Origin of the sequence: Celerinatantimonas sediminis, from assembly GCF_046054195.1 — a bacterium.
In the GTDB taxonomy this organism is placed as follows: Bacteria; Pseudomonadota; Gammaproteobacteria; order Enterobacterales; family Celerinatantimonadaceae; genus Celerinatantimonas.
The window spans coordinates 1-57,671 of record NZ_JBEQCS010000004.1 but is presented as its reverse complement, the minus strand read 5'-3'; the positions used below and the strand labels follow the sequence as shown (position 1 = coordinate 57,671).

Genomic DNA, 57,671 nt, shown 5'->3' with positions numbered 1-57,671 from the left:
TAATGCCTGATGCGAAATAGATTTATGAATTTCTTCAAATACAATCGCTTGGGCCAGGCATATTTCCCCAGAGATTAAAATAACTTGAGGGTTGAGCAAATTCACAACTGACGCTAATGTTTTGCCCAATGCGCGAGCTGCCTGTCTGACTAACATTTCGCATAGCTCATCGGCTTGTGCGGCCAGTTGGTAGAGCACTTCGATTGAATCGGTGGGCTTTAGTTTACTTATCGAGCCTTGAGATAATAATTTGCGGGCTCGAGCGAGTAGTGCAGGGTTTGAGCAAATCGTTTCAAGACAGCCAATATTGCCGCAATGACAACGCTCACCTAAAGGGTCAACCTGAATGTGACCAATTTCGGCCAAATCGCGATTGCGATGCATAAACACCTGGCCATCAATGATGATCCCCGCACTAGTTCCATGGTGGACACTGACTAGTACGCTGTCACTGATATCAACTGATTGGCCAAAATAGTGCTCTGCTAGCGCCATTGCGCGAGTGTCATTGCCTACATAGGTTGGCAGCTTAAATTGTTGCTCTAATATCTGCCCCAGCGGACATTGCTTAAGTTCGTAATAGGGCGCATAAATGACAAACCCATTGGATGGTGAGACTAATCCCGAGAGCGTTAAAGCTAACGCAATGGGCTTATTTTTATGCTGTTTTTCTAAAAATGTACCAATATAGTCAATTAACTCTGGGAGCAGTTGCTCCTGAGTCTGCGCGCCTAGCGTGTGGGACTCTTTTTGATGAACTTGCCCGGTTAGATCGTACATAGCAAGGTCTAAAATCCCACGACCAAGGCGCACGGTGGCAAGACGAAAGTGCGGACGGCTCATTAACGACGTTGCGCGCCTTCCGCCCGTTGATTGTTGCTGTGATACCTCGGCAATGAGTCCTGCTTCAAGCAACTGGCGGGTAATTTTGGTAATACTCGCGCCCGCTAATTGGCTTGACTGCGCTATTTGCACTCGGGATATAGGGCCAAGCTTGTCAATCAGCCGATACACTGCGGCCATATTAATTTGTTTGACCTGATCAATATTAACGACTTGCTTAGTGTCCATATGAATCCGCGAGCAGTTTGCCCTCATTAACCATAGCTGTGATTGCAAAGCTTTCAGGGTCGATAACGGTGAGGTTGGCAAAGCTGTTAGTTTGGATAGCTCCTAGCTCTTGTTCAGCATTAATGGCTCGGGCAGGGTATAAAGTTGCCATGCGCAGTGCTTCTTCAAGAGAAAAACCTACCGACTGAACGCAATTTTTTACCGCTTCATTTAAGCTAAGTGATGAGCCGCCAATGGTTCCATCACTCCCTAAACAACGGCCATTTTCAACGGTGATAGTTCTGCCAACAAATTCAAACTTTTTAATATCGCTATTTGCAGCAGCTGTCGCGTCAGTGACTAAATACAGATGGTCACCAAGTTGCTTTTTGGCAATTCTTACTGCAGCAAAATCCATATGTAAGCCGTCTGCAATAATCCCACCATAGACATTGGTGCTGTCGAAAATTGCCCCTAACACACCTAGATCACGGCCTTTTAGACCACTCATCGCATTATAAACGTGGGTGGCATAACCTGCTCCTGCGGCAAATGCTTGTTGAGCCTGCTCGTAAGTTGCATTTGAGTGACCAACCGCGACGCGAATGCCTGCTTGAGTCAGCCGCTTAATTTGTGCTGTTGAGGCATTTTCTGGCGCGAGCGTTAAAAGCGCTATTTGTTCTTTGTTAGCAATTAAATAATCAATATCAGTTTCTTGCAAAGGACGAATAAACGATTGAGTATGAATCCCTTTTTTAGCCGTTGATATAAACGGGCCTTCTAGGTGCAGGCCTGGTACGCGCTTAGGGTAGCTCTGCTGATAAGCTTTTGTGACTTCAAAAGCTAACGCTAATTCATCGCTTGCACAGGTGACCAGTGTCGGTAAAAAAGTTGCGGTGCCACCTTTTAAATTAGCTTGGTGCATTGTCTCTAATGTTGCTTCACTCACAGCACCATTGAACATCACGCCGCCACAACCATTGAGCTGCAAGTCGATAAATGCCGCGCAGATTAGCTGATTTTCATAATCATAGCGGGGCAGTGATGGATCTAACTGTTGCTGTGGGACAATCGCACTGATTTTCTCACCATCAATGACAATGGCGTGACCACTGAGCATTTCAAATCCGGTAAAGATCTGATTTGCACTTATTACATAACTCATAATTTTGCTCGGAAATTTTCAATATTAGCTGATTCTAACTCATTGAAGTAGCGCAACGTTTTGACTTTAAGCTCATCTGTTGCGGGTTCATCGCAAACAATCATACATTTTGGATGCATTTGCATCGCTGACACCGTCCATTGATGTGTCACATAGCCTTCGACTGCCGCATGCAGGGCTTGAGCCTTATGATGCCCATCGACGAGCACGAGTACTTCTTGGGCATCTAGCAGTGTTCCAACGCCTATAGTCAATGCCATTTTAGGAACTTCGTTAATATCATCAAAAAAACGAGCATTTGCTTGCAAGGTTTCTTTAGTCAAAGTCTTAACCCGCGTTCTTGATGCCAGTGATGAACCTGGTTCATTAAACGCGATATGACCGTCACTACCTACGCCACCCATAAACAGATGAATTTTACCAAACTGGCGAATTTTTTCTTCGTACTCTTGGCACTCTTTGTCTAAGTCAGCGGCATTGCCATTGAGTAGGTGAATGTTATCTGGATTGATGTCTACATGGTTAAAGAAGTTTTCAAACATGAAATATCGGTAGCTCTGCGGATGATTGCTTGGCAGGCCAACATATTCATCCATATTGAAGGTCACAACATGTTTAAAGCTAACTTCGCCTGCATTATATAAGCGGATTAATTCACGGTAGGTTGATAACGGGCTGCTGCCAGTAGGGCATCCCAGTACAAATGGTTTTTCAGCGGTGGGCTGAAACTGATTGATTTTATCTGTGATATAGCGAGCCGCCCATTGGCCCATTTCGTCTGCAGTGCGAAGGGGAATTAATCTCATAATCTTAAGTCCATTGTTGGTGAGGATTTGTACATATCATAGCACTTATTTTTCAATAAGAAATAAGTTTATTTAAATAGCCCTTATATGGTATATAGATAACTTATTTGTCTATATATTTGTTGTTTTTTAGTAAAAATTCAGTTTTAAATAGAAAAAATATAGCTATAAATTTATAACTAAAAATAAGTTGTTTATTGAGCGTTGACCATGCGAGAACCCTAACCGATATGCAGGAGAATAAGGTGAATATACTAGGGGCTTTTCAAAAACTAGGACGTGCGTTGATGCTGCCTATCGCAGTGATGCCAGTTGCTGCGATACTACTTCGGGTAGGATTGCCCGATGTATTAAATGTGCCGTTTATCGCAAATGCTGGCAATGCGATATTTAACCATTTAGCATTGTTATTTGCTATTGGTGTCGCGGTCGGGCTTTCCAAAGATAACGCAGGTGCCGCAGGGCTTGCCGGTGTCGTGGCCTTTTTAGTGCTAACCGCAGCGCTTAAGACCATTAATAAGGATTTAGATCTTCATGTGCTTGGCGGGATTATTTCCGGTGTTGTGGCGGGCTTAAGTTATAACCAATTCTATAATATTAAGTTACCGGAATTTCTCGGTTTTTTTGGCGGAAAACGCTTTGTGCCGATTTTTTCGGGATTAGCGAGCCTTATTTTGGCGCTGATATTTAGCGTGATCTGGCCACCTGTTCAGCATGAAATTAATGATTTAGGAAACTGGATGGTGCACTCTGGCGATATCGGGGCATTTGTCTTTGGTTTACTCAATCGCTTGTTGCTGCCGTTTGGTCTGCACCATATCTTGAATATGTCGGCTTGGTTTGTCTTTGGCTCCTATGATCACCTGGATGCCGCTGGCAAAATGGTTACTGCAACAGGTGACTTGCACCGATTCTTTGCCGGTGACCCTAAAGCTGGATTGTTTATGACGGGTTTTTATCCGGTCATGATGTTTGGTCTACCAGCCGCTGCTGCTGCAATGTATACCACGGCTAAAACAGAAAACCGCAAGCGGGTTGCAGGATTACTCTTTGGGGTCGCTTTAACGTCATTTCTAACGGGGATTACCGAGCCTATTGAATTTATGTTTATGTTCTTGGCTCCGGTACTTTATGTGATTCATGCCATTTTAACCGGTTTGTCCATGGCTATTTGTTCCTCTTTAGGTATCCATGACGGCTTTGGCTTTTCTGCCGGATTGATTGACTACGTATTGAACTGGGGGCTGGCGACTAAACCGGCAATGTTACTGGTTGTCGGAGTAGTTTATGCCGTCATTTACTATGTCCTATTTGTTGTGGTCATCAAAGCGTTTGATCTTAAAACACCAGGGCGTGAAGCCATGGAGCAAGTTAAAAAACCAGCTGCGACACTTAGCTGTTCGGATGAGGCTAAACAGTATTTGCAGGCATTGGGGGGTAAAGAGAACCTTGCTCAAATTGATGCGTGTATTACTCGTCTGCGCTTAGAAATGGTAGATCGCAGTAAAATCGATGAAGATGCATTAAAGCAATTAGGCTCAAAAGGTGTGGTGAAGTTAGGAGATAAGAACCTACAGGTGATTATTGGCCCTCGGGCCGAGATCATTGCCGGAGAATTAAGGTCATTATCTGTTTAAGATTTGTTTGTTAATTGTAAATTCAGGCCTGCTAAGCAGGCCTTTTTTGTATGTTTATCCAGCAAACAGTGTCGCATCGCTGTTGTTATTGAAAAACTGGGCCTTAAGGGCTTGTAGTTCAGGCTTATATTAGCGATTATATTCTGCTATTCGAGGACAAATGAATACATAGGTGAACAGCGATGAGTGAGGCAGTATCACGCCCGAGTAATTTTATTCGTCAGATTATTGATGAAGATTTAAAAACGGGCAAGCATACAAGCATCCAGACTCGGTTCCCACCGGAACCAAACGGTTTTTTACATATTGGCCATGCAAAATCGATCTGTCTGAATTTTGGTATTGCTCAGGATTATCAAGGAAAATGCAATTTGCGTTTTGATGATACGAATCCTGAAAAAGAAAATATCGATTATGTAAAATCTATTCAGCAAGACGTGCAATGGTTAGGGTTCCAATGGAGTGGTGACATCTGCTACTCATCGAACTATTTCGACAAAATTTATGAATTTGCACTTGATTTGATTAATCAAGGTAAAGCCTATGTCGATTTTCTCTCTGCTGATGAGATCCGCTCTTATCGTGGAACATTAACCGAACCTGGTAAGCCAAGTCCTTATCGGGAGACATCGGTTGAAGAGAACCTCAACGCATTTGAAAACATGCGTCAGGGCAAATACGAAGAAGGTAGTGCTTGCCTTCGTGCTAAAATCGATATGAGTTCGCCATTTATGGTGATGCGTGATCCTGTTTTGTATCGAATTCGTTTTGCTCACCATCACCAAAGTGGTGACAAATGGTGCATCTATCCAATGTATGATTTTACGCATTGCTTATCGGATGCATTGGAAGGGATCACTCATTCTCTGTGTACACTAGAGTTTCAAGATAACCGCCGTTTATACGACTGGGTTCTAGATAACGTTTCTGTTGATTGGGACCCTCGTCCTCATCAGTATGAATTTTCACGTTTGAACTTAGAATATACAGTGACCTCTAAACGAAAACTGAACCTGCTAGTGGCAGATCATCATGTTAATGGTTGGGATGACCCACGGATGCCAACTGTTGCGGGAATGCGTCGACGCGGTTATACCCCAGCTTCGATTCGTGATTTCTGTATGCGCATTGGTGTGACCAAACAAGAAAACATGGTCGAAATGGCAATGCTAGAAGCTTGTGTTCGTGAAGATCTTAACGAACATGCCCCTCGAGCTATGGCTGTTTTAGACCCAGTTCGTTTAGTTATCGAAAACTATCCCGAAGATGGCGAAGAACTGATGAGTGCTCCTGTTCACCCGCAAAATGAAGCGATGGGTGAGCGCCAAGTGAAATTTACTCGTGAGCTTTATATCGAACGTGAAGACTTCCGCGAAGAAGCCAATAAAAAATACAAACGGTTGGTGTTAGGTAAAGAGGTTCGCCTGCGTAATGCCTATGTGGTTAAAGCTGAGCGTGTAGAAAAAGATAGCGAAGGCAATATTACAACTATCTACTGTAGTTATGACCCAGAGACTTTAGGCCATAATCCAGAAGGGCGCAAAGTGAAAGGGGTGATTCACTGGGTGAGTGCCAGCTGTAATATTCCTGCAGAGTTTCGTTTGTATGATCGGTTATTTCAGGTGCCAAACCCAGGCAGTGCGGATGACTTTTTATCAGCAATCAACCCTGACTCGCTTACAACTATGACTGGTTTTGTTGAAGCGAGTATGGCGGATGCTCAAGTAGGTAAAGGGTATCAATTTGAACGTCAGGGATATTTCTGTAAAGACAGTGATTCAACGGATGAGCACCTGATCTTTAACCGTACAGTTGGATTACGAGATACCTGGGCCAAAGTAAATGGCTAGTAAATTTCGTATTTGATGAACGCTAGAAAACGTGAATTAATGAAAAGGCACTCAGTGCCTTTTCATTTTTATGGATGATGGATACGTTAGGTATTTTACATCTGCTTATTTTTTGAAACGAATGGTTAACAGCGGTTTTATTTTTGAACATACGCTCAATTAAGAGCTGTTTCAGTATGTCCTTAAATTTTTGTTTACGCTATGATTGCAACGTTAAAGCAATATGTCGGCATTTTGCCGTGTAGGAGGAACAATGGTGGATAAAACGGTGATGGTGAAACCTGAAGAGGCCCTGCCAGGAAGAGACGAGCAGATGCCCGTGTCGGGTGAGCATTATGTTCACCATACGTCTTATTTGCGGCCATTTGATAAATCGATGGAAGTCACCTATTTTGCAATGGGGTGTTTCTGGGGCGTAGAACGGTTGTTCTGGGAACTGCCTGGAGTTGTCACAACTGCAGCGGGTTATGCGGGTGGATATACGCCAAATCCGACTTATGAAGAAGTCTGTACAGGAAAAACAGGACATGCCGAGGCCGTCTTAGTCGTCTTTGATCCTGTTAAAACAAGCTATGAACGTCTGCTGAAAGTATTTTTTGAAAGCCATGACCCAACTCAGGGAATGAAACAGGGTGGGGATATTGGCACTCAGTATCGTTCAATGTTGTTAACGACTAATCCTCATCAGTATCGCATTGCCGAGAGAGCTTTAGAAAATTACCAGCAAGCTTTGGCTCAGGCCGGTAAAGAAGCCATTACCACTGAGATTCATCCAGCTGAAGAGTTTTATTATGCTGAAGAATATCACCAGCAATATTTAGCTAAAAATCCAAACGGCTATTGTGGTATCGGTGGAACAGGCGTTTGTATGCCGCCAATGCTGCAAAGCTAATCATCGAGTTGTTGTGAACGGTGTAAAGAACGACTGACTGATATCTTATGAGTGCTCGATAGCCGTATCTCAATACCTATCTTAGGTAAAACGGGACACACACTCAGGCTGATTTTTAATAGATATCCCCATCATGGTTTTGATGGGGATATGGCCCTTTAGAATACTCCAGCGGGTAATTCATGAGCTGCTTTTTTGTTTTTCATAAATGGGCTATACGTTACAGCGCCGCACTCATGCTACTTCATTTGCTTACCTATAATCAGTCACCAGAATGCTACGGCTCTTTGTCGGAAAATTAAAAAAGACTAACGAAAAATAAATACAGGCATATTGATAAGCTCGCGCTTAGCGTTGCTGTGTACAAATAAAAATCTTCTTAGTAATAGTTAAATATGTGCATTAATTAGGTGCAGATGCACCAATCTAATAACTATATTTTGGTTATAAACAACTAATCCTCTCAAGGTAAGTTTTTTGTTTAACTCTCGTCTGATACTCCAAAGGGGTGGTACTGACTAGTTTTTTAAACTCTTTAAGAAAATGAGATTGGTCGGTGAAACCAAGATCGCAAGCAAGATTAGAAAATGCGACATGGTGCCGACTATGATTAATATCGTATATTGCAGATTGGCATCGAATGGCTCGACTAAATCCTTTTGGCGTAAGGCCTATGTCTGCACGAAACCTTCTTTGTAATGTGCGCGCGCTATAACCTGTGAATTTCTCAAGCTCTTGTATTTGAATATTGCCTTTGTGTTGGCATATTTTTGCAACAACTTGAGATGTCAAGGAGGATGATTTTCGAGCCGCTTTTTGACCGATAAATTCTTTGACGATCAGAACTTGCTCCGTAAAACTTTGGGCGTTGACAACTCGGTCAATCAGCCTATCCGCATTTTTAACCACATCAATAAGATTACACTGTTTATCAATCATTTCAGAAGCAGTTGTGTCAATAAAGCTCGGAATACTTCCCGGTACAAAACGGATGCCAAAGTATCGGTGATTTTCGTTAAATTTGGTTGATCTAGCCTCAAGCGTGGTGCCACAGACTTGGGCAATCTCAGTTGTAGCATCACAGTCGAACAGTAAGTCAATACACCCGTCAGGAACTGCAATCGTTGGTTCTTCAGAATGGCCCGATTGAAAGCTGTAATAGTGTGAAACAACAGGGTTTTCTGTTTTGAGATGAGTAAAAAAATGCTCTGCATGTAGGACAAACCAAGGCTGTTTGGAATGAATTCCAGCAATTTTTTGAACAATGGATGCGTCTATCATTTTTGCGTGCCTTACGTATCGATCTAAATTAGTGCTAAGCAATCCTAATGCCAAAATTATGAGCAAAATTGGTTTGCCGTGATGTCGCAAAAATACAATACGTACAAAAATTCACTCCCTAACATCATTTAACTTGTTACGTAATAGCGATTGAAACGTAAGTTAACTTGCTGCAATGAAGGGGTATATATGACAGGCAATACCAAAATAGATTTTATCTATCTTAGTGAACAAGACATGATTAAGGCGGGTGTCACAGATATGCCTAAATGTGTGGACGCAATGGAAGAGATGTTCAAGCTTCTGTATTGCGGTGATTATCGTATGGCTGGTGCTAATAATGATTCCCATGGTGCAATGATTACTTTTCCGCAGAACTCCCAATTTTCAACGATGCCCAAGCCCACAGCAGATCGCCGATTGATGGCAATGCCTGCCTATCTTGGTGGTAATTTCCAAACTTGCGGGGTTAAGTGGTATGGCTCAAATATAGCCAATCGTGAAAAAGGGCTGCCACGTTCAATTTTAATGTTCATTCTTAACGATATTGATACTGGTGCTCCTCTTGCGTACATGTCGGCAAACTTACTTTCTGCATATCGCACTGGGGCGGTACCTGGTGTGGGAGCGCGTTATCTCGCTAGAAAAGATTCAAAAGTCATTGGGTTGCTTGGCCCTGGTGTTATGGGCAAAACTGCAGTAGCAGCGTTTATCTCAGAATGTCCAGAAATCGATACGATTAAAATTAAAGGTCGTGGTAAAAAAAGTATCGACAACTATCTCACATGGATTTCTGCAACATATCCGCAAATTACGCGAATAGAGTTAGTCGATACGATTGAAGATGTCGTACGGGACTCCGATATCATTACTTTTTGTAATTCAGGTGAAACAGGCGATCCATCAACATATCCAGAAGTGAAACGTGAATGGGTTAAGCCTGGAGCATTTTTAGCAATGCCCGCATCTTGCCGCCTTGATGATGGCATGGAAAAGCCTGATGTGCGCAAAGTGCTGGATAATACCGGTTTGTATCAGGCCTGGTTTGAAGAAGTACCCAAACCAGCACACCATTCTATTCCTTTGGTTGGCGTTCGTTTTATGGACATGATAGCAGAAGGCAAGTTGACCTTAGATGAACTTGAAGACATCGGTGAAATTGTGTCCGGTGCGGCTCCAGGGCGTAAAAATGATGACGAAATAATTGTGATGTCTGTAGGCGGTATGCCGGTAGAAGATGTGGCGTGGGGAACCAAATTGTATCGTTATGCGTTGGAACAGGGGATTGGCGTAAAACTGAATCTTTGGGATGAGCCTGTGCTCAGTTAATACCATTTTTTTAATTCTATAGATTTGATATTGAATTCAAACGTAATGGTAAGGATTAACGGTTCTATAGGCCGATGCAGAGTAGGTGAATGGCGAAAAACTGAATGTAAGCCTGCAGCCTTATCAGCTAGCCATTGTAAAAAGCGCTGGTTCATTAGTGAAAATGAGTAATGCGTTTTTGTTTCCCTTCTCATAAGGAATATGTATATGAGTGAATTAGCACAAACTCGTAAATTTAAAGCTACTGAAGAAAATGCAGGCAAAACAGACAAATTAAAAATGGGTCTGCCAACCATGATGGGGATCTGCATCGGATTGGTGATTGTTCAAGGTGCGATGATATCCGCGACTCAGGGTATTGCTCTTGGGGGGATGTCTTTTATTGTGGCGATGGTTGCAGCGTTTATTTTGGCCCAGTTTAACGCGATGAGCTTTGCAGAACTGTCATTGATGTTTCCTCATGAGGGAACATTGGCCACATATACTCAAAAAGCGATTGGGCATCTCCCAGCAATTGTTTCTGTGTTTGCCGGTTATGTCGTGGTTGCCATATTAGCGTTACCAGTTGAAATGTTTCTTGTTGATGCCATGGTGAACAAGATGCTGCCCGGGCTTTTCCCTGAGAAAGTTGTTCCGCTTATTATTTTGGCCGTTTTAACAGTAACCAATTTGATTGGCACGGATGTATTTGCTCGCGTGCAGAATCTTTTGGCATTCATTCTTGTTGTTGCACTGATTTTAGTCGGGGTCTGTGCCATTACGGGCACACCTGAAGCTCATCCAGTACTCACCGGTAAATTGGTTGACTGGAGTTTTAGTGGAGTGATTGATGGTAGCTTTGTCCACTTGATTGCTCTGGCTATGTGGTTGATGGTTGGTATAGAGTTTATCTGTCCGATGATCAACGAGGTTAAAGCACCGCTGAAAAATATTCCTCGTGCGATGCATCTGTCGCTATTGATGATCTTCCTTATTTTTCTGGCATTTGCCTACGGTGCGAGTCTTTATCTCAACGTTGATACTCTATTGAGCTCACCCATTCCTTATCTGGATTACATTGATGCTGTCTTTGGTAAGATAGGATTAGTGATTGCTACCATCATGGCACTGGCCGCGACTTGCAGTACATTAAACACAATTTTGGCTTCTGTGCCACGGATGCTTCATGGTATGGCGATGGAAAAACAAGTATTTCCAATATTTAAAGCTAAAAATCGACGTAAAGCGCCTTGGGTGGGTATCTTATTTATCGCTGTCAGCACAGCCATTCCGTATTTGCTAGTGGATGAGAGTTCGCTAATAGTTCTCGTTATTGCGGCGACAACCAGCTGGCTATTGGCCTATATCGTAGCGCATATTGATGTTATTGTTTTGCGCCTGCGCTTACCGAAAGAAGAACGTCCCTATAAAACGCCGTTTTATCCTGTACCACAAATCGCAGGAATCATTGCAATGGGGTACGTTGCCTTGAACAATTCACCTTCTCCTGAAATGACATCATTAGTTTACAGTATCACGGGTGGAATTTTATTGGTCATTTCACTGGGGAGTGCTGTTTGGGTGAAATTTTACATGAAACGAGGTTTATTCACACCGGACAATGATTAATGCTCGAGTATGATTAGCCACGTACTCTAATTGTGTATTCGGGGCAACATTCGCGTTGCTCCGTTCTTATGACAACCAATAGAATATCTACTATTGGTCAGCTCTGTCTCGACCTCTACTCTTTTATCGTACCCATCGACGTTTTTATGTTTGGTAAGTGAGTAGCGTTTCTATTGTTAATGCCTTCTTTTATGACCCACTTCGAAAAGCTCAGATTCAGTTTCAACCCCGCGTATCATCGTATGATTCGGTACGAGTTATGGCTTGTCGCGGTTGCTAAACAATGTCGCAAAAATACAATACAGGCCTTTATCTGCTACTTAATATCGATTGAAACAATTGCGTGTTTGACATGAGTGCATGGATGCTTCGGGCTTTGAACGACTCTCATGGGTGAGCTGTACACAGATAAGGAAAGATATGATGCAACGTATTAACTATTCATCCGGTGCGCCGTTAGAAGAAATTGCCGGTTACTCTCGGATGGTGAAAGTGGGGAATCAAATCCACATTGGTGGTACGACCGCTGTTTTGCCAGACGGAACCATTTCAGGCTCTAGCGCATTTGAACAAGCGCAATTTATCTTCGAAAAGTTCATCGGGCTATTGGCTCGAGCAGAAGCTCAAGCGAAAGATGTCTACAAAATAAAAGCTTACATTACTGATATGGCTTTCGGTAAAGAGGTTGCTGAAGCCTACAGTGCTGTTTTCAAAGATGTTCGCCCTCTGTTTACCATGGTGGAAACTCCAAAACTCAATCGTCCGACACAGTTAGTTGAAATAGAGCTTGAAGCGATGCTTGGCTGCGAAGTGTGTAGCGAGTAATTCGTAAAGAAGTGAGCAATCTTCTGTAGTGATTAGGAGTTGAGTATGCTGAAAAGAATTCATGAAAACCGCCCTGGGGCAGTACTCGTTACCATTACCTTTGAAGGCGAGGCTGTGCAAGTTCCTGCGGGTGAAACCGTTTTGGCCTCGGTCATGGCAGCTGGAATAGGTTATAACCGAACGTCTCCAATCAGTGGTGCTCATCGCGCGGGTTACTGCCAAATGGGTGTTTGCTTTGAATGCCTGATGGAGATTGACGGCATTCCCAATCAGCAAGCATGTAACACCATTGTCCACGAAGGTATGGTGGTGAATCGCCAGATTGGGAAAAAGGTGGCATCTAATGGATAAAATCTATGATCTCATTGTGATTGGTGCAGGTCCCGGTGGCCTTGCTGCCGCAGTGACTGCTTCCAACTTAGGGCTTGATACATTAGTCGTCGATGAACAGCCTGAACCGGGTGGGCAAATCTATCGTTCGATGGAGCGCAGCCGTGAAGAAAATATCGATACATTAGGTAAAGACTACTTTGCTGGAAAACCGCTGGTGGAGATGTTTCGCTCATCGACGGTCACTTATATGCCAAGTACGACTGTGCTTAATATTGCCAACCAATTTGAGCTTGATGTGCTTTGTAAGGGCGTCACCTATCGAGTGCGTGGAAAAAGAATGATCGTGAGCATTGGGGCTGCTGAACGCCCTGTGCCAATGAAAAACTGGACCTTGCCCGGCGTTATGGGGGCAGCTGCTGCCGATATTTTATTTAAATCAGCGGACATGGTACCCGATGGTCCTGTTGTAATAGCTGGAAGCGGTCCACTGCTGCTTCTTGCAGCTTGTCATTTGGTTGATAACGGCGCGTGCATTGCGGCTATGGTTGAAACTGCAAGTTTTAAAGACTACCTCAAGGCGGCGCCTTTTTTGCCTCAAGCATGGCCGCGGGCAAATTACCTGCTCAAAGGGTTGCAGATGCGACTCAAACTCAAACGAGCAGGTGTTCCTCTTTATATTGGCTGCCGTGAACTTGAGGTACTAGGAGAGGAACGAGCGGAAGGATTTCGCTTCAGTTACCGCGGCAAAACCAAGGAGATCGCTGCACAATCGGTACTTCTTCATGAAGGCGTTGTTCCTAATTTGCGCTTGAGCCAAGCCCTTAATTGCGAGCACGAATGGTATGAACCTCAGCGTTACTGGAAACCTAAGCTCGATGAGTGGGGACAAACCAGTGTCGATGGTTTATCGATTGCTGGTGATGCGTCGGGTATTGGTGGTGGGCCTATTGCTGCATCAACGGGTCATCTAGCAGCCATTGATACCGCATATAAACTTGGCAAAATTACAGACCAAGAACGAGACAGTTTAGCCACGGAGCATCGCAAACAGCTTAAACGGGATCGATCAATTCGTCCTTTTCTTGATCATGTTTTTCCTCCGAATCGCCAAACCCTGAATCCAGAGGATGATGATGTCTTGGTCTGCCGCTGTGAAGAAATTACCGTCGGACAAATTCGTGAAGCGATTGCGCAAGGTGCGCGTCATCCGGCTCAAATCAAGGGTAAAACTCGCTCTGGTATGGGGCCGTGTCAGGGGCGTATGTGCTCTGCAACACTCAGTGAAATGATCGCGGCAAGTTGCAAAATCGATATTAAAGAAGTGGGAACCTTGCATGTTCGCACGCCAATCAAACCTTTGAGTATTGAACAATACGCGACGATGACATTCAGTGAAAAAAGTTGATCGTCTTTAACATGTTGAGTGTGCGAAATAACCATGGACGAAATTGTATTAGGGAGTGGCGGGAACGGTGTCTTGCTTCCGAAGCATTGCAGAAGAGATAGACAATGAAAAGAAACGCAGATGTCATCATTATTGGTGCAGGTATCATAGGGTGTGCGACAGCCTACTATTTAGCGAAGAAAGGTCGATCGGTTATCGTGTTAGAGCAGGGCAAAGTGATTGGTTATGGTGGCTCAGGCCGCAATGGTGGCGGTGTTCGCCAGTCGGGGCGCGATAAACGAGAACTGCCACTGGCTATGTACGGGGTGAAATATCTATGGCCATCGCTTTCTGATGAACTTGGAACCAATGTGGAATACTATCAGCAGGGGAACCTGAGATTAGGAAAAACCGATGATCATATCGATATCTTAAAAGGGTTGACTGCAACAGCGGTAGAGCAAGGACTCGATGTGAATATGATCAGTGGTGCTGAAGTTCGCGAGATTTGTCCACACCTTTCTGATGAAGTGATTGGCGCCAGTTGGTGCCCGTCAGATGGACATGCTAATCCACTTAAAACTACGCTTGCTTTTCATAATGCTGCTCGTCAACGTGGCGTACAGTTTGTGACTGAACAACGGGTATTAAAACTGGGCATGGTGGGCGGAAAGGTGCGTAAAGTCGTGACCCAAAATGGGGAATTTGAAGCGGATAAAATTGTCGTGGCTGCGGGCCTAGCAAGCCGGCCAATTATTCAGAGCGTGGGGATTGATGTGCCAATTTCTGCTGTAGCACTCGATACATTAATTACTGACGCGCAACCGCCGATGTTCTACCAAATGCTCGGCACAGCAATGGCCGATTTTTACGGTCACCAAACTACACACGGTTCGTTTATCTTTGGCGGAGGCTCACCACTGGATTCTAGTTTAGTGAACAGCACTTCCGATCACACGCCGATTGAGGCGACTGCTGCAACGTGTCGTGGCGTCATCGGCTACCTTCCGGCCTTAAAGCACGCTAAAGTGGTGCGCAGTTGGGTAGGGATTATCGATTGGTCTAAAGACAAAGTGCCTGTTGTCAGTAAAGTAAATGATTTACCGGGCTTGATTCTCGGTTGTGGATTCTCTGGTCACGGTTTTGGAATTTCGCCTGCTGTTGGCAAGGTATTAGCTGAGTTGGCCAACGATGAAATCCCTTCTATTGATATTAGTGAACTTGAGTATGAGCGCTTTGCAGTTGAAGTATGATGATTTAATTTCTAACTCCAATTGGGGAAGTAGTGATCATAGTATTGAATGATGTTTTATGTTCAATGGAGTGTCTGAGTCTATCGTGGCAAACACAATCATGTATGCACATTTTTTCTTGAAAAGTGCTTAGAAATAGGTTTTTTAGGCTCATGATAATCCTCGTCTAAATGCACTTTTTATACTGTATTATTTGAAATTCCCGGATTTCATGGAAAAGTGAAAATTTTTTGCGCGGTTTCCCATATGGTGCAATTAGTTCAATGCTGATAAATTCATTATATACAAATAGTTAACTGAGCGTATTTTACTGTTCCAAACGAGGTAAATAAATGTACATGCGTATTAATAAAACTGTCAGGTGCCCATAGGCAATGAGGAATAAAATGAATTCATCGCATTCAGGTGAACAATCAGTGAGAAAAGAAATTGAAAAATTTCATTTACTACTGAATCACGAAGCAATGATTCCTGCTCAGTGTTATCGAATGAGTGATAATTTATACAGTCTTGTTTGTTTTACAAATCAGATAGTCGCTCTATTTATCAGTCAAAATTATCCGATGATACCTATCTTTATCGAGCGGGTGCTAAAGCAGTTACAACGAGTTGAAAGTCAGCCGGGAATTACAGGATACCGTAATTTAGTTTATGATTACCTATGTCAAGTTACCTATTATTTAGATCGATTTTGTAATTTGGATTAGCAATGGGTTAAAAACCATATTCCCCAAGAACTTTTAGAAGCCGGAGCCAAAAAAGCACCTGAGTATGACCATGAAAAAATGGTCATAAAATTGCCAGAGAACTGGGTGATTGGGCGTTAAAGCACCTAACTAATCACATCAATTGATAAAAATACATGCCATGAATTTTGCTATCTAAAATGTAGTGTTAAGAGTTTTGCAACTTTGTTCAGCATTGTGCTTTGAGGTATATATGAAAAAGTATGTAGCAATATTGTCTAATAAAAACAGAGCACTATTTAGTGATGAGCTTTTAGGTAAGCATGTAAAGTATCTTAAAACACAGGAAAAACTAGGTAACTTAGTGTTATGTGGCCCTTTTACTGACAATGAGTCAGCGATTCAGATTTTGATGTCAGATAGCATAGACAAAGCGCAAGAAATTGTAGCGTCAGATCCTTTTATTCGTAAAGGTTATTACAAAAACGTTGAGGTAAAAGAGTTAATCGAAGCAAATGCCAGCAATAACTGGTTAGTCTCGGATTCTCAAACCAATGCTAATCGCACAGAGTCAAAACCATCATAAATACGAGCACAACGATTTCTTAAATCTTACGTGTCGTATACGTTATATTTTTTAATCTCGGGGAATCAATGCAAGATAAAGCAGTACAAGATGTATATAACTCATATTTTCGTTTTAATAATCAGCGGACCTTGTCTATGGGGTTACCAAGTGAACTTTGTATTACTCAAGACAGCGGGTGTTCTATCTTTGCCGATAAAACGCGTCGATACGATAATCAGATCATAATCCACGACTCCTGCACTACTGAGAAGTTAGAAAAGCATTTAGAATCGTTTCATAGAAGTTGTTCTCCAGAAATTGCCATTGAGCCCCGAGCGAATACGCTTGAGCTACAAAGCTGGTTATCAAATCATGAGTTTGCGCCAGCTTATGAGCATGAGTTTCTCGAACTAAGTAGAGCTGATTACGTTGTGTCCGAAGTTGTTTCAGAGCAACCATCAGTTGAGCGATGGTCTCATGATAATGTCGATGAATTTTTAGCTTTGCTCAAAACATCAGGATTAGAGTGTACGGACGAAATCTGGCAGAAGAAGCGCTCACTGTATTGTACCGATACGTTCCGTTGCTATGTTGTAAAAGTAAATGGCAAAGCATGTGCTTGGGCAACAAGCTTTATCAAAAATGAATATGCAATATTGGCTAATGCGTATACACAAGAGAGCTATCGTTCCAAGGGGTGTCAAACTGCCTTACTAAGAGCTCGAATCGAAGATGCCATCTCTTTAGGTATCAAAGTGATGTTAACCGATGTAATGCCGAACAGTACTAGTAGTAAAAATTGTAAATCAGTAGGTTTTATTCGTGTCGGTGTACGAAACGTGTGGAGCAAAGATTAAGATTCTAACAAACAATTCGACTGTGACTCGTGCGCGATTGTAAATTTGCAGCTTTGAATGTAATAAGCGCAACATCCTCTTATAAGAGGATTATTGAGGCATTTGAAGAGTTGTTGACGGTGATGATTGTGTTATGGAGGCAGAACTCATTCTACCTCCATTATCTGTTGGTATTAGGCTTGGTTATTTAAGGGGAAACGTATGTTTCGTGCCAGTATTTTCCAGCGTAACAGATCGACAATCATGAATAACAACAAGCTGCAACCTAAGACCGGCAGCGCAATCCCGAGTGCGAATGCAATCACCAGTGTGATTAATCGGCTCTTAAGGGTTAAATGAGCCCAGATGTAGCTGATAGTTTCTTTTTCAGATGCCATAGATGGGCGGCGTTTCCACCACATGACATAGCCTAAAATAATCATAAAGCACAGCGTTAAGCCAAACGCGGCAAGCAGTAACTGGTTAGCAATTCCAAATAAAATTCCCATATGAAAATCAATTCCCCAGCGGATCAACTTTGCAATGATTGGATAATTTTTAAAGTCCGCTCGACTGGTGACTGTCATCGTGTTGGGATCAACAGATAGGCTATCCACTTGTGTTGGCCATGCGCGATGAATCTCGCGAACGAACCAGCCTTTGGTTGGATTATATGAAGGGCGAATTTCTATTTTTTTTGCTTCTAACCCAGAGGCGCGAGCAAGGTGTAAAACCGGATCGAACAACGCATCGACAGAAGTATTTTTTACGGATGGACTACCTGTCAACGCTTTGGGTAATGTCATATTTGGTGAAGGTGTTACCCAGCCGATATCTCTGCGCAACTTGGCAATATTACCGCCAGCCCATTGTGACCAAGTTAGGCCGGTCGCTGAAAAAAATAAAAGTCCTATTAAGATAATAAGCCCAGTTTTCTGGTGACGATTTCTGGCTTTGACATACACACTCTTTGTCTTTTTCTTATTTTTTTGTTTAGAACAATACCAGAGCGCAACGCCCCCAAGCGCTGCAATCCACATCCATGAAGCGGCCATTTCACTATAAACTCGCCCGGCATTGCCCAATAGTAAACCCCGGTGTATAAAATCTAGGGTGGTCATCAGTGGCAAGACTCCGCTTGTTCCATAGGTGGGCAAGGTTGCATTAATAGCTAAGGTTACAGGGTCGACAAACACAGTTTGGTGTTGCAATCGATACTTAGGATCGGAGAAAAGTACTCTGGTTGTATATCCGTCACCTATAGATGGTCTGACCGCATAAAGCTTCAATGGTTGCGATAGCGATTGTCGAGCTGCCTTAATCTGATTTTGTAACGATTGAGGTTCTCCGTGAGAGGTTGTTCTTAACGCATATTGATACAGGTGCGCTTCTAATTGTGGGGCTAAGGCATATAACGTTCCTGTGAGTGCCGCGATAAAGATGAAAGGCCCAACAAATAATCCAATATAGAAATGTAACCTTTTTATAAGCGCAAAAATTCCAAGGTAAGTGCCTTGTGAGCGATTTCCTTTCATATGTACTGTCTCGTCTTGTTTTTATTTTTAAAAGATGAATTGTTGGCGTGTAAAATCCGGAGGACATTAAATAACAGCATCATTGATATATATCAACAAAATACAAATAAATATGATGAATTTCTGGGGATGGATATGTACTTCGTAGCAATAAGGTTAAATGTTGGCCATTTTGCTAGGTGGATAGACTACGACCTTAAAAAATATTTTTAGATAAGAGTGCTGTACTTCGCTACTCGTTCCAGCGCTGCATAGACAGCTAAAGGTAGTTTTGGATACATTTTCTTATATCAAATAAATATATTTTAACTGCAAGTAAAAAGAGTGAATCATTTAACTTAATAAGAAAAACAATTCACTCTTTTGTTAGACGTTCATACATCTTCAATTAGAAAGAGTATTGAACTGTCTGGATTATCAATTGTTACACATTCTCGGTTGCTTTTTGACCTTCCAGTTGAGCGGCTAAACGGTGAAAGGCTTGTAATAATGTTTGACGATCTATTGTTCCTAGCACAAAACCGTTTTCAACCACTGGATATAACTTAGGACGCATTACTTGGGCTTGCTCTAAGTCATCATCGAAACTACCCGGCATACGGTTTGGATTAGAAGCTTTATTTTCAAACAGTTTATTTGGGTCAAAGACCATATAAGCTGCAAGTTCATCGATGGTTTCACTTGGCGAGACAGTTACTATTTCCTCGCGCATGATATCCCCAATACAATGATTAATATTAAACTCAAAATCATTTGCCCAAAGCTCACGCAAAATATCTTGCTCTGAGACAAAACCGATGAGTTGATTATCTTCACTTACAACTGGCGCTCCCACAACATGGTGATCAAGCAATAATCCCAACGCCCGATGAAGGCCTGTGGAAGGTCGAAGAGTCAACGGATTATCATTCATAAGGTCGCGAATAGGCATTTTCTGAATGATGCGTAACATAATGTAATCTCCTTGCTTCGAAACTCTAAGCTGGGTCTTAGCTTAGTTCCGCTGCTGTCGATTCTTGGCTATTGGATTTAACAACTTTTGATTTAAAAATAGTCCAGAAACCAAGTCCAATGATAACTGCCCCACCTACAATATTACCTAAAGTGACGGGGATAAGGTTGTTAACAATAAAGTTACTGACAGTTAAATCGGCAAACTGCTGGCTATGCATACCAATGGCTTGCCAAAAGCTTGCATCTGCAAAATAATGAATTGAAATTCCCATAGGGATCATAAACATATTTGCAACACAGTGCTCAAAACCTGAAGCGACAAACATAGCCACAGGTAAAATCATCAAGATTGCTTTAGCCAATGGATTGCGAGTTGCAAAAGTTAACCAAATAGCTAAACAAACCATCATGTTACATAAAACTCCTAGCGTAAATGCTTGGATAAATGTGTGATGGATTTTGTGTTCAGCCAGATGCAATGCACTTAATCCCCATTGCCCATGACTTCCCATATATGTACCAGCTCCCATCATCAGTAAGACGATGAACAGTGAACCAATCATATTGCCGAGATACACTCGTACCCAACAACGCAGTAAAGCTGTGGTCGAGACCTCATTATTGACTCGAGAGATCAGCGATAATACAGTGCTGGTAAAAAGTTCTGTGCCACATAATACAACTAAAATGAGGCCCATGCTAAATACAACGCCACCGGCTAGATGGGCAAGCCCAGAGCTACCGCTACCGGTAGTGACAGTGGTGTAAAATACAAACGCCAGAGCAATGAACATCCCTGCGGCAATGGCTAGCAAAAACGAAGATTTAGGGTCTTTGGTAATCTTTTGGTGACCGTAATCTTTGGCTTGAGCTGTCATTTGGGCTGGGCTTATCGCCTCACCAGACAGTTGCTGATTCATATTTTTAATCTTCCTTCTACAACTACAACTTAACTAACATAATGCTTAATAGCATTAAGCATCCTACAAGATGGATATTTTGCGTGAAGAGGTAAGAAATAGGAATCTTTTCTGACAATAAATTTACAAATTAATTGATCTATTGACTCAGATCACTCAGATTCAAACGCAAAATTGTGCTAGGCAAACTCGGTTAAGGCAATATCATCATCGGTGCATGGTTGTGTTCATTGAGAGATATTTTTGCATCAATTTCAAAGACATTTTTTAGCATTGCGGGTGTCATAACTGCCTCAGGCGACCCTTGAGTATAAAGTTTTGCCTTGTTTAAAATGACTAATTCGTCGCAGTAATGGCTCGCTTGGTTAAGATCGTGTAAAACACAGATGATGGTCTTGCCTTGAGCTTTTAATACATTAAGAATGCGCATTAATTTGATTTGATGCTTTAAGTCCAAATAAGTTGTCGGTTCATCAAGCAACAAACATTGGCTTTGCTGTGCTAGGGCCATGGCAAGCCATGCTCGTTGTCGTTGCCCACCAGATAAATCGCTCAGCGGTTTGTCACAAAGCTCTTTGTCGAGCTCACACCATTGCATACTTTGCTCGATGATACGTTTATCAGAGTTTTTCATTTTAGCGAAGAATCGCTGATGTGGCGTTCGGCCAAACTCGACTAATTGGCGAACGCTAATTCCCTCTGGAATTGGATTATGCTGGCTGAGCATCGCTAGTATTTTGGCCCTGTGTCGATTGTTCAAGGAACTTATCGATTGGCCTTGATAGTTAATTTGTCCAGTAAGCGTCGGTTGCAGTTGTGCTATCGTTTTTAACAGTGTCGATTTTCCGCATCCATTTGGCCCGAGTAAGGCATAAACTTTACCGGGTTTAAACTCAATCGATATCTCATTCACAATCGGTGTATTTTTATACCCAGCACTGACGTTTTCTAGCGATAACATATTAACGACACTCTTTTCTTAACAATAACCAAAGGAAATAAGGTGCTCCGCACAGGGCAGTGAGAACTCCCGCTGGAATTTCAACCGGCATGAGAAGGGTCCGCCCAACCAAGTCTGCAACTAGTAACAACAGCGCACCAACTAGCGCAGCTCCTGGCATCAGCCATTGATGACGCCCGCCAAACAGTCGTCTTGCAATGTGCGGCGCAACCAAGCCAATAAATCCCAATGGCCCACAAACCGCCACACTTAAGGCCGTGAACAAGACTGCGCATCCTAATGCAATATATTGAATATGTTTGGGATTTGAGCCCAGGCAATGGGCTTGAGCGTGGCCAACTAAGAGTAGATTAAAGCGCTGACGAAATACGCCTGCAATCATCAGTACGATAAGTGCAGGCCATAGCCACAATAGCGTATTCCAGCTGCGACCCCAAAGGCTTCCAGTTAGCCACAATAGGGCATTTGAGGTGGTATCAGCACGGCTCAATAATAGGTATTCGGTGATGGCTGCAAACCAAGCTGACAGAGCAATCCCAATCGTTGCAATGTAAATCGGATTTTCTCGTTTGCCCATGCAAAGCTTTAGCGCTAGTGCGCCGACGAGTGACCCAGTTAAAGTGACCCAAGGTAGCGAAGCCATCGGAAATGACGGAAAACGAGTCAGCGTTAAAACCGCAGCTAATGCCCCGGCGTGGCTAATGCCAAGGATATCTGGTGAGGCAAGCGGGTTTTGCACCGTTGTCTGAGTTAATACGCCGCTAATGGCTAACAACGCACCCACACAAATCGCAATTAAGGCCCGAGCAAGACGCTGACTAACGACCATATTCCAGCTATTCCAAGCCCCGGCGGGCGCATATCCTATGCGAATGCTAACAATGAGCAACATGGCAATTACGGCGGTTAATATGAGTAGCTTTAATGACAAATCTTTCATTGGCGTCGCACCAAATAGAGAAAAAATGGCGCACCGATAAGGGCCAGCACTGCGCCAGCTGGCGTTTCGGTTGGAAAGTTAACGCTGCGGGCAAGAAGGTCTGCCCAGCAAACCAAAGATGCACCAAGTAACATAGCGGTGGGTAAGAGCACTTGGTGGCGATGCCCAACTAAGCGCCTGGCTAAGTGGGGAACCATGAGCCCAACAAATCCAAAATAGCCGCAACGACTGACAATCACCGCTACCAAAATAAGAGTGATTAAGCTAAAAATAAATTGCCATTGCCAGGTCGCAATTCCTAATAACTGCGTCTGTGTTCGGCCCAGTGCAAACAAATTAAGGCGTGGACTAAGTACCCATAACAAGATACACAGAGGGATAACAATGATTGCGGTCTCTTGCACTACTGGCCAACGTATTCCTGCGAGCGAGCCAGCTAATTGCGATAATAGGCTATGGCTGCTCGATTCGTGAAAGAGCAATAGCGCTTTTGTGAATGCCCCGCAGAAAGTGCTGACCATGACCCCCGCAAGAATCAGTCGTAATTGACTCGTTCGTCCCACTGCGCCAATCAACATCACCAACGTCCAACATACAGCTGCTCCAACAATACTTAAAAGTGCATCCCCAAATTGCATTGGAATGGCAAATAGCGTTGCGATAACCAGCCCTAATGCCGCACCAGCGTTGACCCCAAATAGGCTTGGTGACGCAAGTGGGTTCGCTGTTAGTGCCTGCATAGTACAGCCTGAGCAGGCAAGAGCACCGCCAACCAATATCGCCATAATAAAACGGGGCAGGAGAAGTTGGGCAATGACTAGTTCTCCCATATCATGCGTATGCAAAGTAGTTAAAAACTGCCAGAGCTCGTGAGAGTTAATGGATATCAGTGATAATTGGGTAGTTGCAATCCAGCCTGAAAATAGAATGGTTGCCATTAAAAACAACGCGATATAACCAAAGCGGCTCATGAGCATGCTCCAGTTAATTGATTCGTCAAATGGGTCGCCATCTGCTCTGCACTTAGTAACCCTCGGCCTTTCACCCAAATATTGGCTTGAACAGAATAAACGTGGTGCTCTTTAACTGCTTTAAGTGCATGCCATAGTAGGTCATGTTGCCAAATCTTTGAAAGTGCAAAGCGCCCATATTTACCAAGTACGATAATATCCGGATTAATCCATAATAATTGTTCGATATTGATCTGCCGGCTCGGTTGGTCATTAGTAAAGCCCGTGGCTGCACTGACAAAACCTAATTGCTCAAAGATGCTACCGACAAATGAATCGGCTGCGTGCGCATACAAAGAGCTTGCGCGAGAAATCACAAAGAGTATGCGTTGCTGTTGGCAGCTTCTAAGCTTTGATTTTAACGAAGAGAAATAGCGAGTTTGTTTTGCAATCCGTTTATTCATCTGGGCCGTTTTTGCAACTGCTTGGGCAATCTTCTGGGCAACTTTAAGGCTTTGGGAATAACTGGTTCGCTTTGAGCTTAATAGTAGTGTTGGCGCAATAGCTTGAAGTTGATCGCTAATGAGTTGATGCCGGTCACGATCGGCGATGATTAAATCAGGTTTTAAAGCAGCGATTGCCTCGATGTTGGGTTGGGCGCGGCTTCCAACAGACTGATAGGGGAATTTTTTTAACAAATCGATGAGTTGCTCTGGGCGACCATCATCGGCAATTCCTACCGGATGGATCCCTATTGCGGTGAGATCTTCGGCAAATGAAAATTCTAATGCGACAACTCGTAGTGGATGAGCCCAACTGACTGAACTAACGAGTAAAAAAAACAATCCAGCGATCCAGATAATAGGGCGGATATGGCGCATTTGAGAGACTAACTTCTGTAAAAGGGCATTATCTTAGCCCAATTATGCAAATAATTTAAATGAAATTGAGAGCTATTTTTATTTACGTATAAGTTATTAGCGGGGATAAGTTGTATTCGTGATGTAATAAAAATACAATGCGAATCGTTTACATTTACGAATAAGGATTTTCATGTCGCCCGTTTTTCGCCTTTCAGTTGTTGCGATAGCCTGTATTGGGGCAATTTCTAGCGCCTATGCTGCCGATAACCAAGTTGAATTAGATACTGTGAATGTTTCTGCTAATTCAACTAAAACAACCACTAAGACTGCTGCTGGCACGAATAAACAAAGTGTAACTGTTGATCAGCTCACCTCTGCTGAGATAGATAATTCTCAGCCGCAGGAACTTTCTGATGCGATCTCACTGTTACCCGGCATTCAAGCCAGTGGCACCAATAGTTATAGCTATACATCTCGAGGATTTGCGCTGAGTCGCGACAGTGTCAAAATCGATGGGATGAATGCGTGGGCCTTAAAAGATAATCAGATCCCGATGATTGCAGTGGATCATGTTGATGTTCTTAAAGGTGCAGGCTCAATGCTGTACGGCAGCCAACCTGTAGGCGGTACTCTTAACATTGTGACCAAAAAGCCTCAAGCGCAAAGTTATCATAAGGTTGAAATTGAAGGCGGCAGTTATTTAAGTAGCCAAACAGACCAGTGGATTGGTGCGCGTCATATCGCATTTGATAGTACGGGCGCTATGAATGATGACCAAACTTTCTTATATCGAGTGATCGGTGATTACAAAGGTGATAGCGGCTTTGCTGATTACCAAAATACCCATGGTTATTACCTAACACCGATGCTGACTTGGCAGCCTGATGACAAACAGTCATTGACCGCTCAGTTTGAGTTAACTCGATACAGCTATAACTATGCATCGGCTTTGGTCGCCCCGGATAGCGATATTAGTAAAGTTGCTGCAATTTCTACGAACTATTATGGGCCGCAAAATCAGGCAACGGATCAGGGCGTTTCTGCGACGTTAACCTATCAACGTGACCTTGCCTCTGGTTGGCAAAATACCACGCGCTGGCGCAGTGTTTGGCATCGAGATGAGCGAGCTAATTTTGACGTGAGCAGTGTCAGTGATACTGAAGTGACTCGGCGCTATCGTCATCCTTTGAACCACCAGTTAAATCATCAATTGGATAGCTATTTTACTGGCCAAGTGACAACCGGCGCGATTAAGCATGACCTGACATTAGGTTTTGGCTGGGCGCATACACGTAATGACTTTAATCGCTTAAACTGGGGTAAAAACGATTCAAGCCTCACTGTTTCGGTTTATTCACCGTCATTTAGTTATGTCGATACCGACTCAGTTTCAAACTCGCCAGGCTCCGATCGAATTTTTACCTACGATACCTATAGTTTATATGCGCAAGATATCTTAGAGCTCACTGAACGGTTGAGCTTAGAACTGGGTAGCCGGATTGATTGGCAGCATCGGGCACTATCAGTTAAGACCACTTCTTCTTCAAGCGATGATACGACTCACGAAAATTACTGGACGCCGAGTGCAGGCTTGAGTTATCAGTTTAACCCAACCGTTCGTTGGCACCTTGGCTACACCCAGTCTTATGAGACGAGCAGCTTGCAAAAAACTGATGCTGACGGCAATACTTTTGACCCAACTAAGGGTGAGCAATACGAAACAGGTCTGCATTTCACTCCCGATAGTAATTGGAGTGCCGATATTAACTTGTTCCACATTGTTAAGAAAAACGTCATTGTCGAAGATAGTTCAGGCGATGACGCCGCATTAGGTAAGGTTCGTAGCCAGGGCGCTGAAGTTTCATTCAAAATTGCAGCAACCGATGATTTGTCGCTCTATTCGTCGTATACCTACCTTGATACCAAAGTGTTAGAAGGCGATCAAAGCTCCGATTCAGATAAAGGCAATCAGTTTATCAATGCGCCGCATCACCGGGTTGCACTAACTGGCTCATATCAGGTTAATGAAAGTTGGCAGATGGGAGCAACTGCCAGAGCTCAGACCCATAGTTATGGCAGTACAGATAACGAATTGCGCTTGCCTGGTTATGCAACCTTTGATTTAAACAGCAGCTTTAAATTAAATACGCATACAACGTTGGATGTGAGCCTTAAAAACCTCTTTGATAAGACTTATTACAGCGCTGCAAAAAGTGCAACCGCTATCTATGCGGGTGAACCACGTTACCTGCAGGCGAAGTTAAGCTACGAGTTTTAATACTTTAAAGCGTGAATGCATACAAAACATCAGGCCAGGGCAATAAGCTCTGGCCTGTTTAGTTTTGCTGTATAAATGCTTAATTAAATTTAGAAATAGCCTGTTCACCTGATTAAATTATCCAATCAATTAGAGCCGAACAATTGGTTTTTATTTTAATGAACCTGATAAAAATTGCTGTAGGCGAGGGCTTTTTGGATTATCAAATAGATCTTGAGGTGAGCCTTGCTCTTCAATTTTCCCTTGATGTAGAAAAATAACTTTGTTCGAAACGTTACGAGCGAATTCCATCTCATGCGTTACCACTATCATTGTTTTTCCCTCTTCAGCTAGTTGTTGCATAATTTTAAGAACTTCACCCACTAGTTCAGGATCTAGCGCAGAGGTAGGTTCATCAAACAGCAGAACTTCGGGCTCCATTGCTAGTGCTCTGGCTATTGCAACACGTTGTTGTTGTCCACCGGAAAGTTGAGAAGGGTAGCGATTAAAAACCTGTTCGTTTATATTTACTTTGTTCAAATAAATGATGGCCTGTTTTTTTGCTTCTTCTTTTTTCATCTTCAGAACATGGATTGGACATTCCATAACATTTTCTAACACAGTTCTATGGCTCCATAAATTGAATCCCTGAAAAACCATAGCAAGCTGAGTTCTCAGTAATTGCAAACGATTTTTATCAGATACCCTTAGCTCACCATCTTTATCTTGCACTAGCTCTACAGCTTTATTACCGATATGGATAGTTCCTTTACAAGGCCTTTCTAGGAAATTGATACAACGTAGAAAGGTGCTTTTCCCCGAACCAGATGACCCAATTATACATATTACATCTCCAGAATTGGCGCTGAGAGATATGCCTTTAAGAACTTCATGTTCGCCATATTTTTTATGTAGCTCAGTTATAACTAATTTGTTTTGTGACATATTAAAATTCTCGAAAAAATAAATTCAGTAAATGCTGTGCTTATCTTTGATGAAGAGCTTCTAGGCTTAATCTAGAAATTAAATTTATTCACTGTTAGATATGAAAATTTCATTTTTGCTACCTTTAACATCCAACCTTAATATCAAAATTCAATTTGAAAATTGTCTAATTAGTACATGTTAATGTGGCGGTTAAATATAATCCCTACGTAGGATTTGTTGGTATAACAGTATTAAAAATAGCTACGTTTAAACGATTGTTGTGCTACATATGTTTCTTGAGAGGTTTTTCTCTCAAGCTGTCGAATAATGCAGACCATTAGAAAATTCAATCCAAGATAAATTATGCCTGCCACGGCAAAAATCTCTATAGGACGATAGGTTTCTGAAATAGCCTGTGCAGCTAGTCCTGTCACTTCCATTAAGGTAATAGTTGAAGCTAGAGCTGTAGCCTTGATCATTAAAATTATCTCATTACCATAAGCTGGCAGCATACGAACCAACGCTTGAGGAATTATGACTCGGCGATACATAAGCGCTGTTGTCATTCCATAAGACCTAGCGGCTTCTATTTGACCTTTGGGTACATTAAGGATAGAGCCGCGAATGACTTCAGCTACGTAAGCTGCAGTGTTAAGCGACATTGCGAAAACTGCACACCACCATGGCTGGCGTAGAAGTGGCCAAAATATACTAGAGCGAAGTTCAGGAAACTGACTCAGACCGTAATATATGAGATAAATTTGGACTAATAAGGGCGTTCCTCTAAATAGGGCAATATAGCTTCGCGATAAATAATCTAAAACCATCCAGCTGCTAGAGCGCATAAGTGCAAGCATCAGCCCAAGACAACCGCCCAATACAATTGATGTCACCGCCAGTTGCAACGTTAAAGGTATTCCTGGTAATAGACGCACAAACATTTCATATAAGAAACTAGCTTCATCTAGCATAATTATTGTCCTGAACCGAAGTTAATGGAGCGCATCGAGCATTTTTCTGCAAAGGCAAAGCAACGTCCTGATATCCAGGAGATAGCAAAGTATAGAAGTGCTGCTGTCAGATAGAATGTAAAATACTTATGCGTAGAACCTCCAGCTATCTGTGATTGGCGCATAAGTTCAACCAGACCGATAACTGACATCAATGCCGTTTCTTTTAAGACCATTTGCCATACATTACTCATACCAGATAAGGCATGGCGGATAGCCAAGGGGAGTACAATTCGTCGTATTCTTTGTGGAAGGCGCATACCAAAAGCTAGAGCTGCCTCTATTTCACCTTTATCAATAGCCTGAACTGCCCCTCGAAAAACTTCCGTAAGATAGGCTCCAGCCACAATTGCTAGTGCAAAAACGCCGATAGTAAATTCAGGTGCACCAACAAATCCCTGAGCCCCGAAAAAATGGGCGATGGCTGTTAGGGCACTGGATGACCCAAAGTAAAAAAGGTAAACCACGAGCAGATCTGGAACACCTCTCATAACGGTTGTGTAAACTTGGGTGACAAATCGCAATACACCAATGCTTGAAAGAGCGGAAAGGGCGCCACAGATGCCAAACAATACTCCAAGACACATGCCTGAGATAGAGAGCCAAAGAGTGGTCATCAGCGCATTCAGTAGTAAATAACTCCAGCCACCGTTACCAAACGTGAAAAGTTCAGACAACGACATAACTCAACCTCCCCATTGCAGATATGTTCATTCAATATACCCACAGTGTTGCAATGGAAACGAGAGATGAAAAATCAAAATTACTCACTCTATCATTACAAAATATTATGCTTGGTTTTATCAATTAAAAACTAAATAAACTGGATGAATTATTAGGTTGAATATAATTTTCCTATGCTATTTACACCGTTAGGTTGTTTTATTTTATGTGCGTTGTTAGCGTGAGAATCTAGATTTATGGCTTTTAACTGTTTAATATCAATTTGACATAAGGAGATGTTATGTATCAATCACACCGACTTAATCTCAGGCAGGTTGAGGCCTTTCGGGCTGTTATGTTGACTGGTCAAATTACTGCAGCTGCTGAGCTTTTGTTCGTTACTCAACCAGCGGTCAGCCGACTTATAGCCGATTTTGAACGGGCAACTGGGCTTCATCTTTTCGAGCGCCGAGGTAACCGTCTACTCCCTACTTCTGCCGCATTTACATTGATGCGAGAGGTTCAAAATTCGTTCGTTGGACTAGATAGGATCGCACGCGCGGCTCAAGATATAGGTCGGAACTTTGCAGGAACACTGCGAATTTATGCTATGCCAGCGTTAGCATCTGGAATGTTGGCACGGTATCTGGGTAGTTTTTTACGAGAGCGAAAAGGTTTGCAAGTTTCTCTAAATGCTGCCTCTTCAGCAACTGTTATAGAGAAAGTTGCGAGTGGCGACGCTGAACTTGGATATGTTGATTTTCAATTTAACAGGACAGGGATGCGCTGTCGCCATCGGTCCATCGATGCGGTGGTTGTGCTTCCTGCAAACCATCGCCTGAATGAAAAAAAAGAGCTGACTCGAGACGATCTTATTGGTGAAAGTGTTATTGATGTGGATCCTGGTTCGACATATTCAAAAAGACTTAGTTTGATGCTCGAAGGAATTGAGAGAACATCGATGATTGAAACTAATCAATCATTGACTGCCTGTTCAATTGTCCTTGGTGGAGCAGGGGTTGCAGTTATTGACCATTTCGCAGCTACGGAATTTCTCGCCAGAGGGCTATCTTTAAGGCGATTTACACCGCCTCTCGAAGCTGGTTTTACCGAGCTTAGTTCCGAAGAATCCCAACAAGGCGACTTAACCACAGAATTTGCTGAAGGATTCTGGGATTTTTTGCAAGAAGAGCTGCATTTACCGAACGAGTAACTTGGTCCTGAATAGCTTTTTCTATCGCATGGGTTATATCACCTCATCACTACTTATCATGGAGATAGGCCCAATTCTTATTAGTACTCACTTGCGAATTTGTTAGTCATTTGATGAAGAAGACCGGTATGACCGGCCATTTTATATTTGCTCTGTCAAATTCTAAGTTCACTCGCAATGAGCCAGCTAATTGGACATATTGCTGATCAGGATTTGGGCGTAATATCAACACCGAACCATTTTTCACTAAGCTTTTTAATCGTTCCATCTTCACGCAGTGATTTAATACCAGAATTTAAACGAGATTTTAGTTGAGCATCGTCCTTGCGAAGCCCTATAGCAACGGAGTTGAAAGGGGCGCCCTGTAGAATTGGGCCGGAAATTTTTGCGATTTTAGCGTCTTTTCGCGTCAATGAATCGTTCAATACCGTAATATTTGCGATGATTGCATCAATACGTCCGGCAAGTAAATCGAGTTCAGAGTCATCGAACGTTTTGTATTCTCGCACATTCACACCTTTGAGTTTGTTGTGAACGAAAGAAGATGCTGTTGTTGATCCCTGAACCCCTATAGTTTTGCCCTTTAACTGCTTGGACAAAAGGGCTAACTCTTTCGCTACTTTCACCTTATTACCAACAAGATTTATTGTTTTACCTGTCGAATTCATGTCAGAAAGGGGACCTTCTTTGAGTACCATAAACGTATTCGGAGAGGCGGCATAAGCTTCAGAAAAGCTGATTACTTTTTGACGCTTAGGGGTTATTGACATGGCCGCTACAATTGCGTCAAATTTGCCTGAATTTAGTGATGGGATTAATCCGTCCCAGTTCTGGGCTGTAATCTTGCAATTGGCTTTTATTCGTGAGCATAAAGCATTCACAAAATCAATTTCAAAACCATCTAGATTACCTTTTCCATTAACAAATGACCAAGGTTTGTAAGCTCCTTCAGTAGCAATGTGAATCGTATTGTTAGCTGCATAAATGGGCTGAGCAGAAAACACAGCTGCAGAAAAGAGAGTAATAATAGCAAGTTTCATGATTATGATCTTCCATGGTAAATAACAATGTTGAACCAGTTTGGTGAACTTTATAATTCCTCATCCCTATAAGAGGATATCCTGTGTATGTATTTATCGAGAACAACTTTCATTCATACTATTTGTAATTAGGGAGTTGATTGTTACTAATCGTTACTCAGTATTGCAATGGATTATGCTTGATGAAAAATAAAAAAAGAGATGCCAAGAATGAGTAAATATTATATGAGGATGTTTTGGAAAACTACCATTGAGATAAAAAAGGTTGATGATTCACTTTTAACGGCGTGAACTGTATTAAAGTATCTAATTTTAATATCCATTTTTTGTTATTTTCTTCGAATTCTCTGAGAACATAACAAGCATTTTCTACAGTATAATATTTACGCATGAAAGACTATCCATAACTAATTTGAATTCTGACGCTTATCACGGTTTTATTGGAATTAAATAATATTGTCGGTTCGATGAATATCATGTGGTTCCGACTTGTTACATTCAAATAAATAGCTGAACTATAAACTCTGGTCTAAGAAATTTTAAAGGCATAAATATGCGGTAGCTGTAATTAGCCATCAGCAGAGTTATCGGTTAAGTATTGACAATAAGATGAATTATTTATTCTTGGTTAGCTGGTAGGAATTCAAGATGACGCAACATGATTATGACCTGATAGTTGTCGGTGCTGGTATGACTGGTGCGGCTATAGCCTGGGGGCTGTCAAAACTACCACTGCGTATTCTTATGCTAGATGCAGAGGATACGGACCATAGAGCGGCAAAGGCAAATTTTGGCTTAGTTTGGTCGGCTGGAAAAGGCCTAGGAGATCCCAATTACCAGCGCCTCTCAATTAAGGCCGTTTCACAGTGGCCATCTTTTGCCCGAGAATTGGAAGATGAAAGTGAGGTCCTTATCAATTATGAAAATAAAGGAGGATTAGAATTTTGTCTGAGCGAAGAAGAATATACCAATTTTTCTCTTGAGATGGCGCAATGGAACGCGCAGATACCTGAGCTCAAAAGTCCAGTTCAAATGCTGCGCCGCAGCGAGTTAGAGTTGCGGTTTCCTTCTCTTCAACTGGGGCGAGATGTTGTCGGTGCATGTTTTGCAGCAAATGATGGACATGTTAACCCTTTGCATCTTCTTTGTGCTCTGCACAAATCATTCCTTATGCGTGGTGGCGAAATTCGATCGAATAGCCGAGTAAAACGAATATCTCCTCTTCAGGGCGGAGGTTTTGACGTTATAACGCAATATGCGCAGTTTCGTTGTGAAAAGGTCCTGCTGGCATCAGGCTTAGGCAATGTGGAACTTGCTCCAATGGTTGGTCTGCATGCACCGGTTAAACCTCAGCGCGGACAATTGTTGGTTACAGAGAGACTCGCGCCCATATTACCTCTGCCCAGCGGGGAGCTGCGTCAAAGTGCAGAAGGTACTGTGATGATAGGAGCAACGCACGAAGATGTGGGCAAAGATATCTCCACTACCTTTGCTGGCGCAAACAGTATGGCTGCTAGAGCCATAAAAACTTTACCTGTACTCGCAGGGGCAAACGTTGTTCGACAATGGTCAGCTCTGCGCATCATGACGCCAGATGGAAGCCCTGTTTATGCATCTTCTGTTGAATATCCGGGAGCACATATTGCAGTGTGCCATTCCGGTGTGACACTTGCGTCTTTTCATGCAAGGCAATATGCAGAGGTCATTGCGTCAGACGAGCCTTATCCAGCAAGCCTTTCACCTTTTCACTATAGGCGGTTTCATGTTTAGGAAGCTTAAGCACTCAGAAAGTATTGCAAAAGTAATTATTTATATTGATGGCGAGGCAGTAGAAGCCGAATCTGGCGAAACTGTTGCGGCAGTACTGCTTCGTCAAAATATGCTTATGAGCCGGACTACGCCCGTAAATATGAGTAAGCGAGCGCCATACTGCATGATGGGTGTTTGTTTTGACTGTTTGGCAGAGATCGATGGTCAGGGATCTGTGCAAACTTGCCAAGTCACTGTTAGAGAAAATATGAAAGTTGTACGCCAACTAGGACGTCGGAGTATGAATAAATGAACCGCAAATTTGATGTTGTCATTGTGGGGGCGGGACCCGCTGGAATGAGCGCAGCCATTAAGCTGAGAACGTTTGATTTATCAGTTCTTGTCGTCGATGAACAACCAGAACCTGGCGGAAAACTCTGGCACAGAGTTGAGTCGATTGCTGGAACGTCCTTAGCCCACGTTTTAGGAAAAGAATATGAATCAGGTGAATCAGTGGCTTCACTATTTCGTGGCAGCGGAGCAACTTATGAACCCAACACACAGGTTTGGCAGATAGATCCATCTTTGCGAGTACTTCTGCGCCGAGATGGTGAGGTCGAATCTGTCAAAGCAAAAGAAATTATTGTGGCAACAGGAGCGTTGGAAAGACCGGCGCCGTTTCCTGGATGGACCCTTCCTGGCGTTATGCCCGTTGGGGGAGCACAGCTTCTGTTGAAAGATTCGCGACAGATCCCGCAAGGGCCAACTTGGGTGGCAGGAAGTGGTCCTTTACTCATTCTTTATATGGCCCAAGTTATTAAAGTAGGCGGAGAGATTGAAGGCTGGTTAGACACTAGTGCCCCAGGAGAATGGTTGCGAACTCTTCGGTGGTTTAAATCTGTGTTTAAAGGCAGAAAAGACGTTTTAAAGGGACTGCTTTGGTTGAACCAGATAAAACGCTCAGGGACCAAGCGTATTCGCGGCGTGAAATCTTTTCATGCATACGGCGAAGGGCGGCTTCATGAGCTCGAATATACGTTAGCTAATGGATTGACTAAACGTGTCCGAGCCAATGCGCTACTCGTACACGAGGGCGTTGTTCCCTCTATTCATATGACTCAATCTCTGGGCTTAAAACATCACTGGAGTCATCAGCAAAGTTGCTTAGTTCCTTCGCTCGATTCATGGGGAGCAAGTAGCCTTGCTGGCATATCGGTTGCTGGAGACGGTGCCGGAATTGGTGGAGGGCAGGCCGCTTGTGTCCGAGGTGAAATCGTCGCTTTAGGCATTGCTATGAGAATCGGACTTTTGGAGCAGAAAAGCGCTGATGCTCTGGTGAGCCCTTTACGAAAAAAACTAAAAAATTTGCTGAGTATACGACCTATGTTAGATGCACTTTATCCACCACCTCAGAGACTTATTTTTCCTTCTGATGAGACAGTAGTGTGTCGTTGTGAAGAGATTACAGTAGGTGATATTCGTCGAGTTGCCTCCATGGCTTCACCAGGTATTAACCAACTAAAAGCATTTACCAGAGCGGGCATGGGGCCATGTCAGGGTCGTCAGTGTGGATATACGATTGCAAATATCATAGCGACAGAACAGAAACGACAGGTCAATGAAAATGATTTCTATCGAATTCGACCTCCTTTGAAGCCGATAACTCTTGGTGAGCTAGTATCTCTGAAAATAGATGAAGAATTAGATTCCTAAATATTGAAGTGAAATAAGATCTAATTTTTATAACAAAATATCAAATTTGGCTGATCTACTTTCAGACTGGTCATATCTCTTAATGAGTCGGTGTGACTACATTAAGTGAACTATAAAGTAGTAAACAATTTTATTTACCGATCTTAGTTTTTAATTATATAAAGAGGTTAATTAATGTTTCATATTAAAAGTTCACCATTTATTACCACAATAGGCTTTTTAGCCTTATCTACTTCATTTTCATCGTTTGCAAATATAGCTCAAAAAGATATTGTGACGATGCATATACCCCAATTACGTGCAGCTCTAGATAATAAAAAACTAACTTCCGAAGAAATAGTTCAGGCTTATTTGGATGAAATAAAGCAAAAGAATAAATCGATTAATGCAGTAATTACGATTAACCCTAAAGCTCTGGAACAAGCGCGTGCCTGGGATGCCCATCATAAGAAAGCACCAGCAGGTCACATGTCTGTAGGGGGTATCCCATTTATGGCTAAAGATAATTATAATACCAAGGGGATACTAACTACTGGCGGCTCTCTTGCTTTAGCGGATTCGGTGCCTAAAACTAATGCATTTGTTATACAGAAATTGCTTGATGACGGTGCGATTCTGCTGGCTAAAACGAATATGTCTGAGTTGGCCTCATCGTTTGGCCGTCCTGGGTATAGCTCAGTAGGCGGACTGACGCTGAACCCATCCAATTTGCTGCGTAATTCGTCTGGTTCTAGTAGTGGCTCAGCATCTGCGGTTGCAGCTCATTTAGCGCCTTTTGCATTGGGAACCGATACCAGTGGTTCGATTCGTGGACCAGCGGCAGTGACTGGCACCGTTGGTTTGAGACCGACCTTGGGCCTAACTAGTCGAAGCGGTATTATCCCTCTTTCTCTGAGTTTTGATACGGCTGGGGTTATTACCTCCAATGTGACCGATCAGGCAATTGTTGTAGATGTAATGAAAGGTGAAGACCCTAAAGATGCAGCGACTAAATTTGCGCATCGTCCATCTCATTCGTTCTATCAGGATCTAAAATCTGCATCATTTAAAGGTAAAACGATTGGGGTGTTGACCAACTTCAGAGAAGGCAATAAAGAAGTGAATCAGCGAATCGATGCGGCTGTTGCCAAAATGAAAAAGGCAGGGGCACACATTGTGCCAATTACTATGCCAAAATCTTTTGATAACCTCTATGGGGATGTTATGGCTCCAGTGGGGATGGAAGAGTTCAAACCGCAGTTTAATGCCTATCTGGCTAATCTTGCTAAAGGTGAACCGCATACCATGGCAGAGTTTATGAAAATTCTTGCTAAAAAGACTGATAACGGCAAGAAAGTCATCAATCCTGGTCGTTATAAAGGTTTAGTGAAAAACTTTCATAGCCCAAGCTCTTCACCTAAATATATTCAGGTGCTGACGCGGAAAATTCCTGCAGTGACTCAAGTGATTAATGACCGATTCAAAGAAAGTGGCCTTGATGCCCTGGTGTTTGCTACTACCAGTTGTCCGGCATCTCCGGCATATGGTAAAAAAGATCTAACCTATGTTTGTCATATGAAAAGTGGCTTTTTAGCAACTCGCATGGCTTCAATCTCTGGTTATCCTGAAGTGACAGTTCCTGCTGGGCGAATTACAGCAAATATGCCAGTGGGTATTTCATTTATGGGGTTACGTAATGAAGACAGTGATGTTTTGCAGCTTGGTTATGCATTCGAAAAGTTGAACAAATAGACGTTAGGTTTCATTCAGCGGTTGCTAAGGTGACCGCTTCTTATTTGTTTTAGGGATATTGAATAGAAGGAATTTAAGCGAAGTATTATTAGAAAATGGAATTTTAAAAGAGCATGGGGATTTTCCCTGATGGTTTATGCGTTACAACTCTGGTAATTTTATTGTCAGTACCCGATCTGACTGAACTGATTATGATCCGATTGATAAGTGGGTTACCGATGATGTGTTTTATATTGATTTTTGGGTGAATTTTACCATTGGTCCAAGCCATGACGGTGGAGAAAATTTTCAGGTTCGTTTCGTGATTAATTTTCACACTTAAGACTCGTTGAATTATGCAATTGTGCTTAATGAGTATTTGTGGCCAAAGGTTATAATTAGCGTTTGAGTCAATTTTAGAAAGATACCAAGACATAAATTGGGCGGGTATTTCCAATAAATTATCCAAATTTATGTACAGGGAATATGAAAAATATTAAATCTAACAGTGAAACATAACATATGTGATTATATCATCCCTCCGAGCTGTAAAATTTAGTAATAAACCATCTAAATTCAAGAGGAACCTCAAACAACAATGCATAAATTTGAGATAACACCACACCTTGGAATTGGCCCAATCAAATTGGGAATGACAAGAGCTGAAGTTAATACGTGTTTTGGCAAACCTGAGTTTTCAGGGAATGGACGGGTAGGTTACCTATCTGGTTTTATGATTGATTTCGATGAAAATGATAAAGTTGAATTTATAGAACTGGCAAAATCAAATAAATTTGCAGCCTTTTATAAAGGCATTAATTTACATTCTGTCACTGCTAAACAAGCGGTTGCTTGTGTTGAAAATGATGACGAATATGATAAAGAATCTCCTGAGCAGGGTTATAGCTATATATTTAAAAAGCTACAATTAAGCCTTTGGCGCGGGACTATTGCTCAAATGGATGATAATGATGATGCTCCCAACGGCGTTTCTTTTGAAGCGATAGGTATTGCTGTCGATGGCTATTTCTAATCGCTGATGTATAAGTGGCCTATTTCTATGGTCGTTACTGGTTTAACTATGGTTTCTAAGATCGAGATATTCAGGCATATAGAGGCGTAGATAGCTGATAGAGGCGCGGATGCTTTCTGTCATGTATTCATTTGTGATTCTTCCATGCTTGCTATATGAAAGACCAAGAATGCCATCTCCTAATGCAAAGGAGATGGCGATTTTATTTTGAAAGTCTTTAATAGCAACGAAATTAAATGTTTCGACTAGTTCATTCGCCATCAGATGTGCGATGTTCTCGCTGCCTTCGATATCCATATTTTTAATCGTCTCTTTTTTGTTCCAAGAAAAATACTTAACATGGGGTTCTCTCATCTATTTGTGTCTATATTATTAAATCAATTGGTTAAATAATAAATTTATTAATTAAATGGATGGTTTTAAAAAAGGCTAAAAGATGAGAGTTTTTGATTGGCAAGTAAGTAGCTGGTTTTTATTTGAGCATCAGGAGCATTATTACCTGGATGTAAATTGTAGCATTGGTGCTTTTGGCTATAGTTTTATGTTAAAAATGACTGATGATGAATCGCGTGCATATAGCCAGAGCGGGTATTGCTATTTGCAACAATTAGCGCAGGCGATCGCTCAAAGTGCTCCAATTGCCGAGAATTCAAGTTCTGCATATCGTGAGCGAGCAGTTAGCTCCAAACTTTCCGATTTAGCCGCTGAGGCTTTTTTACTCTGGAAAAGTGCAAGGCAGTGATGGTCTCTGAGGTATGGCTGTTTATCTTCCATGGGTTAAAGAGCTATTGCTAACTCTTACCAACCAATAAGCTGCGTTGTTTATCTACAGAGCTTTTAGCATAAGAAAATTTCTTTTAAGAGGGTTGTTTTTTCATCTGATTGATTTTGCGAGAAATTAAAGTTTTACAATCATTTTCTGTTAAAAATTAAATGGTTGGTATTGGGCAAAAATTTCAGCCTGCTATATGCTTTGCTAAAAGCTTTTCTATAAATGTATAAGTGACGATAGCCAAAATGCATATACGTATCAGCTTAATAATCATTATTTTTTTGAGCGTCTGCAGCATCAATGTTTCTGCGCAAAATCAAGCGGCGCCACGAATACTCGTCTTACATTCTTATGATGCTTCATATCAGTGGACATCTGAGCTGCAAAAAGGGATTGATGATGCAAATCAGGCCACTGATGGCGCTTTAAAGTTTTCGATTGAATACCTCGATACCAAACGGATATTCAATCCTGATTATTTGGCTACGATTCGTAGTTACTTACGTAAGAAATATAAAAATTACCCATTTGATGGTGTGATTGTTACCGATGATAATGCGCTAAATTTTTTCAATACGCTCGACATGCCGAATCTTCGTAATTTGCCCACTGTGGCGGTAGGTATCGGCAATCCAAAGGCTTCTTTAGTTGCAACGACGGATAAGGGCGTTATTCTGTATGAAAAAGATTATATCGAAGAAAATATTAAATTGATTTTACGGCTCCGACCCAATCTGCAAAATCTCTATTTCTTGGTAGACAGAAGTTATACCGCCAGTCTGATTCATCAAGAAGTGCTACAGGTTATTAAAAAATATCCGCAGATTAATTTAGTACAAATCCGCGATTTTTCTTTAAATGATACCCGTTACTTACTTGAAAAAGCATCGCCGGACGATGCGGTATTATTGACCCATTTTAACACTGAAAAACGATTTAATATCTTTCACGAATATGGCCAAATAGCTTATCAAATAGGTCATTACAGTCGAGCTCCAGTGTTTGTACTTTGGAAGTTCTATATTAGCGGGGGTGTGTTAGGTGGCTATGTTACTCGCTCTTATCAACTGGGCTTTCGCTCTGTTCAGTTATTAATTAATCAGCTTCCCAAAGAGGTCCATGAGCCTGTCGCGAATAATCCTATTGAGGGGTTTGTGTTTGATTATGATGCACTTCGGCAACATCATATTGATGAACAATTATTACCTCGTAAATCTTTCATTATAGGAAAACCGAAATCGTTCATTTATGCCAATTGGAAGCTCTTAGCGATTACAGGTTCAACGATTATTATCCTAATCGCCATTATTTTTGTGTTAGCGCTTTTACTAAAACGCAAACGCGAAATTAATCGCCAGAGTCAGAAAATTGTTGAATTGCAGAAGAAAACAGTTGATGTGCAAAAAGACTTAATTCATCTGCTTGGAGATGCCATTGAAACTCGCTCTGGTGAGACGGGCAACCATGTTAAACGCGTTGCAAAAATGTCCTCTGTTTTGGCCAAACTTTGCGGATTAAGTGCTGATGAGTGTCAGACGATTGAGATTGTTAGCCCGATGCATGATATTGGTAAAATTGGGATTCAAGAAGCCATTTTAGAAAAACCCGGCAAACTTGATCCTGATGAATGGCGTATTATGCAGGGGCATGTCGATATTGGTTATAAAATTTTAAGTTCCAGTGAAGGTAAAATTCTGCACTATGCGGCGATCATCGCCCTGGAACATCATGAACACTGGAATGGCAATGGCTATCCATCTGGTAAGTCTGGAGAAGATATTCATATATTTTCGCGCATTACGGCTATTGTCGATGTATTCGATGCGCTGTTAAGTGAACGTTGTTATAAAAAGCCGTGGCCCTTGGATAGAGTGATAAATTTATTTGAAGAGCAATGTGGCAAACAGTTCGATCCAACTCTTACCAAACTATTTTTAGATAATATCGAGGGCTTTGTTGCTATCCGGGAAAAATATCCAGATAAAGCCAATGAATCTTAGGGGATATTGCCACGAATGCGTTCGTGGCAATATCAATATCAAATCTGTTGTGGTTTAGGACTCTTCACTTGGCCCATCTGTAACGCGCATTGCAACCAGCGCTAAAACAAAGTAAGCGAAGGTTAGGGCAACCGTTGTAACAAAGTAATCTTCGCGCATCGTATTAAGAACCTCTGAGGTTGGCTCACTGAGCAACAGTCGAAAGGCTAGAATCACCATAAACAATAAGACGCCTGCAGCTCCAATTAATAGTATTTTGGCGGCCAAAGCAGTATGTGCATCCGATGGGTCTTCCTCTTGATCTTCTTCGTTTTGCGCCAGTCGATTTTGTTCAAAATCGATAAGAAGCTGCTCGCGCTGCGCTTGGCGTGTTTCATCGGCAGGCCAAGAATCACGGGCGCCTAGCGCACTTGCGATAATCGGATAGAGCACCAAAGCAATCAGATATTCTGGAATAAAAATAAAATAAAAGCTTATTGCGTTGGTAAGCATCATCATCACGGCAAAAGCCAGTGATACCATCCAGACTATTAATGCCGCTAAATTTAATTTTTGGCCTAAATAGCGTGACCAATAACGAGTAAGTCCGAGTTTTGGCAGCAAATAGTGCTCGGCAATCGTGATTGCCCCAACTGGACACAATAGAATTGCGCCATACACCGTCAGCGGCATCACTGATTGGGCAACAAACGGAAAACAGGCCGCTATCGCAATAACAACGCCGATAATTGCTGTCACTTTGCCTCGCGATAACGTGGGCATTAGCGCATTTGCTGCAAGTCCCGCGCGGTACAGACAAGCATTCGCTGTGGTCCACCCGGCACAGATAACGGCTAATAGGCCCATATAACCCAATGTAGCAAACGCAACGTCTGCGGAATCGAGCTGAATTAAATTAGAGCCGACTAACACCGCCGCGCCAGCACCCATTAAGCCGGCACAAATCCAGCCAATGTAATGGCCAAGAAACATCCCAATGCTTGAAAACACCCCATACCACTTGCGATGGGCAAAGCGAAAAGTCGCCATATCAATCAGCCCAAGGTGAACCATAGCTCCGTTGGCCCAAGCGAAAGCGGCTACCTCCCAGGTTGAAATCCCCGGGTCACCTTTAGGGGTTGTTCCGGTCCAAATGGTCTGATGGGCGATGTCAATAAAGCCTGAAAACTCGCTGATCCCACTTTCACCTGTGATATGTAATGCCAAAGCTGGTAGCGCTATCGCCGCGCCACAAACAAAACAGGTCAGCATCCACGGTGAGCAAATGGTGGCAAAGTTGGCCATCGCTTCAAAGCCGCGAGCCGCGACAATGACTACCACGGCGCTTAGTAATAATGTGACGACAATAAATGCGATGGAAGTTGGATAAGGCTCTAGTTGGACGGGAAGGTGCAAAGCAAAACGTACCGCATAGGCCGAAACAGTTATCATCGCAGCAGCCAGAGCGCCATAAAATAGCAAAATGGCACTATTGTAGATTTTGCTAAAGTAAGGCCCGGTAATCTGCTCAAGGTAATTAAATAGTGTGCGGCGGGTTTCAACCGCAATTGGTGTGGTGACAAGCATCCAACTTGCAACGGCTAACAAGTTGCCAATCAGCAGCCCGAGTAGTAATTCTTTGGTTCCAACGCCCATGGTTACGAAGGTTACGCCGATTACAAATTCAGTTGCAGCAATATGCTCGCCACCAAAAATACCAGCAAAATATCGCCAGCCACGGACGTGCCGCGCTGCGGGTGGAATTGCGTTACGCAAATTCCGCCGTCTGGGTTTGGGACCGACAAAATTAGGTTGAGTTGAACTATTGGGTTGTTGGCTCATTAAAAAGGGCTCCTAAAAGAGCATTGTTGGCTTTGTTATTCGCCAACAACGCTGCTTTTGCTACATAGGTTACTTTCGCTTTTAAAATAATTTCGCTTGGCGACAAGCAATGTATTAATCGGATTAAAAATAAGACAGCTTTGAGAAATCCGCGAATTTTTTATGCGAATTGACCAATCTCTATATATCTTTAAGTGAATGAGTGGCGAATGAATCGTTAAAGCAAACTTTTATTAGTATGGTTTTTCACAGGAGCTTTTTATGTGGTTTAGTCAAAAGAATCTGGCAGCCCAGCTCGCACGCGCAGAAGCGATGAATCTAGACTTAGAACATGAATTAGATTCTATTCGCTCAAATACCGCTTACATAGCTTTTAAACCTGATGGCACGATTCTCGATGCGAATGAACTTTTTTTAGCTGCAGTTGGTTATCAACTCGATGAAATAGTTGGACAACACCATCGGATGTTTTGTGAAAAATCATATATTGGCAGTAGCGAATACCAAAATTTTTGGAGCCATCTGGCCGCTGGTGAAAGCCACGGCGGTACATTTACCCGGCTTCGTAAAAACGGTAAGAGACTGTTTTTGCAAGCGAGTTATTTTCCAGTTAAAGATAGCAATCACCGCGTTGTGAAAGTCATAAAGATTTGCAGTGATATTACCGAAAGTATTAAGAATCTCGAAGCTAAAAATGCCATTTTAGATGCGCTGGATAAATCTCAGGCAGTGATTGCATTTACCCCTGATGGCTATGTGGTTCAAGCCAATCAAAACTTTTTAAATACAATGGGATATCAACTTAGTGATATCGTCAATCAGCACCATAAAATGTTTTGTTTCCCGGAGTTTTATAAACAGAACCCTAATTTCTGGGAACGATTGCAGCGTGGTGAGCACTTTACCGGTAAGTTCAAGCGTCAAGATAGCCGCGGCAATGTCATATGGCTTGAAGCGACCTACAATCCAATTTTTGATAGCCGTGGAAAAGTCTATAAGATCATTAAATTTGCCAGTGATATCACCGATAGAGTGACTTTAGCCATTCAGGCGGTGGAGATGGCTGCTGCAATTTCAGAGCAAACGTCGCGAATTACTGAATCGGCGATTAATGTGCTTAACGATGCCGTTCAAACTTCCCATAAAGTGGCAAAAAAAGTTAAAAGCGCTGCCGGATTAGGTTCTGAGCTAATGGCTCAATCAAAAAATATCAATGAAATTGTGACCACAATTAATGGCATTGCGGATCAGACTAATTTGCTGGCGCTGAACGCAGCGATTGAGGCAGCAAGAGCTGGAGAGTCGGGTCGAGGTTTTGCAGTTGTTGCCGATGAAGTTCGTAAACTCGCATCGAGAACATCTGACGCCACCGAAGAAATTACCAACGTAGTGCAAGAAAACACGCGTTTAATTAAAAAAATGGATGATAATCTCGACTCGGTTAACCATGTCGCTTTACAAGGCGAAGATGATATTCACACCGTTCAACATGGTCTTGAAGATGTTGGGGCCGGGGTCGCGCGCTTTGTCGGGGTAGTTGATCAATTACGTGAATAAGTTTGAATTCTGTATGACTCCTATGTCCTAAAGACTCAATTCTATTGGCCCTAGTTGGCCTGTCTATTGGCTATTTTCCCTTCCTTTTAGAACATTTAATCCTCTAATTTTTGCTAGGTATTTTGCCAAAAACTATCGATGTCAGTCCCTTGTGTTTATAAATTTAGGGTCATAAAAGGGCGTTATATTGTTAATATGAATTGTGCAAAATCATGATAACATAAGGTTTAAATGTGTAATATTTAGATCTTAAGTGGTCATTAATCCTGTAAAAGTGAAGTAAAATGCCGATTTCAGTAATGATAGATCAGATCCTCGTCCTCTTTATCTTAATGGCTCTTGGGTATGGATTAGCCAAATACAAAGTGATTGATACTCATTTGAGTCAAAAACTGACTTGGCTGCTTTGTTATATCGTAATGCCATGCCTCATACTCAAGGCCTTTCAGATCCCATTTTCACCTAAGATGTTGCATAACTTTTTGGTGATGTTAGTGGTAACCATCGCGATTCACATTGTCTATATTATTTTAAGTAAGTTGCTGTTTAATAAAAAAACGCTCAAAGATGAATCGTTGATTGTACCCATGCAATTTACGTCGGTTTACTCTAACTGCGGTTTTATGGGGATCCCGCTGGTGGCTGCAATTAGTCACTCTGGTGTGTTTTATGGTTCTGTTTATATTGCAATTAATGGTCTATTCATGTGGACTCATGGACTTTTAACCTACACCGGAAAAATTGATCGTAAAGCATTGGCTAAAGTGCTGCTAAATCCAAATACGATTATGGCGATAGTCGGGATTATTTTCTTTATTGGCTCTGTGAAACTGCCAACCCCGATTGTTTCAACTCTTGGCTACATTGGCAGTATGAATACAGCTTTATCAATGCTCGTTGTTGGAGCGGCAATGACCCAAATCGACCTTAAAAAAATCTTTATCAATGGTATGGCTTGGGTGAGCACCTTTGCGAGAAACTTGGTTTTCCCTGGGATTGTCCTTGCCGGGCTCATTATGGCGGGGATTAACAACCAGTTATTAGTGATTGCAATCATCCTATCGGCTTGCCCTGTAGCTGGCATGTCAGTGTTGTTCGCGCAATTGACTGGGCGAAATACAGTTTTTCCTTGCATTAGCCTGACGCTTTCAACCATTATGAGTATGGTTTCAATTCCGGTATTGTTGGCATTAGCTGCTCTGGCTAATTAATATGGCTCAGGCAGAGCCATTTGATATTTAATCGGTAAATAGATAAGTATCCTAAACAAGGATGTGTCATCGGTGACAACTCATTTAAGCGACTGTCAGCTGGTCAGCCCAACATTAGCTTTGCATGAAGCTTTTGAAGCATTTGTCGATGACTTTGTACTGTACGATGGCCCAAACAGTGCTGAATATCTTCCTTGCATGGCAAATTTTTCTGAATACATCCGCATGCTAAAGCGCGAAGGTCATCATTCTAATCGCTCAAACAGCGCCATTTTATGCCACCATTTCTGGCTTTATCATGCTAAAACTGAGCATATTTATGGTGCCATTCGGATTCGTCATCCTCTTGGAAATCAATTTTTGCGCACCGAAGGAGGCCATATTGGTTATCATATTTCACCCAGTTATCGTCAGCAGGGGTTGGGTAAATTGATGCTAAAACTTGCTTTGCCAAAAGCAAAAGAGTTGGGCATTGATAAAGTGTTAATTACTGCCAAAGAAGATAACATGGCATCTCGGGCCATTATCGAAGCTTGTGGCGGCAGGCTTGAAGAAATTGTTTATGGGCCAATCTTAGGATATCGAATCGCCCGTTATTGGATTAATTTATCAGGAGAACATAACCAATGAGCTGTATTTTTTGTGAGATGGTTGCAGGGAGGATGCCGTGCCATAAGATCTGGGAAGATGAACACCATATGGCTTTTTTATCTATTTTCCCCAATACCGATGGCTTTAGCGTTGTTATTCCAAAGCAGCATTATGGCAGCTATGCATTTGAGCAAGATGACAAGGTTTTAGCCGATTTGGTCATTGCGACAAAGAAAGTCGCTTTATTACTGGATAAAGCGTTTGATGATGTTGCTCGGTGCGGAATGATGTTTGAAGGATATGGCGTTGATCACCTGCATGCGAAGTTGTTTCCAATGCATGGGACTGGCACTGACAGTACGTTTAAGCTCATTGAATCAAGACAACATAAATTCTTTGAGCGTTACGAAGGATATTTGTCATCGCATGACTGCGAGCGGGCAAGCGATGAGCATTTAGCTGAATTAGCAGAGCAAATTCGCCGCGCCGATAGTAAATAGTCAACGCAGCAAAATTTTTAGGCTAGGGGACCAGCAAGTCACCGCTTCGGTTGGCTTCGCTGCTTGCAATTCTTGCAACGAGCATTCCTGCACTGACAAACCGTTGCCAATGACGAGCGTAATACATGCCGTCAACCGATGCATATAGAGGCGTGAGTTCATCGGTAATTGGATTGAGCACTTCAGCGAGCAATTGTCCTTTTGCTACCACTTCTCCCACTTGAGCGTGATGTAAAAGCACACCTGAGACATCAGAGTTAATATATTCACAACCTGCTAATGGGGTCGCTGGGTAGATTAGCTCAGGCATTGGCGTTTTCTCTGCACTGATATAGCCGCAGTGAGTCAGATACGCGATAATTGCATCGGCATCTTTTTGACCTTGTTCGGCGCTAACATCGGCCACTCCGCGAAGTTCTAACGTGACCGGTTTAAGACCAAGCTCAATCGGGAAACGACCTTTAAAATGTTGTTGTAAATAATGCCAAGGTTCAACACAGGCTTCGTCAAAAGGTTCGCCGCCAGAGATGTCAGCGAGTAATTGTGCTTTTGTACCAAAATAACGAGCCAACGGTTCAATCTCAGGCCAAGCCCCAGGGGTCGTATATAAATGAGCACTGGCCTGCCAGTCACAATGTAAGTCCAGCATTAAATCAGCATCGTGAGCTAATTTTAACAGCTCAACTCGCAGTGATTGCAACTCGGTGACAGGTTCCAGCGCTTGTAAATGTTCGGCGAGTGCTTGGCGAACGTGCTGAGTATTCGCTTGTGCATCATCGCTTAACACTGATTCTAGCTGCTTGGCCAATTGCGGGCCAAAAATTGGGTAATTGCGGTTAAAATCTTGTCCACTATCTTGCTCAAAACGTCCCATCTGGGTGCCATGGACAAACTGATTTAGGCCAATAGGATTCGCTAGGGGAATCAGCACAATGTTTGCTTTAAGGCGGCCTTCTTGCTCAATTAATTTAAGTTTTTGCTTTAGATACCAAGTGACCACCATGCCGGGTAACTCATCGGCGTGCAAAGAGCCCTGAATATAGATTTTCGTTTTATGATCCGAGCCAAAATGAAAACTGCTAATTGAGCGTGATGTTCCAAGCGTCTGAGTTTTAAGCGGATGCTGACACTGATGCATAATGATTTCCTAAAAATAAAGGCCCTGCAAGATAGCAGAGCCTTGGTGTTTAACTTAATAAAATGCTATTTGTTTTGCGGGATAACAATCACGTTAGTCGTGAAATATTTTTTCTCAATTTGAGAAAGTTTGCCCGATTTAGCAAGTTCTACCAAAGCTTTATCAATTGCCGCTTTTAGCTTTTTATCGCCTTTTCTAAGACCAATAGCTGTAGGGCCAACTAAACCTTCAGCTGATACGGCTTTACCGGTAAGCGCAAAATCTTTTGCTTCTGGTTTAGATAAGAAACCAACCTGAGCTTGTACTGCATCAGTAAATAAAGCATCGATACGGCCACTTACTAAATCAGACTCAACCTGAGATTGGTCAGCATAGCTAACCACTTCAACACCATGTGGTTGCCAGTGTGCTTTGGCATAAGTTTCTTGAATGGTGCCTTGTTCTACACCCACTCGCAGCCCTTTAAGTGACTTAGCGGTAGGCTCTAGGTGTTTGCCTTTGTGAGAAACTAAGCGAATAGGGGTGTTGTAAATTGGAATCGAGAAGTTGATTTCTTTTAAGCGAGCATCGGTAATGCCCATATCAGAAAGGATCCCATCGAACTTACGCGCTTTTAAAGCAGGGATCATGGTATCGAAGTTACTTTCTTTCCAGACACATTTAGCTTGAAGCTGGTGGCAGATTGCATTACCTAAATCGATATCAAAGCCAACGAGCTTGCCATCGGGCTGTTTCGATTCAAAAGGAGGATAAGTTGGGTCAACAGCAAAACGAATAGTGTGGATTTTTGCTTGAGCGCTCATAGCGGCGCTGGCAACCAGTGCAAAGACACCGGCTTTGATGAAACGATGACAAGTTCGGTTAGTCATACGACACGTTCCTTTGTAGAGATGATTGAATGGAGCTATAAGATACCATTGGATCCTAAAATAGGAAAATCGATACACGTTTAAATGGCAATCACTGAAGCTGAATATACATGGCCAACAGGTAACGTTAATAAATTAAAATCTGGTTTTTGTTAGCTTTGTCATAAAATTGTCACGCCAAATCGGTATAAGTGTTCTGACAGAGCGATAGTGTCTTTTATGCGCGAAGTTGCTCCTGACTCTCTTCAACATTTGAATGACTCTATTCAATCCCGGCCTCGGTCGGGATTTTTTCTTTTTGGGCCGACTCCACAGCAAAACATTTACTTTGTCTAAATCAACCACCGCTGGCTGCATCATTCATCACAAAAGCTTAACTGCTCCTGACTAATTGTTAAAAATCTCTTATCACCTAAATATGTATTTATGTTCCATATTGACATCAACAAGCTTAGTAAAATAAATCTAGGGACATTGTGAGTCGTAAGGGTCAGAATAAATGCCTTATAGCGAGGTTTGCTTTTTGGCTCGATAACGCTTTCAAATGGCAACTGAGCTATCTATTTGTTGCCAATTGCCTTATAAAAAGTATATTCATAGATTAAAAGTATTAGCCTGCATTATATGGGTGCGTAATTTGCACCAATATAGTGAAAAATGGAACTTTATTTAATGCTATAAAATAGCGATTTTTTATAATATATTGTTTTAAAATGAAATTTTAATATTTGGTGATATTTTGTTGCTTGGCATATCTATTGCTTTGTTCAACAATATGCTTTTGTGTAGTTTGGCAATTTAGGAAATTCGATAAATTTATGAGCTCCATAGCTAATACTCCTAATTCTCATCTCCCATTACTATCAGTTAAGAATCTGAGCGTAAGCTTTGTTTTAGAAGACGGTGAGGTGGTGGATGCGGTCGATGACCTGAATTTTTCAATCGCGCCAGGACAGACATTGGCCCTTGTTGGTGAGTCGGGCTCTGGAAAATCCGTGAGTTCGATGGCGATTATGCGCTTGCTTGATTATTCCCCGGCACAAATTCGCTCGGGTGAAATAATCTATCGTCCTGATGAAGGCCAAGAGCTTAATTTATTACGTCTTGATAAAACACAAATTCGGCAGATTAGGGGCCATCGGATCGCAATGATTTATCAAGAGCCGATGACTTCTCTTAATCCGGTGTTAACTATCGGTCAGCAAATGGCTGAGGTGTTAAAAATACACCTGAATTTATCGCAGCATGAAGCCAAAGAACGGACCATTCACTGGTTGTCCAAAGTGCGGCTACCGGATGCGAGTGCATTACTTCATCGTTATCCTCATGAACTTTCGGGTGGAATGCGCCAACGGGTGATGATTGCAATGGCCTTGTGCTGCGAGCCAAATTTGCTGATTGCCGATGAACCAACAACTGCCTTAGATGTGACTATTCAGGCACAGATCCTCCAGATTATTCGCCAGCTACAAGATGAAATGAATATGGCGGTGCTGTTCATCACCCATGATATGGGGGTTGTGGCGCAGATGGCCGACGATGTCATCGTGATGCGCAAAGGCCAAGTGTTAGAAAGAGGGCCTGTACAGCAGTTATTTAGCGCCCCTGAGCACTCTTATACTAAAGCGTTGTTAAATGCGGTACCACAAATTGGCTCGATGAGTGGTGAACATGGGCCATCGTATTTTACGTTGCTTGAAAAAAGCGCTGCCAATGACAGTTTGCCACAGCTTAAAGAGCCTGATTGGAATGAGCCATTGCTTGAGCTTAAAGATGTCACCACTCGTTTTACCGTAAAAAAAACGTGGTGGGGGAAACCGACACACCAAGTCTTTGCCAGCGAAAAGGTCTCTCTTGCGGTATATCCCGGTGAAACATTGGCGCTGGTCGGTGAATCAGGGTCTGGCAAATCAACTGTAGGCAAGATGATTCAACAGTTGTTGCCGATTCAACAAGGCGACATGTTCTATCAAGGCCGTTCGTTTAACGCGATGAGTAAAACTGAAAAAGTCGCTCTGCAGCGTGAAATTCAGTATATCTTTCAAGATCACTTTGCATCGCTTAATCCACGCCGAACGATTTTTGCCAGCATTGCAGAGCCGATGACAACGCATGGTTTAGTTACAACCAAAGCCGATGTTAAACGCAGAGTAACGGAGTTACTCCATCAGGTCGGCCTTGATGAAAGTTATGCGCATCGATATGCCCACGAGCTCTCGGGTGGTCAGCGCGCCCGAATTTGTATCGCCAGAGCTTTAGCTCTTGAGCCAAAACTGCTGATAGCCGATGAGTCGATTGCGGCACTGGATGTTTCCATCCAAGCACAGATTCTTAATTTATTGATGTCCTTGCAAGCGCAGCTGGGCCTGGCGTGTTTATTTATTACCCATGACATGGCTGTTGTTGAAAAGATTAGTCATCGTGTTGCGGTTCTATACCTTGGCCAGATTGTCGAATATGGACATCGCGAAGATATTTTTGAAAATCCGCAACATCCGTATACGCGTAAACTCTTGTCGGCTGTACCCGTTGCTGACCCGAATTATAAACCTGCTTTATTAGCTATTAACGAAGATATCCCCAGTCCCGTCCGCTCTGTTAATAATCCGCCTATTGCGCAAGCTTTACATGCGGTTAGCAAGCATCACTGGGTTGTTTCACACCAACAAAAGGATTTAGATCATGCGCAAAATATTACCCACAGCTCATAAGAGTGTGCTTGCTTTAGCTATTGCTGCATCATTGGGGTTATCGTTTAACAGTGCTTTGGCCGCTGATTCTGATACGTTGACTGTGGCTGTCGCTCAAGATCCAGGAACTTGGGATCCGATTGATACATTTTTAGTGAACTGGTCAGTTGTTGCGAACGATATTTTTGATGGATTAACGGCTCGCGGACCAGATTTGAAGCTTAAGCCTGCATTAGCAACAAGCTGGGAGTTCATGGACAGTAACAAAACGATTCGTTTTCATTTGCGCCATGGTGTGAGTTTCCAAAATGGTGAAGCGTTTAATGCTCAAGCTGTAAAATTTACCTTTGAAAGGCTCTTAGCTGATAAAGCCAGCCCACAGCGCTCTAACTATACAGCCATTGAATCGATTAAAGTTATTGATGATTACACGGTTGATTTTCATCTGGCACATCCTGATCCTGTGTTGTTAACCAAATTGGCTGGCTACGGCGCGATGATTGTTCCGCCTAAATATATCAAAGAAAAAGGCGATGCCTATTTTAATACCCATCCAATTGGAACCGGGCCGTTTAAAATGGTTTCTTATGAGCCCAATGTGTCTGCGACTTTGGAACGTAATGATAGCTTCTGGGGTGATAAGCCTAAATTGGAAAAAGTCGTTAACCGTTTCATTAAAGAGCCTGCGACGCAAGTGGCTGAATTGCAATCTGGTCGGGTGGATATCATTACCAGTATGCCAATTTCGATGATCAAAAAAGTGAATAGCCAGTCGGATCTGAAAGTTGTCAGCCACACCGGACCAACGACTTATGCACTGCGTTTTAATACTAAAAACGGTATTACTAAAAACGAAAACGTGCGAAAAGCATTGATTATGGCCGTCGATCGCAATGCCATCATTAATTCAATTTTGGCCGGCCAAGCCAAACCAATTACCAGTTTCCAAAGCAAGCTATCATTTGGTTACGATCCATCGCTTAAGCCACTGCCTTATGATTTGAAAAAAGCCAAAGCATTATTGAAAGCTGCCGGTGTAAAAAATGGCGCGAAAGTTGAGATTGATTTTCGTGGCAATAATGGCACGTTCCGTGAAGTTGTTCAGGCCGTTGCTGGCTACTTATCGATGGCTGGCATTCAGGCTAGCATCAAACCATATGATTCTAACGTTTTCTTAAACGACATCGTACCCAATGGTAAAACTGGTGAAATGTTCCAGCAATCTTGGGGCGGATGGACATTTGACTATGACAATACGGCGTATTTGCTTTATCACTCAAATGAGACCAATAACCCGTATAACAGCAATGCCAAGTTAGATAAATTACTCGAAGAGCAGCGTCAGATGGTCGATCCGAAAAAACGATTACCTATTCTGCAGTCAATTGCTCAGTACGTGTATAAACATCATTGGGAAATGCCGCTTTATAACCTCAATACCATTTATGGGGTAAACAAACGAGTGCAAAATTTTGCAGCGCCAGCTGATATGCGTTTGCGCTTAACCCACGTGAGCGTTAAGTAAGTGGAAATTGATTAATTATGCTGTTTTATATTGCTAAAAGGTTGATTCAAGCACTGTTTGTCGTGTTTGTTGTCACCTTATTAGTTGCCTGGGCGATTCGTCTTTCTGGCGATCCGGCGGTCATGTTGGCCGGATCTGGAAACCTGTCGCCTCAGGATTTAGATAATATTCGTCAGGCATTGGGGCTGAACCAACCGTTTTGGGTGCAATATGGCCGATTCATATTAGGTTTATTACATGGTCAGTTTGGCTTTAGCTTTGTCGGACATCGCTCGGTTGGACATATGATAGCCCAGGCATTGCCTGCAACTTTGGAGTTGGCTGTTAGTTCATTAGTGCTGTCGATTATTATCGCGCTGCCGCTTGGGATGCTTGCTGCGATCTATCGTGGTGGCAAACTTGATCAAATCATTCGCGTTGTCTCGTTAGTTGGCCTGTCATTTCCTAACTTCTGGCTGGCATTATTACTGGTTTTATTCTTCTCGATTACCCTGGGCTGGTTACCACCTAGTGGCGCCGATAGTGGGGCAGGATTGATTTTGCCAAGCTTAACTATGGCAATCATTCTATCTGCCATTAATGTGCGTCTTGTTCGCACCACGATGCTTGAAACATTAAATAGCCAATACATCTTGGTTGCTCGAGGCAAAGGCTTAAGTGAATGGCAAGTGCTGTTTAAACATGCTTTGCGCAATGCTGCAATCCCGTTGGTGACCTATTTAGGGCTTCAGTTTGGTAGCCTAGTGGGGGGAATTGTCGTCATTGAGCAGGTTTTTAGTTGGCCGGGGATGGGCTCATTGGCATTTGATGCGATTAGTAATCGAGATTACGCCGTGTTGCAAGGTTCTGTCACTGTGTTAGCACTGTTAGTGATTGGGGTGAACCTCGTCGTTGACCTGTTATATGGATTAATCGACCCAAGGATCCGTCATGAGCGCTAGTGAAAATACTCAAGTGATTAAAATGGCTAAGCCTAAGCGCTGGTATCGCAGCTTTGAGTTAGTCGTTGGAGCATTATTAACCTTTGTGATGCTAGCGTTAGTGCTTTTATCGCCATGGCTATATCCAGATGGCGGTAGCCATATTGATCTGATGCATCGGTTACAGACACCGTTTTCATCCATGCAGCATCTATTAGGAACCGATCCTCTAGGACGAGATATCCTCGCACGTGTAATTGTTGGGGGCCAAGTTTCATTACTAATCGGTTTTACCTCTGTTGTGGGTTCACTCGTTTTGGGCGCAATCATTGGCCTAATCGCTGGATTTTATCGTGGTTTTTGGGACATGTTCCTGATGCGCTTTGCTGACGTTCAATTAGCGTTGCCATTTATTTTGCTCGCTATTACCTTTACCGCGATTGTTGGCTCAAGTATTGGCTTTTTGATTTTATTTATGATCATGGCGCAGTGGGTCCAATATGCACGCGTTATCCGCGGCAGTGTTTTATCGCTGCGTGAGCGGGAATTTGTGCAAGCGGCTCGAGCGAGCGCGATCCCAACCCATTTGATTATTTTTCGTCATATTCTCCCAAACTGCTTTGGCCCGGTGTTAATCCTGACTATGCTCAACATTGGTAATAATATTCTTCTGGCCAGTAGTTTGAGCTTTTTAGGGTTAGGTGTGGATCCAAGTGTTGCAAGTTGGGGCGGAATGTTGGCTGATGGGCGCACCTATATGCAAACAGCATGGTGGGTGTGTGTTTTCCCAGGATTGGCTATTATGTTAACGGTTCTAGGAATGAATTTACTCGGTGACTGGTTACGCGACCGCTTAGACCCAAGTTCGCATTAAGCATTAATATCAGCGCCGATTTTCAAGGAACACTTAAGGAGAAGATATGGCACAGCCAGAGGTTATTGTACAACAACAATTCAGAGCAACCGTCAATTGGCTGGCTGAGCAAACCAAACCATTTAAGGCTTGGGTATTTGCTGATCAAACGACTCGCCGTCGCATCGAACATCAACTCAAAGGAAAAGGTGTTAAAGCACGAATTTATAGTGCTTATAAGCCACTTGTTCACTATTTTCTGGAAGATGCGCCGCTTGATGATTCAATTGAGCGTATTCGCATTACTTATCCGGCTCATCCTAGTGATAAAAAGAGCAAGCGGTTTTTATTAGAAGCGTTTCCTTTAGCTGGGCTTTTAGAGAAATACCAGGTGGAATTTCGCTCGAAAACCGCAGCGGATAACTTTTATGAAGTGATGTTTTTTAGTCGCAATGGCGATGTACAAATTGAGCAGGTTTTTGCACCGAATCAGATGCAACTTGATCATGCGAATGAGTATCTTTATAGCCCTTGTGGCTGGATCCAATTCTCAGACAAAGATCAATTTCCATTAAAATGCGAAGCACAGACGCTGTTTGAACAGTTGATTGGCCATTTACAATCTTGGTCATGGCCAGAGCAAGAGCCTTATTTTGAAAGGCTTAAAATTCAGGTTGATGTGCCATTTGCCGATCTTAAATTAAATTGGGGCGAGGAGCATATTAGCTTTGTTGAAGCGCTCCATGAAGATATCTATTTCTCTTTAATTGAGCTGTTTACCGTTCATAGTGGCCGCGATATCGGCTCAAGAGAGTTGCAACCGGGGCAGATTGTTCCAGAAGTTCGTTATCACGATGGGCCATGGCAACTCAAAGTAACTTTAGAGCCTTATCAGGCAAATGAATTTGCGCCAGCTAAAGCACTTTCAAATGATGCCTTAGCGCAGGTGAGCGAGCCTCTAAAACCAAATGAAATAACCGCAACGCTAACTCAGTTGACTCAAGATTTAGCAGGCCAACCGTTTGATGGCCTCAGTCGCAAAGGATTAAACGTACCGGCTAGCTTATTTGATGGTAGTCATCCGGGAGTTGTGATTACTGGGGCACAGCATGCCAATGAAACCACCGGAACCTGTGCAGCCCTTCGAGCCTTGCCAATGCTTCGTAAAGAATATCCAGTGGCATTAGGTTGTGCGCCGATGCATAACCCTGAGGGCGCGAACTTATTTCATCAATTGCGCCGTGATAATCCATTACATATGTCACATGCCGCGCGTTATACCGCTTTAGGGAACGATATTCAAAGTCAAAGCGATGAGCAAAACTTTGAAAAAGCGCTACGTAATAAGATGGTTGAAGCAACTGGCGCAAAACTGCACCTGAATCTACATGGTTATCCTAGTCATGAATGGACTCGGCCGTTTACTGGTTATAGCCCGCGTGGATTTGAGTTGTGGGCCATTCCGAAAGGATTCTTTTTGATCATGCGTCACCGCAATGGCAAAGCTGATGCAGCCAGAGCGTTTCTTGAGGCTATTACTCAGGATTTAAGTCAATTTGAAGCATTGGTGAGCTATAACCAGCGGCAGCTGAAATGTTATCGAGCTCATGCCGGAACGTTGCCATTTGAGCTTATTAACGGTTTTGCTTGTGATATCAGTGTACGAGACAACCTACATGTCGATTTTGAGCTGGTTACTGAGTATCCAGATGAAACGTCTGTCGGTGCTGATTTTAGACTCGGCCATCAAACTCAATTTGAGTTCATCCGCTCGGCGTTTGCTCATTTAGATATTGTTGATCAAGCATGATCCTAAGCCCACCATCTGGTGGGCTTTTCTTTACTGTCGTAGTTGGATATTAGAGTTTGATTAGAAAGGGGCCATTTCCAAACTAACTATAACGAGATGAGCACGAAAGTGTGAGCATGTTTGAGGTTTGTACGAGCACCAAGATTATTGCAGCGACAATAAAGAGCGACCAATTTCTAGCAAGATTTTGGACAACTAAGAGTTAAAGCTTTAACTCTAACTCGCCAGTTTCGGATAAAAATTTCTATGGGGTAACGCCGCGTTAAGGGGGGAACAACGTGACCACCAAACCTAACCATTGTGCCGTAAACACTAAAGTTGAATCAAACTGAAAATGCCAAGCGTTGTGAATCCGTCTTAAACGCTTGTTATACAAACTGTTACAGCTTATCCGCCAACTTCTTAAGGTAAGATTTGGCTAGTTCATTTTTACCTCGGCTTAACCACTTTATACACTCTAAAAGTTCCCAGATTAAGCCTTGGTCACCATTTGTATATGCAGGAAAGTCTTCGTGCTTTGGCGCTGGAGCATCGGTTAATCTTGACTCCACCACACTTGCTTTATCAAATAGCACTTTGAAAGGTCTAGATATATCAAAAGGTTCGCTTAGATCTAGGCAATGAATCTCTGTGCTGGTTAAATCCGTAAAAATGTACTTTGTAAAGTACGCATTCTCGTTATGAAAGCCTTGATTACGATAGAAAATTTCTTTACCACGCTCAAAAGCTGAGAAGCACTCTTGTGTGGACTTATGAAATTCATTTTGGGTAAGAATCAAAATGTCAGCGTCAGATACTCGGTCACCCTTACCTGCAGCCAATGAGCCTAATAACACTGCGGCAACCACATTGTCTTCGGAAATAAACGCAGAACAAGCAGATTTAACCAGTTCATTTTGAAGGGGAAGATTTTCAAGATTAAGTTCTTCTAAACTCACAGTTACCTCCGTTTGTATAACGCTTTCTGTGCGGCTTCTAGCCGCCTTTCTTATTCCTATGATGCAACCTTTTTAATACCACATCAACGTGTAATCAATAGGTTAATGAAAGTTAACAGAGATTAGATTGCTGATGCCTTATAATTTCAGAAAAATGCTGCTACCCAAACTCCTTCGGATAACTTTTGGTAGGGGAAATTACTAGGTTCGAAGTAAGCAAGAGCATTTTCTCTGAATTGTTTTGGGGCAGTTTCGAGCCAGCGAAGATATCACTAGCACGTTGATGGACAATCATTAGCACGACATTGAACTGGAATTGATGTTTTTCATATAAGAAAAAATATTGGGATTGGCCTAATTACCTAACAAAAAGCTAAATATTGCCGATTACTATTCATTGCCATCTCCCAAGTCCAGGAGCACAACAAGGGAGACAGTTCATTTAACGTTCTTGACTTTTAATAGAAATTAATTGCAATCATTTTAATGGCTCATTTTCGGATATGGGGTCAACGACAGTCGGAGCTATATCCAA

49 protein-coding genes (1 of these 49 running past the window's edge) are annotated in these 57,671 nt (G+C 42.6%); 29 read left to right on the top strand and 20 right to left on the bottom strand.

The window, feature by feature from the left end:
- The 3 genes in view from ABTQ23_RS06600 to nagB are tightly spaced (each overlapping or abutting the next) and all read right to left on the bottom strand, a layout consistent with a single transcriptional unit that may run on beyond the window.
- A protein-coding gene (locus ABTQ23_RS06600; protein WP_408614879.1) for an ROK family protein crosses the window boundary here: on the bottom strand, window positions 1-1,071 show its 5' portion. The gene continues 138 nt to the left of window position 1, outside the view; the window shows 1,071 of its 1,209 coding nt (coding positions 1-1,071); it begins with the start codon at window positions 1,069-1,071; its stop codon lies off the left edge, out of view.
- Window positions 1,061-2,215 carry an N-acetylglucosamine-6-phosphate deacetylase gene (gene nagA, locus ABTQ23_RS06595; protein WP_408614878.1) on the bottom strand — a complete coding sequence of 385 codons (1,155 nt, stop codon included), beginning with the start codon at window positions 2,213-2,215 and terminating at the stop codon, window positions 1,061-1,063. Before nagA ends, ABTQ23_RS06600 begins: the two co-directional genes overlap by 11 nt.
- A complete protein-coding gene (nagB, locus tag ABTQ23_RS06590; RefSeq protein ID WP_408614877.1) occupies window positions 2,212-3,021 on the bottom strand; it encodes a glucosamine-6-phosphate deaminase in 810 nt (269 codons plus the stop codon). Before nagB ends, nagA begins: the two co-directional genes overlap by 4 nt.
- 251 nt (window positions 3,022-3,272) lie before the next feature.
- Here nagB and nagE point away from each other — a divergent pair, with 251 nt between their 5' ends.
- The 3 genes from nagE (at window position 3,273) to msrA (ending at window position 7,400) form a co-directional block, all read left to right on the top strand.
- On the top strand, window positions 3,273-4,658 hold the full coding sequence (gene nagE / locus ABTQ23_RS06585) for an N-acetylglucosamine-specific PTS transporter subunit IIBC (RefSeq protein WP_408615041.1): 1,386 nt from the start codon (window positions 3,273-3,275) through the stop codon (window positions 4,656-4,658).
- A 182-nt stretch (window positions 4,659-4,840) separates the two neighbouring features.
- Window positions 4,841-6,508: a glutamine--tRNA ligase gene (glnS, locus tag ABTQ23_RS06580; RefSeq protein WP_408614876.1), complete on the top strand. Its 1,668-nt coding sequence runs from the start codon at window positions 4,841-4,843 to the stop codon at window positions 6,506-6,508.
- A gap of 253 nt (window positions 6,509-6,761) precedes the next feature.
- A complete protein-coding gene (msrA, locus tag ABTQ23_RS06575) occupies window positions 6,762-7,400 on the top strand; it encodes a peptide-methionine (S)-S-oxide reductase MsrA (RefSeq protein ID WP_408614875.1) in 639 nt (212 codons plus the stop codon).
- A 444-nt stretch (window positions 7,401-7,844) separates the two neighbouring features.
- Here the strand turns inward: msrA and ABTQ23_RS06570 are convergent, their stop codons facing one another.
- Entirely contained in the window at window positions 7,845-8,681 is an 837-nt protein-coding gene (locus ABTQ23_RS06570; RefSeq protein WP_408614874.1) for a helix-turn-helix domain-containing protein, read from the bottom strand.
- Between the two features lie 189 nt (window positions 8,682-8,870).
- On the opposite strand from ABTQ23_RS06570, the gene ABTQ23_RS06565 reads away from it, so the two are divergent.
- The 8 genes from ABTQ23_RS06565 (at window position 8,871) to ABTQ23_RS06530 (ending at window position 17,524) form a co-directional block, all read left to right on the top strand.
- The gene (locus tag ABTQ23_RS06565) at window positions 8,871-10,010 is read left to right on the top strand and encodes an ornithine cyclodeaminase family protein (RefSeq protein ID WP_408614873.1); all 1,140 of its coding nucleotides are present in this window, start codon (window positions 8,871-8,873) and stop codon (window positions 10,008-10,010) included.
- Between the two features lie 207 nt (window positions 10,011-10,217).
- On the top strand, window positions 10,218-11,618 hold the full coding sequence (locus ABTQ23_RS06560; RefSeq protein ID WP_408614872.1) for an APC family permease: 1,401 nt from the start codon (window positions 10,218-10,220) through the stop codon (window positions 11,616-11,618).
- Window positions 11,619-12,041: 423 nt separating this feature from the next.
- A complete protein-coding gene (locus ABTQ23_RS06555; protein WP_408615040.1) occupies window positions 12,042-12,443 on the top strand; it encodes a Rid family hydrolase in 402 nt (133 codons plus the stop codon).
- Between the two features lie 45 nt (window positions 12,444-12,488).
- Complete coding sequence (locus ABTQ23_RS06550) at window positions 12,489-12,794, top strand: (2Fe-2S)-binding protein (RefSeq protein ID WP_408614871.1); 306 nt, start codon at window positions 12,489-12,491, stop codon at window positions 12,792-12,794.
- Window positions 12,787-14,181, top strand: coding sequence for an FAD-dependent oxidoreductase (locus ABTQ23_RS06545; RefSeq protein ID WP_408614870.1), 1,395 nt, complete (start codon window positions 12,787-12,789; stop codon window positions 14,179-14,181). The genes ABTQ23_RS06550 and ABTQ23_RS06545 overlap by 8 nt, the downstream gene beginning before the upstream one ends.
- A gap of 104 nt (window positions 14,182-14,285) precedes the next feature.
- Window positions 14,286-15,413, top strand: a complete 1,128-nt coding sequence (locus ABTQ23_RS06540; RefSeq protein ID WP_408614869.1) for an NAD(P)/FAD-dependent oxidoreductase — start codon at window positions 14,286-14,288, stop codon at window positions 15,411-15,413.
- Window positions 15,414-16,352: 939 nt separating this feature from the next.
- Window positions 16,353-16,685, top strand: a complete 333-nt coding sequence (locus ABTQ23_RS06535) for a YciI family protein (RefSeq protein WP_408614868.1) — start codon at window positions 16,353-16,355, stop codon at window positions 16,683-16,685.
- Between the two features lie 68 nt (window positions 16,686-16,753).
- The gene (locus ABTQ23_RS06530; RefSeq protein ID WP_408614867.1) at window positions 16,754-17,524 is read left to right on the top strand and encodes a GNAT family N-acetyltransferase; all 771 of its coding nucleotides are present in this window, start codon (window positions 16,754-16,756) and stop codon (window positions 17,522-17,524) included.
- Between the two features lie 173 nt (window positions 17,525-17,697).
- On the opposite strand, the gene ABTQ23_RS06525 is transcribed toward ABTQ23_RS06530, so the two are convergent.
- From ABTQ23_RS06525 to ABTQ23_RS06495, 7 genes are all read right to left on the bottom strand, one after another.
- Window positions 17,698-19,038, bottom strand: a complete 1,341-nt coding sequence (locus ABTQ23_RS06525) for a PepSY-associated TM helix domain-containing protein (protein WP_408614866.1) — start codon at window positions 19,036-19,038, stop codon at window positions 17,698-17,700.
- Between the two features lie 424 nt (window positions 19,039-19,462).
- Window positions 19,463-19,990 (bottom strand): CBS domain-containing protein, encoded by a 528-nt coding sequence (locus ABTQ23_RS06520; RefSeq protein ID WP_408614865.1) that lies wholly within the window; start codon window positions 19,988-19,990, stop codon window positions 19,463-19,465.
- A 37-nt stretch (window positions 19,991-20,027) separates the two neighbouring features.
- Complete coding sequence (focA, locus tag ABTQ23_RS06515) at window positions 20,028-20,912, bottom strand: formate transporter FocA (RefSeq protein ID WP_408614864.1); 885 nt, start codon at window positions 20,910-20,912, stop codon at window positions 20,028-20,030.
- A gap of 193 nt (window positions 20,913-21,105) precedes the next feature.
- Window positions 21,106-21,873 carry an ABC transporter ATP-binding protein gene (locus ABTQ23_RS06510; RefSeq protein WP_408614863.1) on the bottom strand — a complete coding sequence of 256 codons (768 nt, stop codon included), beginning with the start codon at window positions 21,871-21,873 and terminating at the stop codon, window positions 21,106-21,108.
- Between the two features lies 1 nt (window position 21,874).
- The gene (locus tag ABTQ23_RS06505; RefSeq protein ID WP_408614862.1) at window positions 21,875-22,813 is read right to left on the bottom strand and encodes an iron chelate uptake ABC transporter family permease subunit; all 939 of its coding nucleotides are present in this window, start codon (window positions 22,811-22,813) and stop codon (window positions 21,875-21,877) included.
- Window positions 22,810-23,784, bottom strand: coding sequence for a FecCD family ABC transporter permease (locus ABTQ23_RS06500; RefSeq protein WP_408614861.1), 975 nt, complete (start codon window positions 23,782-23,784; stop codon window positions 22,810-22,812). Before ABTQ23_RS06500 ends, ABTQ23_RS06505 begins: the two co-directional genes overlap by 4 nt.
- Window positions 23,781-24,644, bottom strand: coding sequence for an ABC transporter substrate-binding protein (locus ABTQ23_RS06495; protein WP_408614860.1), 864 nt, complete (start codon window positions 24,642-24,644; stop codon window positions 23,781-23,783). Before ABTQ23_RS06495 ends, ABTQ23_RS06500 begins: the two co-directional genes overlap by 4 nt.
- Before the next feature lie 172 nt (window positions 24,645-24,816).
- Here ABTQ23_RS06495 and ABTQ23_RS06490 point away from each other — a divergent pair, with 172 nt between their 5' ends.
- A complete protein-coding gene (locus ABTQ23_RS06490) occupies window positions 24,817-26,904 on the top strand; it encodes a TonB-dependent siderophore receptor (RefSeq protein WP_408614859.1) in 2,088 nt (695 codons plus the stop codon).
- Between the two features lie 150 nt (window positions 26,905-27,054).
- On the opposite strand, the gene hisP is transcribed toward ABTQ23_RS06490, so the two are convergent.
- From hisP to ABTQ23_RS06475, 3 genes are all read right to left on the bottom strand, one after another.
- Window positions 27,055-27,828 (bottom strand): histidine ABC transporter ATP-binding protein HisP, encoded by a 774-nt coding sequence (gene hisP / locus ABTQ23_RS06485; RefSeq protein WP_408614858.1) that lies wholly within the window; start codon window positions 27,826-27,828, stop codon window positions 27,055-27,057.
- 233 nt (window positions 27,829-28,061) lie between these two features.
- Entirely contained in the window at window positions 28,062-28,781 is a 720-nt protein-coding gene (locus ABTQ23_RS06480; protein ID WP_408614857.1) for an ABC transporter permease, read from the bottom strand.
- Window positions 28,782-28,783: 2 nt separating this feature from the next.
- On the bottom strand, window positions 28,784-29,503 hold the full coding sequence (locus ABTQ23_RS06475) for an ABC transporter permease (RefSeq protein ID WP_408614856.1): 720 nt from the start codon (window positions 29,501-29,503) through the stop codon (window positions 28,784-28,786).
- Window positions 29,504-29,784: 281 nt separating this feature from the next.
- Between ABTQ23_RS06475 and ABTQ23_RS06470 the strand changes: the two genes are divergently transcribed.
- Window positions 29,785-30,696: a LysR substrate-binding domain-containing protein gene (locus ABTQ23_RS06470; protein WP_408614855.1), complete on the top strand. Its 912-nt coding sequence runs from the start codon at window positions 29,785-29,787 to the stop codon at window positions 30,694-30,696.
- 206 nt (window positions 30,697-30,902) lie between these two features.
- On the opposite strand, the gene ABTQ23_RS06465 is transcribed toward ABTQ23_RS06470, so the two are convergent.
- Entirely contained in the window at window positions 30,903-31,736 is an 834-nt protein-coding gene (locus tag ABTQ23_RS06465) for a transporter substrate-binding domain-containing protein (protein ID WP_408614854.1), read from the bottom strand.
- A 648-nt stretch (window positions 31,737-32,384) separates the two neighbouring features.
- On the opposite strand from ABTQ23_RS06465, the gene ABTQ23_RS06460 reads away from it, so the two are divergent.
- The 5 genes from ABTQ23_RS06460 to ABTQ23_RS06440 all read left to right on the top strand — a co-directional run bounded on the left by ABTQ23_RS06460 (window position 32,385) and on the right by ABTQ23_RS06440 (window position 37,941).
- Complete coding sequence (locus tag ABTQ23_RS06460; RefSeq protein ID WP_408614852.1) at window positions 32,385-33,506, top strand: NAD(P)/FAD-dependent oxidoreductase; 1,122 nt, start codon at window positions 32,385-32,387, stop codon at window positions 33,504-33,506.
- Window positions 33,499-33,798: a (2Fe-2S)-binding protein gene (locus ABTQ23_RS06455; protein WP_408614851.1), complete on the top strand. Its 300-nt coding sequence runs from the start codon at window positions 33,499-33,501 to the stop codon at window positions 33,796-33,798. Before ABTQ23_RS06460 ends, ABTQ23_RS06455 begins: the two co-directional genes overlap by 8 nt.
- A complete protein-coding gene (locus ABTQ23_RS06450) occupies window positions 33,795-35,198 on the top strand; it encodes an FAD-dependent oxidoreductase (protein WP_408614850.1) in 1,404 nt (467 codons plus the stop codon). The genes ABTQ23_RS06455 and ABTQ23_RS06450 overlap by 4 nt, the downstream gene beginning before the upstream one ends.
- Before the next feature lie 174 nt (window positions 35,199-35,372).
- A complete protein-coding gene (locus ABTQ23_RS06445) occupies window positions 35,373-36,929 on the top strand; it encodes an amidase (RefSeq protein ID WP_408614849.1) in 1,557 nt (518 codons plus the stop codon).
- A 577-nt stretch (window positions 36,930-37,506) separates the two neighbouring features.
- Entirely contained in the window at window positions 37,507-37,941 is a 435-nt protein-coding gene (locus tag ABTQ23_RS06440) for a hypothetical protein (RefSeq protein WP_408614848.1), read from the top strand.
- A 42-nt stretch (window positions 37,942-37,983) separates the two neighbouring features.
- Here the strand turns inward: ABTQ23_RS06440 and ABTQ23_RS06435 are convergent, their stop codons facing one another.
- The gene (locus tag ABTQ23_RS06435) at window positions 37,984-38,295 is read right to left on the bottom strand and encodes a hypothetical protein (RefSeq protein ID WP_408614847.1); all 312 of its coding nucleotides are present in this window, start codon (window positions 38,293-38,295) and stop codon (window positions 37,984-37,986) included.
- 82 nt (window positions 38,296-38,377) lie between these two features.
- Between ABTQ23_RS06435 and ABTQ23_RS06430 the strand changes: the two genes are divergently transcribed.
- The gene (locus tag ABTQ23_RS06430) at window positions 38,378-38,683 is read left to right on the top strand and encodes a hypothetical protein (RefSeq protein ID WP_408614846.1); all 306 of its coding nucleotides are present in this window, start codon (window positions 38,378-38,380) and stop codon (window positions 38,681-38,683) included.
- 311 nt (window positions 38,684-38,994) lie between these two features.
- Window positions 38,995-40,713: an HD domain-containing phosphohydrolase gene (locus ABTQ23_RS06425; RefSeq protein ID WP_408614845.1), complete on the top strand. Its 1,719-nt coding sequence runs from the start codon at window positions 38,995-38,997 to the stop codon at window positions 40,711-40,713.
- Between the two features lie 54 nt (window positions 40,714-40,767).
- Here the strand turns inward: ABTQ23_RS06425 and ABTQ23_RS06420 are convergent, their stop codons facing one another.
- Window positions 40,768-42,534, bottom strand: a complete 1,767-nt coding sequence (locus ABTQ23_RS06420) for a purine-cytosine permease family protein (RefSeq protein ID WP_408614844.1) — start codon at window positions 42,532-42,534, stop codon at window positions 40,768-40,770.
- 261 nt (window positions 42,535-42,795) lie between these two features.
- Here ABTQ23_RS06420 and ABTQ23_RS06415 point away from each other — a divergent pair, with 261 nt between their 5' ends.
- From ABTQ23_RS06415 to ABTQ23_RS06400, 4 genes are all read left to right on the top strand, one after another.
- Window positions 42,796-44,091, top strand: a complete 1,296-nt coding sequence (locus ABTQ23_RS06415) for a methyl-accepting chemotaxis protein (protein WP_408614843.1) — start codon at window positions 42,796-42,798, stop codon at window positions 44,089-44,091.
- A 284-nt stretch (window positions 44,092-44,375) separates the two neighbouring features.
- Window positions 44,376-45,302 carry an AEC family transporter gene (locus ABTQ23_RS06410; protein ID WP_408614842.1) on the top strand — a complete coding sequence of 309 codons (927 nt, stop codon included), beginning with the start codon at window positions 44,376-44,378 and terminating at the stop codon, window positions 45,300-45,302.
- Between the two features lie 72 nt (window positions 45,303-45,374).
- On the top strand, window positions 45,375-45,932 hold the full coding sequence (locus ABTQ23_RS06405) for a GNAT family N-acetyltransferase (protein WP_408614841.1): 558 nt from the start codon (window positions 45,375-45,377) through the stop codon (window positions 45,930-45,932).
- A complete protein-coding gene (locus tag ABTQ23_RS06400) occupies window positions 45,929-46,393 on the top strand; it encodes an HIT family protein (protein ID WP_408614840.1) in 465 nt (154 codons plus the stop codon). Before ABTQ23_RS06405 ends, ABTQ23_RS06400 begins: the two co-directional genes overlap by 4 nt.
- Before the next feature lie 22 nt (window positions 46,394-46,415).
- Here ABTQ23_RS06400 and ABTQ23_RS06395 read toward each other — a convergent pair whose 3' ends face one another.
- Together ABTQ23_RS06395 and ABTQ23_RS06390 are read right to left on the bottom strand one after the other, a co-directional pair.
- Window positions 46,416-47,534 (bottom strand): succinylglutamate desuccinylase/aspartoacylase family protein, encoded by a 1,119-nt coding sequence (locus ABTQ23_RS06395; RefSeq protein ID WP_408615039.1) that lies wholly within the window; start codon window positions 47,532-47,534, stop codon window positions 46,416-46,418.
- A gap of 62 nt (window positions 47,535-47,596) precedes the next feature.
- The gene (locus tag ABTQ23_RS06390) at window positions 47,597-48,400 is read right to left on the bottom strand and encodes an ABC transporter substrate-binding protein (protein WP_408614839.1); all 804 of its coding nucleotides are present in this window, start codon (window positions 48,398-48,400) and stop codon (window positions 47,597-47,599) included.
- An 818-nt stretch (window positions 48,401-49,218) separates the two neighbouring features.
- Here ABTQ23_RS06390 and ABTQ23_RS06385 point away from each other — a divergent pair.
- From ABTQ23_RS06385 to ABTQ23_RS06365, 5 genes are read left to right on the top strand one after another with little or no spacing between them, the layout of a single operon-like run.
- Window positions 49,219-51,111 (top strand): ABC transporter ATP-binding protein, encoded by a 1,893-nt coding sequence (locus tag ABTQ23_RS06385; protein WP_408614838.1) that lies wholly within the window; start codon window positions 49,219-49,221, stop codon window positions 51,109-51,111.
- Window positions 51,083-52,615 (top strand): ABC transporter substrate-binding protein, encoded by a 1,533-nt coding sequence (locus ABTQ23_RS06380; RefSeq protein WP_408614837.1) that lies wholly within the window; start codon window positions 51,083-51,085, stop codon window positions 52,613-52,615. The genes ABTQ23_RS06385 and ABTQ23_RS06380 overlap by 29 nt, the downstream gene beginning before the upstream one ends.
- Window positions 52,616-52,632: 17 nt before the next feature.
- A complete protein-coding gene (locus tag ABTQ23_RS06375) occupies window positions 52,633-53,556 on the top strand; it encodes an ABC transporter permease (protein ID WP_408614836.1) in 924 nt (307 codons plus the stop codon).
- Window positions 53,546-54,409, top strand: coding sequence for an ABC transporter permease (locus ABTQ23_RS06370; protein WP_408614835.1), 864 nt, complete (start codon window positions 53,546-53,548; stop codon window positions 54,407-54,409). The genes ABTQ23_RS06375 and ABTQ23_RS06370 overlap by 11 nt, the downstream gene beginning before the upstream one ends.
- Window positions 54,410-54,455: 46 nt before the next feature.
- On the top strand, window positions 54,456-56,198 hold the full coding sequence (locus tag ABTQ23_RS06365) for a M14 family metallopeptidase (protein ID WP_408614834.1): 1,743 nt from the start codon (window positions 54,456-54,458) through the stop codon (window positions 56,196-56,198).
- 380 nt (window positions 56,199-56,578) lie between these two features.
- On the opposite strand, the gene ABTQ23_RS06360 is transcribed toward ABTQ23_RS06365, so the two are convergent.
- Entirely contained in the window at window positions 56,579-57,136 is a 558-nt protein-coding gene (locus tag ABTQ23_RS06360; protein WP_408614833.1) for a nucleotidyltransferase domain-containing protein, read from the bottom strand.
- Window positions 57,137-57,671 lie beyond the last annotated feature (535 nt).

What these genes read in the sequence shown, in the direction of transcription:
- nagB (WP_408614877.1), bottom strand. Translation starts at nt 3,021, where the DNA reads ATGAGATTAATTCCCCTTCGCACTGCAGACGAAATGGGCCAATGGGCG.
- ABTQ23_RS06385 (WP_408614838.1), top strand. Translation starts at nt 49,219, where the DNA reads ATGAGCTCCATAGCTAATACTCCTAATTCTCATCTCCCATTACTATCA.
- ABTQ23_RS06545 (WP_408614870.1), top strand. Translation starts at nt 12,787, where the DNA reads ATGGATAAAATCTATGATCTCATTGTGATTGGTGCAGGTCCCGGTGGC.
- ABTQ23_RS06435 (WP_408614847.1), bottom strand. Translation starts at nt 38,295, where the DNA reads ATGAGAGAACCCCATGTTAAGTATTTTTCTTGGAACAAAAAAGAGACG.
- ABTQ23_RS06415 (WP_408614843.1), top strand. Translation starts at nt 42,796, where the DNA reads ATGTGGTTTAGTCAAAAGAATCTGGCAGCCCAGCTCGCACGCGCAGAA.
- ABTQ23_RS06550 (WP_408614871.1), top strand. Translation starts at nt 12,489, where the DNA reads ATGCTGAAAAGAATTCATGAAAACCGCCCTGGGGCAGTACTCGTTACC.
- ABTQ23_RS06510 (WP_408614863.1), bottom strand. Translation starts at nt 21,873, where the DNA reads ATGTTATCGCTAGAAAACGTCAGTGCTGGGTATAAAAATACACCGATT.
- ABTQ23_RS06440 (WP_408614848.1), top strand. Translation starts at nt 37,507, where the DNA reads ATGCATAAATTTGAGATAACACCACACCTTGGAATTGGCCCAATCAAA.
- ABTQ23_RS06420 (WP_408614844.1), bottom strand. Translation starts at nt 42,534, where the DNA reads ATGAGCCAACAACCCAATAGTTCAACTCAACCTAATTTTGTCGGTCCC.
- ABTQ23_RS06465 (WP_408614854.1), bottom strand. Translation starts at nt 31,736, where the DNA reads ATGAAACTTGCTATTATTACTCTCTTTTCTGCAGCTGTGTTTTCTGCT.
- nagA (WP_408614878.1), bottom strand. Translation starts at nt 2,215, where the DNA reads ATGAGTTATGTAATAAGTGCAAATCAGATCTTTACCGGATTTGAAATG.
- focA (WP_408614864.1), bottom strand. Translation starts at nt 20,912, where the DNA reads ATGAATCAGCAACTGTCTGGTGAGGCGATAAGCCCAGCCCAAATGACA.
- ABTQ23_RS06460 (WP_408614852.1), top strand. Translation starts at nt 32,385, where the DNA reads ATGACGCAACATGATTATGACCTGATAGTTGTCGGTGCTGGTATGACT.
- ABTQ23_RS06565 (WP_408614873.1), top strand. Translation starts at nt 8,871, where the DNA reads ATGACAGGCAATACCAAAATAGATTTTATCTATCTTAGTGAACAAGAC.
- hisP (WP_408614858.1), bottom strand. Translation starts at nt 27,828, where the DNA reads ATGTCACAAAACAAATTAGTTATAACTGAGCTACATAAAAAATATGGC.
- ABTQ23_RS06535 (WP_408614868.1), top strand. Translation starts at nt 16,353, where the DNA reads ATGAAAAAGTATGTAGCAATATTGTCTAATAAAAACAGAGCACTATTT.
- ABTQ23_RS06480 (WP_408614857.1), bottom strand. Translation starts at nt 28,781, where the DNA reads ATGCTAGATGAAGCTAGTTTCTTATATGAAATGTTTGTGCGTCTATTA.
- ABTQ23_RS06430 (WP_408614846.1), top strand. Translation starts at nt 38,378, where the DNA reads ATGAGAGTTTTTGATTGGCAAGTAAGTAGCTGGTTTTTATTTGAGCAT.
- ABTQ23_RS06410 (WP_408614842.1), top strand. Translation starts at nt 44,376, where the DNA reads ATGCCGATTTCAGTAATGATAGATCAGATCCTCGTCCTCTTTATCTTA.
- ABTQ23_RS06470 (WP_408614855.1), top strand. Translation starts at nt 29,785, where the DNA reads ATGTATCAATCACACCGACTTAATCTCAGGCAGGTTGAGGCCTTTCGG.
- ABTQ23_RS06375 (WP_408614836.1), top strand. Translation starts at nt 52,633, where the DNA reads ATGCTGTTTTATATTGCTAAAAGGTTGATTCAAGCACTGTTTGTCGTG.
- ABTQ23_RS06380 (WP_408614837.1), top strand. Translation starts at nt 51,083, where the DNA reads ATGCGCAAAATATTACCCACAGCTCATAAGAGTGTGCTTGCTTTAGCT.
- ABTQ23_RS06450 (WP_408614850.1), top strand. Translation starts at nt 33,795, where the DNA reads ATGAACCGCAAATTTGATGTTGTCATTGTGGGGGCGGGACCCGCTGGA.
- ABTQ23_RS06490 (WP_408614859.1), top strand. Translation starts at nt 24,817, where the DNA reads ATGTCGCCCGTTTTTCGCCTTTCAGTTGTTGCGATAGCCTGTATTGGG.
- ABTQ23_RS06365 (WP_408614834.1), top strand. Translation starts at nt 54,456, where the DNA reads ATGGCACAGCCAGAGGTTATTGTACAACAACAATTCAGAGCAACCGTC.
- ABTQ23_RS06540 (WP_408614869.1), top strand. Translation starts at nt 14,286, where the DNA reads ATGAAAAGAAACGCAGATGTCATCATTATTGGTGCAGGTATCATAGGG.
- ABTQ23_RS06555 (WP_408615040.1), top strand. Translation starts at nt 12,042, where the DNA reads ATGCAACGTATTAACTATTCATCCGGTGCGCCGTTAGAAGAAATTGCC.
- ABTQ23_RS06475 (WP_408614856.1), bottom strand. Translation starts at nt 29,503, where the DNA reads ATGTCGTTGTCTGAACTTTTCACGTTTGGTAACGGTGGCTGGAGTTAT.
- ABTQ23_RS06560 (WP_408614872.1), top strand. Translation starts at nt 10,218, where the DNA reads ATGAGTGAATTAGCACAAACTCGTAAATTTAAAGCTACTGAAGAAAAT.
- ABTQ23_RS06505 (WP_408614862.1), bottom strand. Translation starts at nt 22,813, where the DNA reads ATGAAAGATTTGTCATTAAAGCTACTCATATTAACCGCCGTAATTGCC.
- ABTQ23_RS06500 (WP_408614861.1), bottom strand. Translation starts at nt 23,784, where the DNA reads ATGAGCCGCTTTGGTTATATCGCGTTGTTTTTAATGGCAACCATTCTA.
- msrA (WP_408614875.1), top strand. Translation starts at nt 6,762, where the DNA reads ATGGTGGATAAAACGGTGATGGTGAAACCTGAAGAGGCCCTGCCAGGA.
- ABTQ23_RS06390 (WP_408614839.1), bottom strand. Translation starts at nt 48,400, where the DNA reads ATGACTAACCGAACTTGTCATCGTTTCATCAAAGCCGGTGTCTTTGCA.
- ABTQ23_RS06530 (WP_408614867.1), top strand. Translation starts at nt 16,754, where the DNA reads ATGCAAGATAAAGCAGTACAAGATGTATATAACTCATATTTTCGTTTT.
- ABTQ23_RS06520 (WP_408614865.1), bottom strand. Translation starts at nt 19,990, where the DNA reads ATGTTACGCATCATTCAGAAAATGCCTATTCGCGACCTTATGAATGAT.
- ABTQ23_RS06370 (WP_408614835.1), top strand. Translation starts at nt 53,546, where the DNA reads ATGAGCGCTAGTGAAAATACTCAAGTGATTAAAATGGCTAAGCCTAAG.
- ABTQ23_RS06570 (WP_408614874.1), bottom strand. Translation starts at nt 8,681, where the DNA reads ATGATAGACGCATCCATTGTTCAAAAAATTGCTGGAATTCATTCCAAA.
- ABTQ23_RS06495 (WP_408614860.1), bottom strand. Translation starts at nt 24,644, where the DNA reads ATGCGCCATATCCGCCCTATTATCTGGATCGCTGGATTGTTTTTTTTA.
- ABTQ23_RS06525 (WP_408614866.1), bottom strand. Translation starts at nt 19,038, where the DNA reads ATGAAAGGAAATCGCTCACAAGGCACTTACCTTGGAATTTTTGCGCTT.
- ABTQ23_RS06400 (WP_408614840.1), top strand. Translation starts at nt 45,929, where the DNA reads ATGAGCTGTATTTTTTGTGAGATGGTTGCAGGGAGGATGCCGTGCCAT.
- glnS (WP_408614876.1), top strand. Translation starts at nt 4,841, where the DNA reads ATGAGTGAGGCAGTATCACGCCCGAGTAATTTTATTCGTCAGATTATT.
- ABTQ23_RS06445 (WP_408614849.1), top strand. Translation starts at nt 35,373, where the DNA reads ATGTTTCATATTAAAAGTTCACCATTTATTACCACAATAGGCTTTTTA.
- ABTQ23_RS06455 (WP_408614851.1), top strand. Translation starts at nt 33,499, where the DNA reads ATGTTTAGGAAGCTTAAGCACTCAGAAAGTATTGCAAAAGTAATTATT.